Below are 57671 nucleotides of genomic sequence, written 5' to 3'. Positions count from 1 at the left end.
AGCGGCGCCACCGCCACCGTGCTGCACCTCGACATGGACGGCTTCAAGCGGGTCAACGACAGTCTCGGGCACCTGGCCGGAGACCAGTTGCTGGTCCGGCTCGCCGACCGGCTGCGCGGCTGCCTCCGTGAGGAGGACCTGGTGGCCCGGTTCGGCGCCGACGAGTTCGGGGTGCTGCTGACCGGCGACGACGGCGCCGAGGAGGTGGCCCGGCGGATCCTCGGCGACCTGGACGCGCCGATCATGCTCGGGGCACGGCAGATCCACGTACGGGCCAGCATCGGCCTGGCCGGGACCGACCTGCTGGAGGAGTCCGCCGACACCCACGGTGACCGGGCCGAGCAGCTGATGCGCAACGCCGACCTGGCCATGCACCACGCCAAGGCGGTCGGCGGCGGCGTCTTCGCGCCCTACCGCCCGCGGATGCGCGACGGCCTGGTCGAGCGCCTGGAACTCGAGTCCGAGCTGCGCGCCGCCCTGGAGAACGGTGAACTGCGCCTGCACTACCAGCCCACCGTCGACCTGGAGACCAGCCGGGTGATCGGCTTCGAGGCGCTGGTCCGCTGGCCGCACCCGACCCGCGGCATGATCAGCCCACTGGACTTCATCCCGATCGCCGAGGCCACCGGCCTGATCGTGCCGCTCGGCCGCTGGGTCCTGCGCGAGGCGTGCTGTCAGGCCGTCGAGTGGTCGGCCGCCGCCGGTGGCCGCCCGCTCAAGATGTCGGTGAACGTCTCGGTCCGCCAGTTCGACCGGGCCGACCTGGCCGAGACCGTCGCCGGCGTGCTGGCCGAGACCGGGATGCCCGCCGACCGTCTGTGCCTGGAGATGACCGAGAGCGTCCTGATGACCGACACCGAGGCCAACCTGGAACAGCTGGTCCGGCTCAAGGGGCTCGGCCTCACCCTGGCCATCGACGACTTCGGCACCGGCTACTCGTCCCTGGCCTACCTGCGCCGCTTCCCGGTCGACACCCTCAAGATCGACCGCTCGTTCGTCGAACGCCTCGGCGTCATCGCCGACGACACCGCGCTCACCGACACCATCGTCCGCCTGGGCCGCAGCCTCGGCATGGCGACCGTGGCCGAGGGCATCGAGGAGTTCGGCCAGCTCGCGGTCCTCCGCGAGATGGGCTGCGGTTTCGCCCAGGGCTACTACTTCTCCCGCCCGGTCCCGGCCGACGAGGCCGGCCGCCTCTTCCTGGAGGGAGCCCACACACCCGCCTGACCCAGGCGTACCGGAGAAGGTCCTTCCCGAGGGACCCGGCAGACGCCGCGGCCGAGACGCGGCACAGGTTTAGGTTGACGTGCATGCTCATCAGTTTCGGATGTCCGGTCTCCGGCGCCTGGGCGCAACCGGAGACGCTGACCATGATCGCCCGGCGAGCCGAAGAGCTCGGGTATCACGGGCTCTGGGCGTTTCAGCGACTGCTCGTCGGGCGGGACCAGGATCTCGCGCCGATCTATCACAGCGTGCTCGATCCGATGGTCGCGCTCACCTGGGCCGCCGCCGCCACGTCCCGGATCCGGCTCGGGGTTTCGGTGATCAACCTGCCGTACGTGTCGCCCACCTACCTGGCCAAGCAAGCCGGATCCCTGGATCGGCTGTCCGGGGGACGGTTCGACCTGGGGCTGGGCACCGGGTGGTCGGAGCCGGAGTTCGTGGCCACCGGGTCCGATCCGAAGCCGCGCGGGCCACGCACCGAGGAGTATCTGGATGTGCTGAGAACGCTGTTCAGCGAGGGTGAGGCCGAGTACGAGGGCCGCTTCTACCGGGTGCCGCCGAGCCGGATGGCGCCGGCTCCGGCGCAGGCGGGTGGCCCGCCGGTGCTGCTCGGCGGCACCGCCGACGTGGCGCTGCGGCGGGCCGGGCGGATCGCGGCCGGCTGGGTGAGCAGCAGCCGGACCAGCCTGCCGGAGATCGAGCGCGGGGTGCGGATCGTCCGCGAAGCGGCGGAGGCCGCAGGACGGGACCCGGACACGGTGCGTATCGTCGTACGTGGCGTCGTGCAGGCCGGCCGGCGCGACGAGGCGATACCGCTCTCCGGGAGCTGGGACCAGATCCGCGCGGGAGCGGAGCGGTACGCTGAGGCCGGCGCCACCGAGCTGTTCTACGAGCCCAACTGGGACCCGCGGATCGGCGGACCGGAGGCCGACCCGCGTGCGGCCGCGGATCTCGGGGCCGAGATCCTCGACGCGCTCGCGCCCCACGGCTGACCGTTCCGGACCGTTGCCATTAGGCCGGCCCGGCGCGGCGTCGCGCCCGGCCGGCCACCAATGGCGGCTTTCGATGGCCGGAATGGTTACCGAATAGTCGCCCCGACGGCCCGAGAGGGCCCGCCCCTCCGGCGGCTACGAAGCCCGCCTATATCCGGCAAAGGCCGTCACTGACCGTAAATCTTCCGGTGATCACGCTCGCCGGCCGCAGGACCCACGGAGGGAGGGGCTCCGAAGGACATGATCTTGAAACGCTGAAGAAACGGTGATGCGACATTCACCGTTCGCCGCTTCGATGACTCTGCGCAACCGTACGATTGCCCGCCGAATCTCCATAGCGGACAAAACGCCCACGAAAGCGACCCGCTACGTGACGGTATGGTGGTAAATTTGGGGTTTTGAGGAGTACTTCCGTAGCCGATGGTATGACCTAATCCATATGCTCGGGCCCGCTCTCTGTTATTCATTCGATGCGTCAACTCATTTCCTACGGCCCGATTCCCGACTACGTTTGCCAACCGCAGCATCCGAATACCTCTCACGCACGGCGCATGTGAGGTGTGTCCGTCCATGGAGGTGAACTACAAGCGTGGAACCGTTGATCGATGACCCCGCGCTGACCGGGAAGCCACTCTCATCCGAGCCGGCGACTCCGTCGAAGACTTCCCCGAACACCGCGAAGGGCAAGTCACCGACCCGTATCGCCCTGTCCCGGCTGCGCCGCGACAAGGTGGCGATGGTCAGCCTGGGCGTGTTCCTGTTCTTCGTGTTCGTCGCGATCTTCGCGCCCCTGCTGGCCAAGCTCGAGGGCCAGGACCCGACGACCTTCCATATCGACCTGGTCGACGACAACGGATACCCGACGATCGGGATCACCGGCGATCACTGGTTCGGCATCGAGCCGCGTCTCGGTCGCGACCTCTTCGCTCGCTGGGTCTACGGCGCCCGCCCGTCACTCATCGTGGCCGGGCTCGTCACCGTCATCACGACGATCATCGGCGTGACCGTCGGCCTGATCGCGGGATTCGCCGGCGGCTGGGTCGACCGGGTCCTCTCCTGGATCATCGACTTCGTCCTGAGCCTGCCCTACCTGCTCTTCGCCATCGCCGTCCCGGCCGTGCTGCTCTCCATCTTCGTCGGCACCGCCGAGGACGCGGACGCGCAACAGGTCGCCCGGGTCCGCTTCTTCAGCCTGATCCTGGTGCTCTCGGTATTCGGGTGGGCGAGCCTCGCGCGGCTGATCCGCGGCGAGGTGCTCTCCCTGCGTGAACGCGAGTTCATCCAGGCCGCCCGGGTACTCGGCGTACCCACCCATAAGGTGCTCTTCAAGGAGCTGCTGCCGAACCTGGTCGGGCCGATCATCGTCTCGTCCTCGATCGCACTCCCGACGTACATCGTCACCGAAGCCGGTCTCACGTTCCTCGGTGTCGGACTGGTCGAGCCCACCCCTTCCTGGGGGCTGACCATCGCCACCGCGGTGACGTACTACCGGGCCCACCCCGTCTTCCTGTGGGTTCCGGTGATCGGCATCACTATCCTGGTCCTGGCGCTCAGCCTGCTCGGTGACGCCATCCGGGATGCCTTCGACCCCCGTACCCGACGGTGAACCGGCGCACGTTGCCGGCAATGAGAAGAGGAGAAATGGCGAGGCGTTTGAGAATGGCCGCGGCTGCGGCCGCCGCCCTGACTCTGGGCCTGGCGGGCTGTGGCAGCCCGTCGTCCAACAATGACGAGAACAAGTCGGACGACACCGGCAAGATCTCGACCCAGACCGCGGCGATCGACCCCGACGCCAAGGGCCCCGCGCCCGAGGTCCCCGGTGCCCGCAAGGGCGGCGAGATCACGATCTACTCGCAGTCCACGCCGAACACGATCGACCCGACCGACATCTACTACGTGGATGCGAATGAGATCGGCAAGCTGCTCTTCCGCACTGCCACCCAGTTCGCCATCCGCGACGGGAAGCCGGTCCTCGTGCCGGACCTGACCGACGTCGGCACCGTCTCCGCTGACAAGCTGTCCTGGACCTTCAAGTTCAAGACCGGCGAGAAGTACGAGGACGGGTCCGAGATCAAGATCGAGGACCTGGCGTACGCGATCAAGCGCTCGTTCGCCCACGACATCTACGCGAACGGCCCGGCGTACCAGCTGACCTACTTCAAGGACGGCGACAAGTACAAGGGCCCGTACACCAGCGGCCCGAACTACTCCGGCGTCGAGGTCGTGGGTGCCGACACCCTGAAGATCAACCTGGCGAAGCCGTTCTCGGACCTGCCGTTCTACATGACGTTCCCGATGTTTTCGCCGATCCCCGAGGCGAAGGACACCAAGGCCGACTACAAGAACAAGCCGATCGCCAGCGGCCCGTACAAGATCGCTTCCTACACCCCGGGTAGCGAGCTGAAGCTGGCCAAGAACGACAACTGGAACGCGGCGACCGACCCGGTCAAGCACCAGTACGTCGACGGCTGGACCTTCAAGTGGGGTGGCGACGACGTCAAGACCCAGCAGCAGGTCCTGAACAGCAACGGCCCGGACGCCAGCGCGCTGAACTACATGGACGTCGACGCTTCGCTCATCCCGCAGCTGACGAGCGAGAAGAAGGCGCAGTTCGTCCAGGGTGAGTCGCCCTGCACCTACACCTGGCAGATCGACACCACCCAGGTTCCGCTCGAGGTCCGTAAGGCGATCGCCAAGGCCTGGCCGTACGACCAGACCTGGAAGGCTGGCGGCGTCAACGACTACGTCGGTCAGCGGGCTACCACGTTCATGCCGCCGAGCGTCCCCGGCTACCAGAAGTACACCCCCGTCGAGGACCTGGACGGCGAGGGCACCGGTGACCCGGCCGCCGCGAAGAAGCTGCTGGAGGCCGCCGGCAAGGTCGGCTTCGAGGTCAGCTGGTACTACGACAACACCAAGCCGGTTCCGCAGCAGGTCTCCGCGGTTCGCGAGGCCGCGCTGAAGGAGGCCGGTTTCACGGTCAAGGCGATCGGTGTCCCGACCGCCGAGCTCCGCACCAAGATCAGCGACTACGATGCCCCGGTCAATATCGCCCAGGGCCCGCGTGGTTGGTGCTCCGACTGGCCGTCCGGTGGTAGCTGGATCCCGGTCCTTTTCAAGTCCGAGAGCATCGCCGCCGGCACCAGCATGGGCGAGCTGAAGGACCCGGCGCTGGACGCCAAGATCGACGAGGTCGCGAACCTCCCGGTCGAGGAGTCCACCTCCAAGTGGGCCGCCCTCGACGAGGAGGTCATGAAGCAGTACGCCGCGATCCCGTACTACTACACCAAGTTCGGCATCGTGATCGGCACCAACGTCGGTGGCGCCGAGGCTGACCCCACCATGGGCATGCCGCTCTTCACCAACCTCTTCCTGAAGAGCTGATCCACTAGCACCAAACGCGGTGGCCCGGTCCCCATCATGGGCCGGGCCACCGTGGCTCGAAAACGTTCTCTTCCCGCCGCCGGCGATCCCGGCCGGCGCCCCTGAACCCGCGTCTGTGTCATCCGGAGGAACCCGCGGTGCTGTTCTACATCCTGCGTCGGCTGGCGAGCGCGATCTCGGTCGTGATCGTCACCCTGATTGTCAGTTTCGCGCTTTTCTTCCTGGCGCCGACCGACCCGGCGGGCGTGATCTGTGGTACTCGATGCACTCCGGAGCGGATCGAGGCGATCGAGCGAAGCCTCGACCTGGACAAGCCGGCGGTCGCCCAGATCGGCCTCTACATGAAGGGCATCGTCGCAGGCCGGACCTACACCACCGCCGGTGGCGTGGTTACCGAGTGCCCGGCGCCCTGCCTCGGCTACTCCTACACGCTCGGCCAGCCGGTCACCAAGATGCTGGCGGACGCGCTGCCGGTGACCCTGTCGATCGTGCTCGGTGGCGCGATCGTGTACTTCGGCGTCGGCGTGTTCACCGGAACCCTCGCCGCGAAGCGCCGCGGCTCGACGATGGACAAGGTCACCGTCGGCACCAGCCTGCTCGTCAACTCGGTGCCGTACTTCGTGGTCGCCCTGCTCGTCGCCCTGTACGCGACCGTGTTCCCCCCGGCGCAGTACACCCCGCTCCTGACCAATCCCTGGGCCTGGGCGAGCGGCCTGCTCGCCGCCTGGATGACCCTGGGCCTGACGAACGCCGCCTCCTACACCCGCTACTCGCGAGCCTCGATGATCGAGACGCTGGGCCAGGACTACATCCGCACCGCGCGGTCCAAGGGCATCAGCGAGCGGCGGGTCGTCTACCGGCACGGCGTCCGGGCCGGCCTGACCCCGGTGGTCACCATCCTGGGTCTGGATGTGGCCTTCCAGCTCACCAACGCCATCTTCACCGAGAGCATCTTCGGCCTTCCGGGCCTGGGCCTGCTCAGCATCCGGGCCTTCAACCAGTACGACCTTCCGGTGCTGATGGGGACCGTGCTCCTCGGCTCGGTGGTGCTGGTGCTGATGAACCTCGTCGTCGACATCGTCTACACCTTCCTCGACCCGCGGGTCCGGCTCGGATGATCCCGGCCGGCCACCCCTACCCCACCACGGCACGCAGCACAAAGGCGGCACAGGCATGAGCGACCAGACGGTCCGGGCCCCGCACACGGTGACCCGGACACCCCGGGCCCGATCGGCGGACGAGCAGGCCTACCTCGAGGTTTCCGACCTCCACGTGCACTTCCCCACCCAGGACGGCATCGTCAAGGCGGTGCAGGGCCTGAGCTACTCCCTGCCGCTGGGCCGCACGCTGGCGATCGTCGGCGAGTCCGGCTCGGGCAAGAGTGTCTCGAGCATGGCGGTGATGGGCCTGCACGACCGCAAGTCGACCAAGATCACCGGGTCGATCAAGGTCGGCGGCAAGGAGATCGTCGGCATGTCGGAGCGGGCGATGATGTCGTTCCGTGGCGCCGACGCCGCGATGATCTTCCAGGACCCGCAGTCCTCGCTGCACCCGTACTTCACCGTGGGCGACCAGATCATGGAGTCGTACCGGTCGCACAACCGGACGTCCAAGAAGGCCGCCAAGGAGCGGGCCATCGAGATGCTCGACCGGGTCGGCATCCCGAACCCGAAGCGCCGCGTGGACCAGTACCCGCACGAGTTCTCCGGCGGCATGCGGCAGCGCGCCATGATCGCCATGGCCCTGGTCAACGACCCGAAGCTGCTGATCGCCGACGAGCCCACCACGGCCCTCGACGTGACCGTGCAGGCGCAGATCCTGGACCTGATCGCGGACCTCCAGCGGGACTTCGGCTCGGCGGTCGTCTTCATCACCCACGACCTCGGCGTGGTGGCCGAGATCGCCGACGACATCCTGGTGATGTACGCCGGCAACGCGGTCGAGCACGGCCCGGTCGAGAAGATCCTCGGTTCGCCGCTGCACCCGTACACCTGGGGTCTTCTGGAGAGCATCCCGGCGGTCTCCGGCACGCCCGGCCCGCTGCACCCGATCCCCGGATCGCCGCCGAGCCTGCTCGCCATGCCGAGCGGTTGCGCCTTCAACCCGCGGTGCGAATTCCGCGAGCGGGTCGAGGGCGACCTGTGCCGGACGCTGCGGCCGGATCTGATCGCGCGCACCGCCGACACCGGCCGTGCCTCCCGTTGCCACCTCCACGACCCCGACCGGGTGTTCGAGGCCGAAGTCCTCCCCCGGCTGCCGTAAGGAACACGACGATGACCGCTGCCACCGCTGCCAAATCGGGCGTTCGCCAGGTCGAGGGCGCACCGCTGCTCGAACTCGACGACGTCAAGATGCACTTCCGGATCAAGGGTGAGGGCATCCTCGCTCGAGGCAACAAATGGGTCCAGGCCGTCGACGGGGTCAACCTGACCCTCCAGCCCGGCGAGACGCTGGGCCTGGTCGGCGAGTCCGGCTGTGGCAAGTCCACCACGGCCCGCCTGATCACCCGGCTGCTCGAGCCCACCGGCGGGCAGATCCGGTTCCAGGGCGTGGACATCGCCCACATGAACGAGCGCCAGCTGCGGCCCTACCGCCGCGAGATCCAGCTGATCTTCCAGGACCCGTACTCGTCGCTGAACCCGCGGCACACCGTCGGCGCCATCGTCGGCACCGCGCTGCGCACCCACGACATGGTGCCGAAGAGCGGCGAGCTCAAGCGGGTTCAGGAACTCCTGGAGATGGTCGGCCTGAACCCGGAGCACTACAACCGCTACCCGCACGAGTTCTCCGGCGGCCAGCGGCAGCGCATCGGCATCGCCCGCGCACTGGCGGCCCGGCCCAAGGTGATCGTGGCCGACGAGCCGGTCTCCGCCCTGGACGTGTCGATCCAGGCGCAGGTCATGAACCTCCTGGAGAACCTGCGTAAAGACCTGGGCATCGCCTTCGTCTTCATCGCGCACGACCTCGGCGTGGTGCGGCACTTCTGCGACCGGGTCGCGGTCATGTACCTGGGCCGTGTGGTCGAGGAGGGTCCGCGCGACGAGCTGTACGAGAAGCCGAATCACCCGTACACCCAGGCGCTGCTCTCCGCCGTGCCGGACATCGGGGTGGTCCGCGGCGTCCCGCCGAAGAGCCGGATCCGTCTGCAGGGCGACGTGCCGAGCCCGGTCGACCCGCCGTCCGGCTGCCGCTTCCGCACCCGCTGCTGGAAGGCCGAGGACATCTGCGCCACGCAGGACCCGGCGCTGCTGGAGCACACGGAGAAGCTGCACACCGCGTGCCACTTCGCCGCACCGCCGACCGAGTCGATCGTGGCCGAAACGGTCTGACTACCCTGACCGGGTGGAAAATCGATCCCCGAACGTCTATCGCACCAGGTCGTGGCAGAACCGCCGCCGGGCGCTCCTCGCGCTCGGCGGCGTCGGTCTGGTCCTGGTGGGCTACCTGCTCGGGCGCTGGCAGGACACGCCGGCCGACCCGGTGATCACCGGGCAGACCGTCGTCACCCCGGACGCCACCACCACACCGCCGGCGGCGCCATCGGCCACGCCGGCCTCCGCTGAGCCGAACCCGGTGAAGTACCCGGTGCTCCAGGCCGAGGCGGCGACCGAGCTGGCCGGCGTCGACACCCAGCCCACCGACGACGAGGGCGGCGGGGACAACGTCGGCTGGATCAACCGCGACGACCACCTGCGGTTCGACAACTTCGCCTTCGGGGCGGTGCCGGCGACGGCCGCCCGGATCCGGGTGTCGTCCGGCGCCGGGATCACCGGGCGGGTGCAGATCCGGCTGGACAGCCGGACCAACGATCCGGTCGGCGAGCTGTCGGTCGGCAACACCGGCGGCTGGCAGAAATGGCGTACCGACACCGCCGTGCTCAAGCCGGTGACCGGCACGCACACCGTCTTCGTGACGTTCACCTCAGCTGAAGGCGCCGAGTTCGTCAACGTGAACTGGCTGCAGTTTGAGCACTGACGAACTCGCGGTGGAGGTGATTCGCCGCTTGCTCCCCCTCAGTTCCTTCTCGCCAAACAGTTCCCGAAGCCTCCCGGAGGGTACCGGTGCCCGTTTGCGCCGCCGGCACAGACCTACCACTATTGGGACGTTATCTTCCCGTGATCATTTGACCGACCTGCGATCCCGGTTCACTATGTAGCCTCGATCGCGTGATCAAAGATCACCAGAACCAAGGGCGAGATGCGTCCGACAAACGCAATGGGGGTTTGAGGTTGAGGAATGTCGTGGCTCACGCTAAGCGTATTAGCAGAACCAGTGTCGCCGTTACAGCAGCGATCTTCCTGGCACTGATGGGAGGTGCGTCTCCCGCCCAGGCAGGAGACGCGCCTGGTGGGCCGAGCGGTAACGGCAACAACTGCACGGAACCGCTGACCAGAATCACCACCAGCGGCAGCACCATCAAGTTCAACGGATACCTTCGCTGCGAGATTCCGCTTTCATACACGCTGCAGATTGTGTATCAGCGGAAGGGCGGCTCCAGCCTGTACAGCAATCAGAAGGTTTGCCGGCAGGGCACTGGGCAGTACGACTGTGGGCTGACTGGCGTCACTAAGACACTCACGGACTCATTCAGCGGCCAGCAGGATTGGTGCATGTCCACGTTCGCGGATGTCCCAGGATCGGACGGTAAGAGCAAGCGGTACGTCTCCACTTTGAAGTGTATCAAGCACTGAGGAATGAGAGACCTTCGATGTGCACACCGCCCTGACAGGTAACGGCCGGCGAGCGCATCGCAATACTGAACATCCCGTGCCGTTCCCCCACGCCGAATATCACCGACGTGAGGGAATGGCACGGGAATCGGAGCAGGTTGGTGACTGCGGCGGGGCCTTCTTGGATGAGGAGTCGATGCGGATTCACACGAGGCGATCTACCAGGCACGCCATATCCAGCTCGAGTCTCATAGCGCCGCGCATTGACGGCACACCTGCCAACGGCGGATGCCTCCCACCACCGTCCGACTCGGCATAGGGCAGACTGCAGGGCGTGCGGAAGATCTGTGTAGTCGGAATCGGCGCTGGCGACCCGGACCATCTGACCCTCCAGGCGGCGAAGGCCATCGGTCGTACCCATGTGTTCTTCCTGCTCGACAAGGGTGAGGCCAAGGCGAGCCTGATCGAACTGCGGGAAGGCCTGATCCGGCACTACGGGCACCCGCACAAGCGGATCGTGGAGGGCCGCGACCCGGATCGCGACCGCACCCCGGCCGACTACACCGGCACGGTCGCGGACTGGCGGCACCGCCGCTCCCTGGTCCTCGAGGAGCTGATCACCGAGCACCTCAAGGACGACGAGATCGGCTCGATCCTGGTCTGGGGCGACCCCTCGCTGTACGACTCGACGATCGCCATCCTGGAGGAGATCCTGGAGCGCGGGGGGATCACCTTCGAGTACGAGGTGATCCCCGGCATCAGCAGCGTCTCCGCCCTGGCCGCCAAACACCGGATCGGCCTGAACCGGGTGGGCCGCCCGGTGCAGATCACCACCGGCCGGCGGCTCGCCGAGGGCTGGCCGGAGGGTGTCGACGACGTGGTCGTGATGCTCGACGCCCAGCAGGCCTTCACCGCGCACCCGGACGCCGACATCTACTGGGGCGCCTACGTCAGCACCGCGGACGAGCTGCTCGACGCCGGCCGGGTGTCCGAGGTGGCCGAGCGGATCGTCGAGACCCGCACCGAGGCCCGCGAACGCCACGGCTGGATCATGGACACCTACCTGCTCCGCCGCCCGGACGCCGAGTAGGACCCGCGCCCTACATCTCGTTGAAGGGCGCGGCGTACGTGAAGACGCCCCGCACCGCCGGATCGTGGGCGGTCAGCGGGCGGACCTGGAAATGCGGCGCCCACTCCGGCACCGGCGGCTCGATGCCGTGCTCGGCGGCCGGCACGAACCCGAACCGGCAGTAGTAGGCCGGGTCGCCGAGCAGCACCACCAGCGGCTCGCCGAGAGCCTCGGCGGCGCCCAGCACCGCGTGCATCAGCGCCGAACCGACCCCACGCCGCTGATGCTTCGGGTCCACGCTGACCGGCCCCAGCCCGAGGGCGGGCGCGTCGCCGACGTGGCCACGGGTGCACACCACATGCCCCACCACGGCGCCGTCCACCACCGCCACCAGCGACAGCGCCGGCAGCCAGCCCTCGTCGGCGCGCAGCTTGCCGACCAGCGGCGCCTCGTCGGGCTCGACCCCGTCCGGCAGCGGCTCCCGGAAGTGCGGCGCGGTGAAGGCGGCGGCCGTCACCGCCCGGATCACGGCGACATCGGCCGGGGTCTCACGTCTGACGATCATCCACTCAGCCTTCCGTCACGCCCGGCGCGCCGCAAGCCGTTTACCTCAGGCCGGGCCGTCCTCCAGCTGGCCCTCGGTCTCCAGGTAGAGCGCACGCAGCGCGGCCAGCGTCTCCGGTTCGGGTGCCTCCCACAGCCTGCGGTCGGCGGCCTCCAGCAGCCGTTCGGTGATGCCGTGCAGCGCCCACGGGTTCGACTGCCGCATGAACTTCTGGTTCTCGTCGTCCAGCGCGTAGGACGCGGCGAGCTGCTCATACATCCAGTCGGTCACCACGCCGGCGGTCGCGTCGTACCCGAACAGGTAGTCGACCGTCGCCGCCAGCTCGAAGGCGCCCTTGTAGCCGTGCCGCCGCATCGCGGCGATCCAGCGCGGGTTCACCACCCGGGCCCGGAAGATCCGCGCGGTCTCCTCGGTCAGGCTGCGGGTCCGTGCCTGGTCCGGGTTGGTGGAGTCGCCGATGTACGCCGCCGGCGCGCGACCGGTGAGCGCCCGCACCGTGGCGATCATGCCGCCGTGGTACTGGAAGTAGTCGTCGGAGTCGGCGATGTCGTGCTCGCGGGTGTCGATGTTCTTGGCGGCCACGTCGATCCGGCGGTACGCGTTCTCCATGTCCCCGCGAGCCGGCACCCCGTCCAGGTCCCGCCCGTACGCGAAGCCGCCCCACACCGCGTACACCTCGGCCAGGTCGGCGTCGTCCCGCCAGTTCCGGCTGTCGATGAGCGGAAGGATGCCGGCGCCGTACGCTCCCGGGCGCGACCCGAAGATCCGCATGGTGGCCCGCCGCCAGTCGCCGTGCTCGCCCTGGTCGCGCAGAGCGTGCTCGCGGACGAAGTTGTCCGGCTCGTCCAGCCCGGCGATCAGGGTGAACGCGTCGTCGAGCATCGCCACCACGTGCGGGAACGCGTCGCGGAAGAAGCCCGAGACGCGGACTGTCACGTCGATGCGCGGACGGCCCAGTTCCCCGGCCGGGATCGGCTCCAGCCCGGTGACCCGCCGGGACGCCGGATCCCAGATCGGCCGGACACCGATCAGCGCGAGGATCTCGGCGATGTCGTCGCCGGCGGTCCGCATGGCGCTGGTGCCCCAGGCGGAGAGCCCGACCGAGCGGGGCCACTCGCCGTGGTCGTCGCGGTAACGCTTGAGCAGCGACTCGGCCATCGCCTGCCCGGTCTCCCAGGCGAGCCGGCTCGGGATGGCCTTGGGGTCGACGGAGTAGAAGTTGCGGCCGGTGGGCAGCACGTTGATCAGGCCGCGCAGCGGGGAGCCGCTGGGGCCGGCCGGGACGTAACCGCCGTCGAGCGCGTGCAGCACGTTGGTCAGTTCGTCGGTGGTGCGGGCGAGCCGCGGCACGACCTCGGTGGCCGCGAACTCCAGCACACGCACCACATCAGGCATTAACGACAAATCCGAAATATCGCGTACGCCGGGGAGCGCGGCCGAAAGCACGGCGGAAGCGCCGTCCGCCGGGGCGGCGATCAGATCAGCCGGGACCACGGTCGGCCAACCGCGCTCCTCCATGGCCGTCACCAGTGCCCGCGCCTGCGCCTCGATCGCGTCGGTCTCCGCGGTGGACGCGTCCTCCGCGAGACCCAGCGCCTCCCGCAGACCCGGCAGCGCCGCCACCTGACCGGCCCACATCTGCCGCGCCCGCAGCATGGCCAGCACCAGGTTGATCCGCGCCTCACCGGACGGCGCCGCGCCCAGCACGTGCAACCCGTCGCGGATCTGCACGTCCTTGACCTCACACAGCCATCCGTCGATGTGCATGATGAAGTCGTCGAACTCCTCGTCGCCCGGCCGGTGCCGCTGGCCGAGGTCGTGATCCATCCTGGCGGCCTGGATCAGGGTCCAGATCTGGGCCCGGATGGCCGGGAGTTTCGCCGGATCGAGAGCCGCGATGGTCGCGTGCTCGTCGAGCAGTTGCTCCAGCCGGGCGATGTCGCCGTAGGACTCGGCGCGGGCCATCGGCGGGATCAGGTGGTCCACCAGGGTGGCGTGCGCCCGCCGTTTCGCCTGCGTGCCCTCGCCCGGGTCGTTGACCAGGAACGGATAGATCAGCGGCAGGTCGCCGAGGGCCGCGTCGGTGCCGTCCGACGCGGACATGCCGACGTTCTTGCCGGGCAGCCACTCCAGGTTGCCGTGCTTGCCGACGTGCACCACCGCGTGCGCGCCGAACTCGTCGGCCACCCAACGGTAGGCGGCCAGGTAGTGGTGGCTCGGCGGCAGGTCGGGGTCGTGGTAGATGGCGACCGGGTTGGCCCCGAACCCGCGCGGCGGCTGGACCATCACCACGATGTTCTCGTCGCGGAGCGCGGCCAGCACGATGTCGCCGCCGTCGACGTACAGCTCACCGGGCGCCGGGCCCCAGTGCCGCTCGACGCTCTCCCGGAAGCCGGACGGCAGCGCATCGAACCAGGACCGGTAGCGGGACGCCGGAATCCGCACCGGGTTTCCGGACAGCTGCTCCTCGGTCAGCCAGTCCGGATCCTGCCCACCGGCCGCGATCAGCGTGTGGATGAGGCCGTCGCCGTCGTACTCGGTGAACGAGCCGACCCGGTAGCCGCGCTCCTTCATCGCCGCCAGCAGGGCGACCGTCGAGGCCGGTGTGTCCAGACCGACCGCGTTGCCGATCCGGGAATGCTTGGTCGGGTAGGCCGACAGCATCAGCACGATCCTGCGGTCGGCGGGCGGGACGTGCCGCAGCCGGGCGTGCGCCACCGCGATCCCGGCCACCCGCGACGCCCGCTCCTCGTCGGCCACGTAGACCGACAGCCCGTCCTCGTCGATCTCCTTGAACGAGAACGGCACCGTGATGATCCGGCCGTCGAACTCCGGGATCGCCACCTGCGTCGCCGCGTCCAGCGGGGTCAGCCCGTCGTCACTCGCCTCCCAGGCCGCCCGCGAACTGGTCAAGCACAGCCCCTGGAGGATCGGCACGTCCAGGTCGGCGAGCACCCCGACATCCCACGCCTCGTCGTCGCCGCCGGCACTCGCGGTCGCCGGGCGGGTGCCACCGGCCGCCAGCACGGTCACCACCAGCGCGTCCGCTTTGCGCAGCTCGGTCAGCAGCTCGGGCGGGGCGGTCCGCAGCGAGGCGGTGTAGATCGGCATGGCCCGCGCGCCCTTGGCCTCGATCGCCCGGCAGAGCGTCTCCACGAACGCCGTGTTGCCGGCCATGTGATGCGCCCGGTAATAGAGCACCGCCACGGTCGCCTCGCCGGTGGACTCCGGGCGCGGCAGGAAACCCCACTGTGGGCTTTCCACCGCCGGCGCGAACCCGTTGCCGGTCAACAGCACCGTGTCCGAGAGGAAGTCGTGCAGCGAGGCCAGATTGTCCGCGCCGCCGTGCGCCAGATAGGCGTGCGCCTCGGCGGCCACCCCGGCGGGCACCGTGGACAGCTTCATCAACTCGGCGTCCGGCGCCTGCTCACCACCCAGGACCACGACCGGCACACCGCTCGCCAGCAGCGTGTCCAGCCCCTCCTCCCAGGCCCGGCGGCCGCCCAGGATGCGCACCACGACGAGGTCGGCCCCGTCGAGCAGGGCGGGCAGATCGGAGACCGAGGTCCGGGCCGGGTTGGCCGGGCGCCAGGCCGAACCGCTGGCCCGGGCGCTGAGCAGGTCGGTGTCGGACGTCGACAGCAGCAGAAACACGCGCGCGCTCCCCTCGGGGTCCGCGCCCCGGGTAGTCGGATGTCACGGCGACCGGAGTTCCTGGCTCCCAGGGCTCGAACTCCCTGGTGACAGTGGCGGGACCGCGCCGGATTCGCACCGGCTTCCTCCGCGGCGTCGCCGCTCGTGGGCCATAACTTTTCCGAACCCCGGTGTCCCACGTCAAGGCGCGACGGCCGTTGTGACGCTGCCGACCCACCGAGAGGCGAAGGTGAATTCCTGTCGGGGGTCGGCCGTAGTATCCGGGCCATGTCTCGCGTCCGGACTTCCGACACCGACGCCTGCCCCGGCGCGCTGCGGCTGCACGCCGCCGCCGACGGGTTGCTGGCCCGGGTCCGGCTGCCCGGCGGGCTGCTGACCGGCGCCCGGCTGCGGGCGCTGCGCGAGCTGGCCGAGGAGTTCGGCGACGGCGCTCTGGAGCTAACCTCGCGGGCGAATATCCAGCTCAGAGGCCTGTCGGCCACCGACGCCCCGGCCTTGGCGACCCGCCTGCGCGCCGCTGGGCTGCTGCCCTCACCGACTCACGACAACGTCCGGAACATCGCGTCGCCCCCGCTCCCGGGATCGGCGATCCGCGCTCTGATATCGGCCTTGGACAACGCCATCCTGGGCGATCCCACCCTGGCCGGCCTGCCCGGCAAGTTCCTGTTCGCCCTCGGCCACGTCCCCCTGTCCCCCGACGTCGCCGCCGTCCCGGCCCCCACCCACCCGGCCACCGCCGACCCCACACCATCGACGCCCACGACGAGCCCCACACCGTCGGCGTTCACCCACCCCGAACCACCAGCCGTCACCACCCACACCGCCGGCCCCACACCACCGGCGACCGGCGCCCACACCACCAGCCCCACACCACCGGCGACCGGCGCCCACACCACCAGCCCCACACCACCAGTGGTCACCACCGGCGCCGCCAGCTCCACACCGTCGGCGGCCGGCACCCACACCACCACCGGCTTCACACCGTCGATGACCGCCGCCCCCACCACCGCCAGCCCCGCAGCACCGGCAGCCACCGCCCACACCACCCCACCAGTGGTCACCACCGCCGCCGCCAGCCCCGCGGCACCGGCAGCCACCGTCCACGCCACGCCGGCAGCGACCACCGCCCATGCGGTTGTCGGATCGGGGGCTCGGGGGCACACCGGTGGCGGGCTGTTCGCGATCCGCTTCGCCGGGCACGACACCGGGCTCCGGGTGGAGGCCGACCGGGTGGTGGCCGCGCTGATCGCGGCGGCGCACGCGTTCCTCGACGAGCGGGAGGAGCAGCGGGGTGACGGCCCGGCCGCGTGGCGGCTGCGGGAGCTGACCGACGGCCCGGCCCGGGTGTCGGCCCGGGTGGCCGGCGCCCTCGGGTTGACGCCTGTCGCCGTGGCCGCGGCGGCGCCGGTCGAGGCCACCGACGCCACCGATCTGGCCGGCGTGGTGGCTCAGGAGGACGGGCTGGCGGCGGTGGGGGCGTTGGTGCCGTTGGGGCGCTTGTCCGGCGTACCCCTCAGGGTTTTGGAAGAGGCCGATCAGCTGGTGGTGACCTCCTGGCGTGGGGTGATCGTGGCCGATCTGCCGCCGTCGGCGGCGCCCGACTGGGCGAACCGTCTGGCCGCGGCCGGGCTGGCGGTGGCCGCGGGTTCGCCCTGGTCCGGGGTGACCGCCTGCGCCGGGCGGCCGGGTTGCGCGAAGTCGCTGGCCGACGTGCGCGCCGACGCCACCGCCGCGGCCCGCTTCGTCGACGGCCTGCCGGTTCACTGGGTGGGTTGTGCCCGCGCGTGCGGCAGCCCGTCCGGCCCGCACGTCCGTGTCGAGGCGACCGCCGACGGCTACCTGGTCGCCCGCACGGACGGTGACCGCTCCGGCCCGGCCCGGCCGTCGGGGACGGCCGGCGCGAAGAGTGACCTGGCTGGTCCGATCGGGATCTCTGGCGCGGAAGGTGTCGGATCTCGGCTCGTCGACCTATCGGAGATGGTCGGCGCGGACAGCAACCGATCCGGATTCCGGCGCCCAACGCTGACTCACGGCACGGAGAGTGACGGATCCGGATTCGGGCGCCCAACGCCGACTCACGGCACGGAGAGTGACGGATCCGAACCGGTCAACCCATCGGAGATGACCGGCGCGGACGACGACCGATCCGGAATCGGGGGCCCGACGGGGAGTTGCGGTGCGGAGGGTGACGGATCCGGACTGGTCGGCCCATCGACGGCCGGGGCGGGATCGCCGAGGATCGGCGGGGGCGGCGCGGCCGTGAGCGGGTTGGGAGACATCGTGGCTGTGGCTAGGAGGCCCTGATGGAGTATGTGCACGACGGCGCGGAGATCTACCGGCGCTCGTTCGCCACCATCCGGGCCGAGGCGGATCTCTCAGGGCTGCCGGAGGACGTGTCGCGGGTGGTGGTCCGGATGATCCACGCCTGCGGGATGGTGGATCTGGTGAAGGATGTCCGGTTCAGTCCGGGTGTGGTCACCGCGGCGCGGAAGGCGCTGCTCGACGGTGCGCCGATCCTCTGTGACGCGGAGATGGTGGCGTCCGGGGTGACCCGGTCGCGGCTGCCGGCGGGCAACGAGGTGATCTGCACGCTGCGGGATCCGGCGGTGCCGGGGCTGGCCGCGGCGATCGGCAACACCCGTAGCGCGGCCGCCCTCGACCTGTGGGGTGATCGGCTGGGCGGGGCCGTGGTGGCGGTCGGCAACGCTCCGACCGCGCTGTTCCGGCTGCTGGAGATGGTCGCCGCGGGCGCGCCCCGGCCGGCCGCGGTGCTGGGCATCCCGGTCGGTTTCATCGGCGCGGCCGAGTCCAAGGAGGCTCTCGCCGAGTCCGGCCTGGAGTATCTGATCGTGCGTGGCCGCCGGGGTGGCAGTGCCATCACCGCCGCCGCGGTGAACGCCCTCGCCTCCGAAGCGGAATGAGGCCGATGCGGCGCGAAGCCTTGGAAGCGGAATGAGGCCGATGCGGCGCGAAGCCTTGGAAGCGGAATGAAGTGGAACAGGTCGGAACGGAAGAGATGACGAACCAGCCAGTAGGGAAGACCGGCCGCCTCTTCGGGGTCGGGCTGGGCCCCGGCGACCCGGAGCTGGTCACTGTGAAGGCGGCCCGGCTGATCGCCGCGGCGGACGTGGTGGCCTATCACGCGGCCCGGCACGGGCGTAGCAACGCGCGCGCCATCGCGGCCGGCTACCTGCGGGAGGGCCAGATCGAGGAAGCCCTCATCTACCCGGTGACCGTCGAGACGACCGACCATCCGGGCGGGTACCAGGGCGCCATCGACGACTTCTACGCCGAGTCGGCGGCCCGGCTCGCCGCGCACCTGGACGCCGGCCGGGACGTGGTGGTGCTGGCCGAGGGTGACCCGTTCTTCTACGGCTCCTACATGCACATGCACAAGCGCCTGGCCGGCCGGTACGACGCCACCGTCGTCCCGGGTGTCACCTCGGTCAGCGCCGCGTCGGCGGTGCTCGGCCGGCCGCTGATGGAGCGGGACGAGGTGCTGACCGTGCTGCCCGGCACGCTGGAGCCGAAGGATCTGGCGGAGCGCCTGGCCGCCACCGACTCGGCGGCGGTGATGAAGCTGGGCCGCACCTTCGAGGGCGTCCGGGAGGCGCTCGCCGAAGCGGGCCGGCTCGACGACGCCTGGTATGTGGAGCGCGCCACCACCGGCCGGGAGCGTTCCGGCCCGTTGCGGGACGTCGACCCGGCCACCGTGCCGTACTTTTCTCTGGCCCTGCTGCCGAGCCCGGCGGCGACCGCGTTCGGCCTCGGGCTCGCCGAGGCCCCGGTGGACACCACGTTCAACGGCACGGTGGCGCCGGAGGAGCCGGCCGGCGGCCTGGTCAGCCTGGAGGACGCGAACGCCGCCGCGCTGACCCGGTTCGCGAGCGGCGACGACCGCGGCACCGGCGGTGTGACGGTGGTGGGGCTCGGGCCGGGCGCCCGGCACTGGCTGACCCCGGAGGCGCAGGAGGCGCTGGCGGCCGCCGACGACCTGGTCGGCTACGGCCCGTACGTGGACCGGGTGCCACCGAACCCGCGGCAGCGCCGGCACTCGTCCGACAACCGGGTGGAGGCGGAGCGCGCCGCGTTCGCCCTGGACCTGGCGAAACGGGGGCGTCGGGTGGCGGTCGTGTCGTCCGGTGACCCGGGTGTCTTCGCGATGGCCGCGGCCGTTCTGGAGGTGGCCGAGGACCCGCAGTGGGCGGACGTGCCGATCCGGATCATCCCGGGTCTGACCGCCGCGCAGGCGGTGGCGAGCCGGGCCGGGGCGCCGCTCGGGCACGATTTCTGCATCCTGTCGCTGTCGGACCGGCTCAAGCCGTGGTCGGTGATCGAGTCGCGGTTGGCGGCGGCCGCCGCCGCCGACCTGGTGATCGCCGTCTACAACCCGGCGTCGAAGAGCCGCCGGGAGCAGCTGGTCCGTGCGCTGGAGCTGCTGCGTGGCCACCGCCGCCCGGGGACGCCGGTGGTGGTGGGCCGGGATGTGGGCGGGCCGGCCGAGTCGGTGCGGATCACCACCCTGGCCGCGCTCGATCCGGCCACCATCGACATGCGCTGTCTGCTGATCATCGGCTCGTCGCAGACCCGTGCGGTCACTCGCGGCGACGGCACCACGGCCGTCTTCACGCCGAGGCACTATCCGGCCTGAGAGCCGGGGCACTGTCCGGCCTGAGAGCCGAGGGCGCTATCCGGCCTGAGACCGGTGGGCCCCCGCCGCGACAACCTTTCTGCAACCTACCCCGGTCGGCGTCCGCCGGCCGGGGCCGCCGTGTCGAGCGGTGGAGGAGGGTCCGCTACCGGGCTGCAACCACGTTGCAGCAGGCGCAACTCTCCAGCGGCCAGTTGGAGGACCGAATAGATGAGTCCGTAGGGAAATCTCCAAGGTGAAGGGCTGGCCCACTCAGTGCGTACTGCTCGCAAGCACGCGGCGATTCTGCTCTCCTCGCTGATGCTCGCTCTCGCTGTGCCGGCTCCCGAGGCGTTCGCGGCGCCGCGGCACTCATCCACGCACAAGGCCTCCGCGTCGTCGAAGGCCACCGCCAAGAAGGCCACCCCCAAGAAGGCGACCAGCAAGAAGGCCGCCGCCAAGAAGGCCGCCGCCAAGAAGGCCGCCGCCAAGAAGGCCGCCGCCAAGAAGGCGTCCAGCAAGAAGGCCACCGCCAAGAAGGCCACCACCAAGAAGGTGACGGTCAAGAAGGTCACCCCCAAGTCCTCGGCGCTGCCGAAGACGCCGGTCAAGTCGGCCGCCGTGCAGTCGAGCGCTCTGAAGAGCCGGCTCGCCGCGACGCTCGCCGCCAAGACCATCAACTACTACCCGTCGAACGCCGGCTGGTCGGCGATGTGGACCAAGTTCGACGCCACCCGCATCGACGCCGACATGGCGAAGGCCGCCGAGCTCGGCGCCGACAACGTCCGGGTGATCGTCTTCCCGCAGTCCTTCGGCTTCCCCCAGCCCAAGGCCGAGTACACCGAGCGGCTCCGCAAGTTCGTCAGCATCGCCGACGCGCACGGCCTGACCGTCAAGTTCACCCTGTTCGACTGGTGGGCGGGTTACCAGGACGCGGCCGGCAGCGCGGCCTGGACCAAGGCGGTGCTGGCCCCGTACGCGAACGACCGCCGGGTGCTGTCCGTCGAGCTGAAGAACGAGTTCCAGCCCAGCGACGCGGCCGCCGTGGCGTGGGTTCGCAAGCTGATCCCGGCGGTTCGCTCCGCCGTACCGAACATGCCGTTGACCCTGTCCGTCGACGGTGGCACGGGCGCGCCCGGCCTGGCCCGGATCAAGGCGTCGCTGACGTCAACCCCGCTGGACTTCTACGACTACCACTTCTACGGCAACTCGGAGCGTGCCCACGCGGAGATCCGGCGTGCCCAGGCGGCGGTCAGCCCGTCCCCGCTGATAATCGGCGAGACCGGGCTGAGCACGGTCGGTCACAGTGAGGGTGAGCAGGCCGTGTTCCTGGGCCGGGTGTTCGAGGCGGCCCGGACGGCCGGGGTGAAGTCGGTGGCGCCGTGGACGCTGTACGACTTCGGCCAGGGCGCGATCCCGTCCAACTCGCAGGTCTCCCAGATGCCGGCGCAGTACCGGTTCGGCCTGTACCGCGCGGACGGGTCGGCGAAGCCCGCCGTCTCGGTGGTGCGCACCGCCTGGACCGGCGGGAAGCTGGGCAACGGCATCCTGGACCTGGGTTTCGAGTCGAACCCGGCCGCCTCGCCGTGGCGGCCGTACCTGGCCGACGAGGGCGTCGCCCTGCGGGCGACGGACGCGGTCCGGACCGGTTCCTTCTCGGTCCGCTTCCGGGGAACCCACCGGTCCGGCGCCAACGTGCCGTCCATCCGCACCTCCCCGATCGCCCCGGTGACGGCCGGCGCCCGGTGGCACGCCGAGGCGTGGGCCCGCGGCGTCGACGTGACCGGTACCAACGAGATCGCGCTGAGCTGGTTCGACATCAACGACCGCTGGCTGGGCCAGACCAGCTCGAAGCAGGTCGCGAAGGGCACCAGCGGCTGGACGAAGCTGACCGTCGACGCGGTCGCCCCGGCCGGGGCGACCAGCGTCCAGCTTCACCTCAAGTCGGGCGACAACACCGGCACGGTCTGGTTCGACGACGTGTCGCTGTCCTGACCGGCCTCCCGGCCGGCGCCGATCCGGTCGAGCAGGCGGGCGTACGCGTCGACCGTGCGCCCCCAGGAGGACGGATCGGTGTGCCGCCGCCCGGCCAGCGCGGCCGCCCGGACGATCGCCTGGCGCAGCTCGTCCGGGTCGGCGGCCGGCACCAGGACCGCGCCGCTGTACGCCTCGGCCGCCTCGACCAGCCCGCCGACCGCGGTGACCACCACCGGTAGGCCGTGGCTCATCGCGATGTGCAGCGGCCCGCTGGCCGAGCTGCGCCGGTACGGCAGCACCACCACGTCGGCGTTCGCGAAGTACTCGTCGACCTCGGCGTCGGCCACGTACCGGTTGACGAACGAGATCCGGTCCCGAACCGGTGAGGTGGCGATCATCTCGCCGGGCCGGGTCCAGCCCTCCCACGTCTCCCCCACCACGGTCAGGTGGTAGCGAGGGCCCAGCGACGCGAACGCCTCGATCAGATCCTCGAGACCCTTGTACGGCCGGATCGTCCCGAAGAACAGCAGGCGGCAGACGTCGTCGCCGGGTTCGCGTACCGGCCGGTCGGGCGCGTGGTGGTCGAACGGGCCGTGCAGTGCCACCTCGCACGGCACCCCGTCCAGCCGGTACGCCTCGTCGAGCGCCGCCTGGTCGTACCGGGAATGGACGACGACGCCGTCGGTGCGGCTCAGCATCGGGCGGATGCAGCGGCGCACGTACCGGGCCGCCCATCGGTGCCGGGCCTCCCCGGTGTCCTGCACCTCGTGGAACTCCACGATCACCCGGATGCCGAGGGCCCGGGCGGCCAGGGTGAGGGCCAGGTAGGAGTGCAGGACCGTACCGGTCCACCACTGGAGCACCAGCACCTCCGGACGGAATCGGCGCAGGAACGCCAGCGCCCGGAACAGGCTCGGGACGGCGTACCAGTCGATGCCGTCGAAGACCCGTACGTCCTCGGCGTAGCGCAGGTCGGCGAGAGAGTGACCGACGCGCTCGCGCCCGGGGTAGAGCCGGGCCGGCAGCAGCCGGCGCATCAGGATCGCGCCGACCTCGTAGCGTTCCGCGAGCGCGTTGCTGAGCCGGCAGGTGTAGTAGCTGATCCCGGAAAGGAACCGCCAGCCCGAGCCGACCACCAGGATGCGGGCCGGACGGTCAGCGGGCGTGGGCCGCGATGCAGGCACGGTAGACCTCCTCGATCTTCGGTACGACGTGGGCCGCGGTGAAGGCGAGGCCACGCTGCTGACCGGCGGCGCTCAGCCGGACGGCCAGGTCACGGTCGGTGAGCACGCGCTGTAGCGCGGCGTGCAGGGCGCCGGGGTCGCCGGGTGGGACGAGCAGGCCGCTCACCTCGTCCTCGACGACGTCGAGCAGGCCGCCCGAGGCGGACGCGACGAGCGGGGCGCCGGCCAGCATCGCCTCGACCGCCACCTGGCCCATCCCCTCCAACAGCGACGGCACCACCCCGGCCGCGGCGCCCCGCCAGGCGGCCATCACGCTGGGATGCGGCACATCGGTACGCAGGTGGACGCCGTCCGGGACGGGCGGGGTGTCGTCGCGCCGGGTGCCGAGGCAGACCAGTTCGGGCGGCTCGTCCGGGCCCTGCCAGTCGGCGCGGAGTTTCTGGTAGGCGTCGAACAGCACGCCGAGGCCCTTGTGCGGGCCGAGCTGGCCGACGAACAGCAGGTAGGGCCGGTCGGGCAGCCACTCCGGCCGCGGGGTGTCCCGGGCCAGCGCGTCCAGGCCGTCCGGGACCAGGCTGGAGATCACCTGCACCGGCAGGTCGCCGGGCAGCCGGGCCAGGTTCAGCGCGGACGCCACCGATGTCGAGATCGCGGTGAGGACGTCGATGCCCTGGTGCCGGTGGGCTCGCAGACCGGCGGTGAGCAGGGCGGACTTCGGTGTTCCGTACTGCTCCGAGGCGCATCGCACACACCGTCCCAGGGCCGGCCCGTCGCACCGGCGGCCCTCCCGCGCGAACGTCTTGCGCACACACGTCAGCCCGAAGTCGTGTGCGGTGTGCACGTGCGGCAGCCCGGTCGGCCCGTTGCGCAGCGGCAGGTAGCTGTACATCAGCCAGTCGTGACTGTGCACCAGGTCGAACTCGTTCTCGCGCAGCACCCGCGCGATCTCCGCGGTGGTCAGCGGGTCGGCGACGGTCGGATGGAACGGTTTGCGGGGATCCCGGTTCATCCCGGGCAGCAGGGTGTTGGCGACGCTGCGGACGCGGATCACGCGTACCCCGTTGATCATCTCGTCGTGCGGCGCCTGCGGCGTCGCCAGGGTGAGCACGGTGATCTCGTGGCCGCGGCGCACCATCTCCTCGCCGCTGGTGGCGATGCTGCGCTCCAGGCCGCCGATCACCGGCGCGTAGAGATTGGACAGATGCAGGATCTTCATCGGTTACTCCGGGTCGGTGGCTCGCCGCCGGCTTGCTGCCGTTTCTCAAACCCACGGGGTACGCCGTGAGCGTTCATTGCTTCGCCGCCGCTGTCGTGGTTCCGGCCTTCCGGTCGCGCTCGGCCCACGTTTCCCCACTCCGGCTGACGGTCCGGGCCGTTTCGGGAGCGCCGGGGCAGCGCTCACGGCCGGCCGAGACCGTCAGGGCTACGGCCGCTACCAGGAGGGCGGCCGCCGTCTGGCCGGCCAGCCAGGCCAGGCCGGCGCCGGTCACGCCGTGGGTGGGCAGCAGCAGCCAGGCCAGGACCAGGCAGGTCACGGCACGGATCAGGTTGAGACGGCGGCAGAGCCGGAACTCGCCACGGGACCGCCAGTGCGCCACCGCCAGGTTGGCCACCGCGTCCGGGAGGGCGGCCAGCACCAGGATCCGCAACAGCGTTCCGCCCTCGGTGGCGTAGGCCGTGCTGAACAGGCCGAGCACCAGATCGCCCCCGGCCAGCAGGACCAGCGCGGGTACGCCGACCACGGCCGCCACCACGACGGCGGCGCGGGTGACGGTGACCGGGGAGGCGTTGGTGCGTTCCGCGTACAAGGCCGAGGCGACCGCCGGGGACACCATGAAGAGCATCGAGGCGGTCATCCAGGCCAGGTAGAAATGGGCGTTCGCGTCGGCGCCCAGCCGGGCCGTGACCAGCACCGGCAGCAGCGCCGCCGGACCGGCCTGGGTCAGGTTGATCAGATGGTGGCCGGTGAGGGCGGCCCGCAGATGGGGCAGTTCGGCACGCAGGCCGGTGAGCCGCGCCCGGGCGCCCGGGCGCAGCCGGCCCAGCGCCGCGACGATCGTGACCAGGCTGATCAGCAGCGCCGGCAGGGTCCAGGAGAGCAGCACCGCCATCGCGCCGTGGAAGCCGGCGGCGAGCACCCCGGCCAGGGCGACGATCTTGCCGGCGGCCACGGCCACGTTGCGGAGCAGCATGCCGCGCCCGGCCCGGTGGGCGACGTAGAGGTTGTCCAGCAGGGTGGTCAGCGTGACGGCGACCGCGGCGGCGATCAGCGCGGCCGTCGCGCCCGGCCCGGCCAGGAACGCGAAGTTCCCGGACAGCGCGGGAACCACCACCGCGGTGACGGCGGCCGTGGCCGCGGTGGCCACCGAGCCGGCGAACAGGCCGGCGCCGACGACGCGGGACCAGGTTCCGGTGTCGATGCCGGGCAGGCGCTGGATGAACATGTGCCCGGCGCCCAGATTGGCGATCATGCTGACCGCGGTGGCGGCCGAGATGAGGGCGGTCGCCGGGCCGACCTGGTACGGCGGGACGGTCCGCGCCGCCAGCATCCAGTAGAGATAGCCGAGACCACCGTTGCACACCGTGGTCGCCATGATCAGGAGGCTGTTCCAGGCCAGGGAGTCCCCGGACAGCCGGCGGGCAGTGGTGATCAGCAAGCGTCGCACTCCGATGTGACCTTCCGGCCCGTCGCCGGGCCACCGAACTTCTCCAGGACGGGGGCCGGCCCGAAGGAACTCGCGCCGGTCGGGACGCCGGCGGGACCCGGGTCGGTGAAGCGGCCCCCGACGCCCGGACGGATCACGCCGATCGCGGGGTTCCCGGCGGTCGCGTCCGCCGGAGCGGCGCCGTCCCGGACCACCGGCCGCTCCCGGTCCGGGGCGACCCCCGCGGCCCCGGCGCCCGGCTGCTCCCCACCGGCGCCGGCGGTGGCGCCCGGCTGTGCCGGATCGGGGCCGACCGCGGCGGCCCCGGCGCCCGGGCGGTCGCCGCCGTCGCCGTCCGCGCCCTGGTGGCCGGCGCCGTCGCGGTGCCCACCGGCGTTCGGGCGAACGTGAGCGGCGCCGTCCCGGGTGCCCGCGCGATGACCACCGGGAGCCGCGGCCCCACCGGCGTGCGAGCGGGGGTGGTCACCTGTCCGGTCGGCGGCCGGGGCGGAGTTGGAATGACCGTGTCCGCCGTGCGCGGCGCCGGAACGATCGCCGTCGTGAGCGGCGTCGTCGTGAGCCGGGCCGGAGACCGCGCCGCCACGCGTGGTGCCGGAGACGGAACCGGACCGGGTGGCGCCGCCCGCGGTGGTCGGCGCGTCCCGGTCGGTGAACGTGGAGTGGGCGGGAGCGCCGCCCCGGCAGGAGGCGGAGCGGGCGAGGGCGGGCCGGCCACGGGCGTAGAAGCCGGTGCTGGTCGTGCCGACGCTGATGTCGATCGCGTGGAGGCAGCCGTCCGGGGGAAGGCCGGGGATGCGGACGGTCAGCAGGCGGACCGTGTCGGCGGCCACCGTCAGGGGTTCGCTGGCCACGATCTGGCCGCCGACCCACAGCCGGAGCCGGGTGGTGGTGTCGGCCAGGCCGGCGCTGGTCACCCGGACCGGGACGGACAGGCCACGGGACGGAACGGTGACCGGGCGGTTGATGGCGGCCGCCCAGCCGCTCAGGGCGACGCTCAGGTAGCCGGGCTCGGCGGGGTGCGGCGCCTTCAGGTACCCGCGGACGGCCGCCGCCCCGACGGCCACCGCCAGCAGCACCGGGACGCCGACGATCGCGGCCGTCCGCCCGTACCCCGGCTCGTGATGGTGACCACCCGCCCGGGCCGCGGCCCCGGCAGAGGCGGGACCGGCGATGTCGGTGGGGGGGTTCCCGCCGGGAGAGTGACCGCCGGACTCGACCGATTCGTCGGCGGAAAGGGGGTGACCGGCGGAGGCCCGGAGGGTCGAGGTGGCTTCGTGGCCGCGCTGGGACGGCAGGCTGGCCGGGGCGACGGCGCGGCGGGTGGGCAGGCGATCCCGCAGCAGAGCGGCCGCCGCGAGGAGCGTCGCGGTGGCGGCGGCGGCCACGGCCAGCGGGACCGGCCGGACCGGGAATCCGGCCAGGTGCAGCAGCAGCGCCACCAGCGGCAGGGTGATCAGTCCGCTGACCGCGGACAGACCGGCCCGGACGGCCGGCAGCGCGGTCTCCGCCGGGCGGCCGGGCAGAGCGCGGATCCAGAGTTCGCCGATGGCGTACAGAGCCGCGAGGCAGAGCGGGGCGGCGAGCCAGGGACGGCCGTCGGCGGCGAGGGCGCCGCCGAGGCCGGCGTACGCGAAGAGCAGCGGCCGAATCATCATGCCCCCATGCGGACGTGCTGGCCCAGGCTGTCGAAGTCGAAGCGGTAGATCGCCACGTGCGGCCCGTCGTAGATCTTGATCAGCCAGGGCAGGGTGTCGAATTTGGTCAGCTGGGACCGGGTGAAGCCGGGTTTCCCGTCGTGCGGGATCGGCTCGTTGTTCTCGAAGTAGATCTTGATGTCGGGCACCTGCTCGGCCATCCGGCGGTCGACCACGAGGTATTCGAAACGCCAGGTCCGGAGCTGCTCCAGAATGCCGGTGGGCATCGGCCGGCCGGGCTGGGCGAGGTACAGGTCGTAGGCGGGGAAGCTCTCCGAACCGGTGGTCGGCTCCTGCTCGCCGTACGATCCGAAGATCAGCCCGGAGTAGCGGTCGGCGACCAGGCGCGCGCCGCGGCCCCGGGTCTCCAGCAGCCAGCGGGCGGCGGCCATCACCTCGGGGGTGGAGGCCCGGGTGTCCGAGCCGAAGACCGGCGGACCGGGCAGACGGTAGGCGGGATTCATGCCGGCCGCCGTGTTACCGACCATCACCATGGCGCACCCGGTCAGCAGCAGGGCGCCGGCCGGGCCGGATCCGGTCACCCGGGAACGGCCGATCGGCCGGCCCGCCCGGTCCAGCAGTGCGATGATCAACGGGGCGACGGCCAGGGCGATGCCGAGGTAGCTGAACGCCCAGGAGCGCCGTGCGCCCTCCGCGCCGGAGGGTGTGAGGATCAGCAGGGTGGCCGGGAAGTAGAGGGCGCCGAGCAGCAGCATGGCGGCCGACAGGGCCCGGGTGACCGGTTCCATGCGACCGCGGCGGCGCCACCAGAGCAGCGCGGCGCCGACCGCGGCGAGCAGGGCGAACCCCGGGGCGGCGAACGCCGCGTACTGCTCCCACCAGGGTGCGATCGACTGGCTGAACAGGGTACGGCCGCCGGAGCCGCCGCCCGCCATGCCGCCGAACTGGTCGAGCGCCCGGCCCAGGTACGGCTCGAGGTACCGGCCGGTGCGCGGCGAGACGGCGCCCATCCAGAGCGCCACGGTCGCGGCGGTGCCGACGGTGAGCAGCCACCCGGTGCGGGCCGGGCCGGACAGCGCGCGGTCGCGCCAGGCGACGACCGTGCAGGAGAACGCGACCAGCCCGAACATGCCGGTCAGCCAGATCGCGGTGAGATGGTGGGTGGCGGTGATCGCCACGGCCATCACCAGCGTCAGCGCGAACCAGCGGGCGCGGGCCGCCCGGCCGTGGGCGCGGACGGCGCGCAGCCCGGCCGCCAGGGCCCAGATCATCACGGCGATCGCCAGCGACTCGTAGCCGAACTGGGTGTCGAAGTAGAGGAACGAGCTGTTGAGGCTGTAGATGATCGCGGCCGCGGCGGCGATCCGCGGGTCCGGCCAGAGCTGCCCGGCCAGGACCGCGACACCGAGCACCACCAGTACGTGGGCCAGCATCAGCACGCACAGCGCGGCGTGCCAGACGGTGAGGCCGGTGAGCGAGGCCAGCGAGGCGACGGTGGCGTGCAGGCCGGGATAGTCGCCGATCACCCGGACGATCGGGTTCTGCTGGAACAGCACGCCGTCGAGGAGGATGTCCCGGCTCTGTCCCCAGTGGGCGTACTCGTCGTGGAACAGCGGCCCGGTGGGGTTGCGCAGCAGCTTCGGCAGGTAGGTGAAGCAGGCGTAGCCGATCAGGACGGCGAGCCGGAGCCGGGTGTCCGAGCCGCGGCGGACGGCCCAGTACGCCGCCGGCAGCGTGAAGACCAGCATTCCGCCCCAGAACCAGGTGAAAGCGCCGTCCTGTCCCCACTCGGCCCGCCGGTACGCGGTGACGAGCGCAGCGGCCCCGGCCGCGGCGGCGATCGTGAGACCGATCCCGGCGACGGCCGGCCCGGCCCAGGCGCGCCGGGGCGGCTCGGGCGGCCGGTCCGCCCGCCGATCGGTGGTACGACCGACCGTGGCCGATGCGCTCGCCAGTTCGCTCATGGTGTGACGGCACCTGCCGCGGGTGCCGTGCGGTGGGCCACCGCGGCGTAGACGTCCCGTGTCGCACCGACCACATCCGGCCAGGTCGGCAGGATCGCGGGACGGGTCCGGCCGGCGGCCGCGGCGGCGGCGAGCGCGGCCGCCAGCGCGGCCTCGTCCTCCGGGTCGGCGAACCGCAGCCACGCGCTGTCCCCGGCCAGCTGCGCGACCTCGCGGTGCGCCGGGATCGGGGTGGCGACGGTGGGCAGCCCGGCGGCGAGCGCGTCGGCCACGCCCATGCCGAACGCCTCGTACGCGGAGGCGGACACCGCCGCCGACGCGCTCGACAGGCAGGCGTCGAAGGCCGCGTCGTCGAGCCGCCCGTGGAAGACCACCCGCCCGGTCAGCCCGAGGTCGGCGGCGAGCTGCCGCAGCCGGTCGCCGGCCGGGCCGGTGCCGACCACGTCGAGGCGGTGCTCCGGGCCGAGCCGGGTCATCGCCCGGATCACCCGGTCCACCCGCTTGTACTGCTCCAGCCGCCCGACGCAGACGATGCGCCGGGTCCGCGGCGGCCGGGCAGTGGGGGCCGGCCGCGGGTCGGTGCCGTTCGGGATGACCACGATCCGGGTGGCCACCGCCGGGAAGTCCCGCAGCACCAGCTCACGTTCGGCGGAGGTGACGCAGACGACGGCCGAGGCCCGGTGCATGACGGCACGGCCGAGCGGCCGGTAGAGCGGATGCAGCGCGGCCCGGAAGCGGGTGTGCCCGGTGCCGTGGTAGTGCGGCGTGAACACCAGGGGGGTGCGGTTGCCCAGGGCGGCGCAGAGCGCGGCCAGGGCGTGGTAGCTGTGTGCGTGCAGGACGTCGTACTCGGCGGCGTGGGCACGCAGCCAGCGCCACAGCGGGACGGAGAGCCGGTAGTTGCCGGCCGGGACGGTGAGCGGGAAACGGCGTACCACGACGCCGTCCACGTTCTCCACCGAGCGGGTCGCGTGCTGGGTGATCACCTCGACGTCGTCGCCGGCGGCGATCAGCCCTCCGCAGAGCCGCTTGACATGGGTCTCCACCCCACCGATGTCGGGGTGGTAGGCGTTCGAAACGACCCCGATCCTCATCGCGCCACCTCCGCTGCGCTCCGGTGCCGCGACGAGAACTCGACTGAGCTCGATGATTCGCTCGCAAGCTCGCTCATTGGGCCATTTCCTTGGCCCGGCGTCCGGCCTTGGAGCGCTTGGGCCGCCACTCCCGGGCGATGGTGCGCAGCACCCGCATCCCGTCGGTGAAGGCGTTGAGGTTGCTGACGCCGTGGATCCGGGAGTGCTCGAAGCTGGCGACCTCGACGATGGCCAGGCCGGCCTGGGCCGCGCGCAGGTTGAGCAGGGTCTCGATCTCGAAGCCGTCGCCCCACAGGCGGCCGTCGGTGTTGTCCGGGGCCGGGGAGGTGCTGTCCAGGTCGAAGACGTCCAGGCAGTGTGCCCAGAACGCGTTGTAGCCGTAGCAGAGGTCGCTGTACCGGGTTCCGAACAGGACGTTGACCAGCGTGCTGAGGCACTTGTTACCGGCCCGGCGCAGCCGGGTGATGTCGGCGCTGCCGCCGGTGCCCTGGAAACGGGACCCCTTGGCGAAGTCGGCGCCGTCGCGCAGCGCCTCGACGAAGCTGGGGATCTCCAGCGGGTCGGTGGATCCGTCGGCGTCGATCATGACGATGATGTCGCCGGTCGCCTCGGCGAATCCGCAGGCCAGGGCGTTGCCCTTGCCCTTGCGGTTCTGCACGACGACGCGGATGTCGGGACGCAGCCGCCGGGCCACCGCCACGGTGTCGTCGGTGGACCCACCGTCGACCAGGAGGATCTCGTCCACCTCCGGAAGCCGCGCGAAGACGTGCGGCAGGTTCCGGGCCTCGTTCAGGGCGGGGACGATGACGCTGACCCGGGGCCGTGGTTCGGCATCGCCCTCGGGCGTGGTCGCCGGAATCTTGATCTCGATGTCGGTGGCGGTCAGGGACATGACGTCGCCGGTCTCGTCAGGAAGCACACGGTTGGCCGTGGGCATGGCTGTCTCCGATCGGGGCATGGTGGGAGTCGGCCCGGTCCGGGCCGGAGCATGGTCAGGAGCCGGGGCGCACGCGCCCCGGCAGGAAAAGCGGGTGTCAGGCCTGCGGCGTGGTGACGGCCCAGTCGTAGACGTCCTGGCGGGAGGTCACGTCGCCGGTGGCGCCGGTGAATCCGATCCACCCGCGGGTCGCACCGGTGGTCCCGGCGATGTCCACGTGCTCGTCGAGCAGGAGCTGTTCGGTGGCGCCGGGGGCGAGGGAACGGACGTGGGCGGTGATCCGTTGGGTGTCGGCGTCGTAGCGGATCCGGGCCCGGAACGGTTTGCCGAGCAGCGGGATCGAGGGATCGCCGGCGGCGACGTGCCGGTCGGGGTCACCGCCGAGCGTCACCGCGACGTGGTTGCTGTCCGGGTCGGGCGCGTTCTGGTAGGTGTCGAACTCCACCGCCACGCTGCGGCTGAGGCCCCGGTAGCCGAGCCCGCCGCCCCAGCCGCCGAGCGCCCGCGGGCCGATGCCCTGCGCCACGAACGCGATGCCGTCGGCGCCGGTGCGGCCGCCGCCACGCAGGCGCGCCGTGAAGGTGATCTCGAACGAGCGGGCCAGGTTCACCCGCTTGGTCAGCCAGGCCGATCCGATCTGCTTGAAGCCGTCCGCGGTGAGCCGGATGACGGGCTTGCTGTCACCCGGTCGGTGGACGAGCCGGGCCGTCCCGCTGAGCGACACGTCGCGGTCCGTCCGCGGCTCGACGTCGGCCGCGAACGCTGCTCCGGAGGACACCGCGGCCACCAGGGAGAGCAGGGTGGAGGCCCAGAGACCGCCTCGCGCCACTCGGGATGAACGAGAAAAACGCACGACATGCTCCATTTCAGCGGATTTGCCCGACTTAGACTTGGCCAAAGCTAGGACAGTCCGAGAAGCCGCGTTAGCGAGTCTCCGTTATTACCCCCGGATGGTTTCCACCGTGAGGTGAACCGTGCGTATGCGATCCATCGCCGATAGTAGGCGGCAATGGGCGATTTCCCGGCGGGGTACCGGCGAGTAACAGCCCTTAGCGGAGCAGCCGCTCGCCCTTCGGATCGAACAGGGGTTCCGCCGTCACCGTGGCGAGCAGTCTCCGGTCGAAATATCCGATCTCCACCTGCGTGCCGGGGACCGCCAGGACGGACGGCAACCAGGCGTACGCGATGGGCGCCCCCACCGAAGACCCGTACGCCGCGCTCGTCACATGGCCCACCACGAACCCGCCGGCGTACACCGGCTCGCCACCCACCGGCACCTCGCCGGTCTCCGCCAGCACCAGGCAGGCGCTGCTCCGCTCCGGGTCGGCCTCGTCCTCGTCGGTGGTGTCGGTCCACCGGAGCCGGTGCCCCTTCTCCATCCGCAGGCCGTCCCGGGCGAGCCGGCCGGCGGCGACCAGGCCGAGCTCCCGGCCCGCCTCCCAGACGGTGTCCCACAGCCGGGGCCCGTACCCGGCCTCGGCCCAGATCTCCCAGCCCAGCTCGCCGACGGCGGAGACGCGCAGCAGGGTGACCGGCGCCATGCCGAGGTGCCCCTCCCGCGCCTGGAGGTGGCCGAAGGAGGCGAGGTCGACCGTGGTGAGCGGGGCGAGCAACTCCCGGGCGGCCGGGCCCCACACCGCGAGCGCGCAGGTGCCGGCCGAGACGTCGCGCACCGTGACGCCGGGCGGGACGGCACGCAGCAGCCGGTCCAGGTCGAGCGGGCCGTCGGCGCCGATCAGGAACCGGGACCCGGCGAGCCGCGTCACGGTGACCCCACAGCGGGGCCGGACCGTCCCGACCGGGATGTCGGCGCCGACGGCGAACGGGCCGGTCACCTCGATCCGGGTGAGCGGGGTCAGGTCGAACAGCCCGACCCGGCGGCGCGTCAGCCGGGCCTCGGTCTCCGCGATCGGCGACCAGTGCCGGCCCGACCACTCGTCACGGGTGATCGGTGGGTCGGGGGGCGGGTTGGACGCGTACCACAGTGGGGTCTCCCAGCCGCCGTCCGCACCGAACACCGCGCCCAGGTCGGCCTGCCGGGAGTGGAACGGCCCGATCCGCAGATCACGGACACCGGGTGGGTCGGCCGGATGGACCGGCCGCTGGTCGTCGGCGAGCCGGCGGACCGCGCGGCGCCGGACGTACTCCGGGGCGAGCCGGCCCGGATCGAACCGGTTGAGATCGCACTCGTGCAGGTCGATCGCGGGACGGCCGTCGACGATCCACTCGGTGAGGGCCTTCGCGGCGCCGGCCGAGTGCGCCACCGGCACGGCCTCGGCGACCCACAGACCGCGCGGCTCCCGGGCCTCGCCGAGCAGCGGAAACCCGTCCGCGGTCACCCCGAGCACCCCGTTGTACGCCTCGTCGAGAGCGGTCCCCCGCAGTGCCGGGACCAGGTCGGTGGCCGCCGTCCAGGACTGCCGGAAGGTGTCCGGGGTGAACGGCAGCATCGCCGGGTGCGCGTCGCCGGGCAGGTCACCGAGCCGGACCGGGCGCGGATCGGGCCGGACCGCGCCGACGCCCAGCCGGTCGCCGTGAGCCCGCAGATAGAGGCCACGGTCCGGGTGCCGGACGATCGGCAGGGAGTCGTCGGCACCGGCCCCGGTGGTTCGCACGTACTGCTGGACCATCGCCACGATCGGCCGGCCGGTGGCCCCCCAGAATCCGGTGCAGCTCACCACCAGGGCGGCCGGGAAGACCTCGTCCTCGGCCGTGTGCACCCCGGTGATCCGGCCGTTCTCGGTCAGCAGATCGGTGACGCGCCGGTTGCCGAGGAACCGCGCGCCGCGTGCCGTGGCGTTCGCGGCCTGGACCTCGGCGGCCCGGACCGCCGCCACCAGACCGTCCGACGGGACGTGCAGCCCGCCCAGGAGCAGCGACTTCTCCAGCAACGGGAAGAGGGCGAGACAGCCGGCCGGGTCGACGACCGTGGAGTCGACCCCCCACGCCTGCCCGAACCCGTGCCGCCGGTGCAGGTCGGCCAGCCGCTCCGGGGTGGTCGCCAGTTCCAGCCCGCCGACCGCCGAGTAGCACCCGAGCCGTGCGTACTTCTCCGCGGTGTAGCGGGCCAGCCTGGTCATGGTCCGGGACGGCGCGATCTGGGAGACCAGCCCGGGAGTGTGCGAGCTCGATCCGCCGGTCTCGAAGAGCGGCCCCTGCTCCAGCACGGTGACATCGGTCCAGCCCCGCGCGGTCAGCTCGTCGGCCACGGCACAACCGGTGACGCCGGCGCCGATGATCACCACCGCCGGGCCGGGCACCGGTCAGCCCGCCGGGCTCAGCGGCGCCGTCCAGCGCAGGTGGGGATGACGGGGGATCGACCGCAACCGGGCGTGCCGCCGGGCGCCGAACCGACGGGTCACCAACCGGATCTTCTGGGCCCGCGGCCGCACCGGTTGATGGAGCGTCATCGTCGAAATCACCGTTCTTCCCTCCACCCATGCGAGCCCACGGCCACACTGTGGGACAAGGATCTTCACGTCCGGGGCCGTGGTCAATGGGCCGAGCCGTCTTTTACATCTGTGCAACAAGCCCGGCATACTGCCCGGGTGCGCCATCCGTACCTCGACGGCCCCGGACCGCTCGCCTTCGCCCATCGCGGCGGGGCCGCGGCCGGTGATGAGAACACCGCGGAAGCCTTCGAGCGGGCGGTCGCCATGGGCTACCGGTACGTCGAGACCGACGTGCACGCCACGGCCGACGGGATCCCGGTCGTCATCCACGACGCCGAGCTCGACCGGGTCGCCGGCCGGGCCGCCCGGGTCGCCGATCTGACCTGGGCCGACCTCGCCACCGTACGGGTGGGTGGCGCCGCCGCCGTGCCCCGCCTCGACGACGTGCTGCACGCCTGGCCGCGGATCCGGTTCAACATCGACGTCAAGTCCGACGCGGTGGTCGAGCCGGCCGTCGCCGCGGTCCGGGCGGCCGGCGCCGAGGACCGGGTGCTGCTCGCCTCGTTCAGCGACGCCCGGCTGGCCCGGGTCCGGGCGCTCGGCGGGCCGAAGATCGCCACCTCGCTGGGCATGCGCGGCGTGGCCCGGCTCCGGATCGCCGCGACCGCCGGGATCCGGGTCCGCCTGCCGGAGTCGGTGGCCGCCGCCCAGGTCCCGGTCCGGCACGGCCGGATCACCCTGGTCACGCCGCGCTTCGTGGGCTACCTGCACCGGCTCGGGCTGCACCTGCACGTGTGGACGATCGACGATCCGGAAGAAATGGTCCGGCTTCTCGATATGGGCGTGGACGGCATCATGACGGACCGTATCGAGGTACTTCGCGACGTCTATGCGGCGCGCGGTTTCTGGTCCGGCTGAGGAGTTGGCCGCTCACAGACTGTTCCGCTAACCTCCCAGTTCAGCGGCATCTGCCCAAGATCGCATGAACCCACGACATCATCCGAACGGATGATGCCGGGAGTTCAAGACGGTTCCCATATTTTTTCTTTAAGTTCGCCGTAAGAATTCCTGAAATCTCGGCGCGGAATTGCTTTCTGTGAGACGCGTCCCTAACGTCTGCGGCGTCCGGGAATTTGGGGAAAAGAAGGTCTCGTCATGCGAAGCTCGGGTCAACGACGCACCCGGCTGTTGGCCGCCGGTGCTGTACTCACCGCGATCGGCGGCGTCATCGGTTTCACCCAGCTCGCCTCGGCCGATGAGAACAGCACCAAGGCCGGTGAGAGTGGGGCCGGCAAGGTGGTCGGCAACAACCTGACCATCCTCACCGACACCTGTGTGGACAGCGACTTGCCGGCACACGACGGCTTCCAGCGCGGCGAACGATGCGTGTCCACCGAGTTCGGCGAGGTCGGCGCGGCCGCCAACAACCCCACCCTGCTCATCACCCGGGCCCCCGACGACGTCACCGTCGGCACCCCGTTCACCCTCCAGGTCAGCACCCGCAACCTGATCCGGGACCGTTTCCTCGCGGCCGGTCAGGGTGGGTACTACGTGGAGAGCAGCGTTCTCCAGAACGGCCTGGTCCGCGGCCACTTCCACACCGCCTGCCGGATGCTGACCAGCACCGGGGAGGCGCCCGAGTCCGCGCCGGTGCCGGCGTTCTTCGTCGCCACCGAGGACCGGCGCGGCGGCGCCGACCCGGACACCGTCACCATCCAGGTGCCGGGCCTGCCGCAGGAGGGCACCGCACAGTGCTCGTCCTGGGCCGGTGACGGCTCGCACCGGATCCCGATGATGGAGCGCGCCAACCAGACGCCCGCCCTCGACTCGGTCCGGATCACCGTCCGCGCCGGCAACGACGGCCAGAACGGTGGCGGCGACAACAACGGCGGCCAGAACGGTGGCGGCCAGAACAACAACGGTGGCGGCAACAACAACGGTGGCGGCCAGAACAACGGCGGCAACAACAACGGCGGGAACGACACCAACAACGGTGGCGTCACCCCGACCACGCCCCCGACCAGCTCGGCGCCGACCACCAAGGCGACCACCAGGCCGACCAAGCCGTCGACCACGAAGCCGGCCACCGCGACACCGAACCGCACCACGGTGACCGCGACGCCGCGCACCAACTCGACGACCACCACGACCGGCGGCAACGAGACCGCGGGCACGTCCAGCAACAACGGCGGCAACGCCACCTCGGAGCCGGAGGAGAAGACCACCACCGGTACGACCGGCGGCTCCGGCAACGAGAACGAGAACGCCGGCAACGGCGACAACTCGAACACGACGCCGACCAAGAAGCCGACCAAGAAGGCGACGACCCAGCCGGAGTTCGACCCGGAGCCCGAGGCGACCGAGACCGACGGCCCGGCGCTCGCCGCCGACCCCGGTGACGGCGCGCCCGACCAGCCGGAGAGCACCGCCGACACGGTGGCCGAACCGCCGGCCCAGCAGAGCGGCCCGATCGCCCTGGTCAGCAACAACCTGGCGTGGATCGGCGGCGGCGCGGTCCTGGTCCTGGTCGGCCTGGTCATCGCGGCCTTCATGCGGAGCCGGCCCCGTTCCTGGAACTGACCGGCGAAGAACGATCGAGGGAGGGGCGGGACCCGGAAGGGTTCCGCCCCTCCCTCGTTCGTGAGTGACAAGGATCACCGCGAGGCTTCCCATGATCGCGGCGGGAAGCGTGTGAGCGGCGTCGACCGACACGGGGAGTGTCCGCCGAACCCGTGTCCGAGTTCGCTTCCGGCTGAGAAATCTGCGGGAAACCGGAGGCAGGGCGGTAGATCCCGGTGAATAAGGGTAGCCTTACCTGCCGAGATCAGTCCCACCGGCAGTGAGGTGCAGTCATGGCGAACAGACCCGCGCGACCGTGCCACGAGGCCGTGGTCACCCGGGTGGAGCAGCTGACTCCGCACATGGTGCGGGTGGTGGTCGGCGGTGACGCTCTGACTCGGATCCAGGCCGGGCAGTTCACCGATCACTACATCAAGGTGCTCTTCCCCCAGGCCGGCGTGGACTATCCGGCGCCGTTCGACATGGGCGTGATCCGCGAGACGATGCCGCGTGAGACGTGGCCCGTGGTGCGCACGTACACGGTCCGCCGATGGGCGCCCGAGGCCGGCGAGATGTGGGTCGACTTCGTGGTGCACGGAGACCAGGGCGTCGCCGGGCCGTGGGCGGCGCGGGCCCGGCCGGGCGATCCGTTCCGGTTCATGGGGCCGGGCGGCGGCTACGCGCCGGACGCCTCCGCCGACTGGCACCTGCTCGCCGGTGACGAGAGCGCGATTCCGGCCATCGGCGCCGCCCTGGAGCGGATGCCGGAAGGTGCGGCGGTCCGGGCCTTCATCGAGGTCGCCGGGCCGGAGGAGGAGCAGAAGTTCGACTGCCCGGGCGACGCCGAGATCACCTGGCTGCACCGGGGCGGGCGGCCGGTCGGCGAGCCGCTGGTCGCCGCGGTGCGCGGGCTGGAGTTCCCGGCCGGGCAGGTGCAGGCGTTCGTGCACGGCGAGGCCACCTTCGTGCGTGACCTGCGCCGGCTGCTGCGGGTCGAGCTCGGGTTGCCGATGAGCCGGCTCTCCGTCTCCGGGTACTGGCGCCGCGGCATGAACGAGGACGGCTGGCAGTCCAGCAAGGCCGAGTGGAACGCGCAGATCGAACGCGAGCAGGAGCCCGCGACCGCCACCGTGTAAGGAGTGTGACGCCCAGCACTCAATACCATGGTGCTGGTGCTGATCAAGCAGAGGACCCACATCGGGGCGCTCGTCGCGCTCCTTCTGGCCGCGGTCAACCTGCGGCTCGCGGTCACCAGCATCGGGCCGGTGCTCACCGAGATCCGGGCCGGGCTGGGCATGAGCGCCACCACGGCCGGGCTGCTCACGTCCGTACCGGTGCTCTGTTTCGCCTCGATCGGCCTGGCGGCGCCCCGCCTGGCCCGGCGTTTCGGCGCCGCGCGGGTCATCCTCGGCGGTCTCGCCCTGCTCACCGTGGGCCTGGTGGTGCGGCCGTACACCGGCGCGCCCGCCCCGTTCCTGCTCTTCAGCGCCGTGGCGCTGGCCGGAATCGCCCTGGTCAACGTGCTACTGCCATCGATCGTCAAGGACCGCTTCCCGGACCGGGTGGGCACGGTCACCGGCCTCTACTCGGTGGCGCTCAACATCGGCGCCACCACCGCCGCGGCGGCCACCGTGCCGCTCACCGGCGCGTTCGGCGACGACTGGCGACTCGGCCTGGCCTGCTGGGCGCTCGCCGCGGTGGTCGCCCTGCCGTCCTGGCTGCTGATGGCCCGCTCCCGGTCCGCGACCCGGCAACCCCGAGATCAAACCCATTCTCCGGTACGCGTGAGCCGGCACCCGGTCGCATGGGCGCTGGCCGTGTACTTCGGCATGCAGTCCACCTCCGCGTACGTGATCATCGGCTGGCTGCCGCAGATCTACCGGGACGCCGGCCTGTCCGCCTCGCTGGCCGGCCTCCTGTTCGCGGTGACGTCCCTGCTCGGCGTGCCGTTGTCGTTCCTGCTGTCGGCGTACGCGGGCCGTCTCCGCTCCCAGAGCGGCATCGCGGTGGCGCTGGGCCTGTTCGGTATCGCCGGCTGGACCGGCCTGTGGTGGTCACCGGCCGCCGCCCCCTGGCTGTGGGCCACCCTCCTCGGCGTCGTGAACGCCGCCTTCCCCCTGGCCCTCACGATGATCGCGCTACGCGGTCGCACACCCGCCACGGTGGTCCGGCTGTCCGCCTTCGCCCAGAGCGTCGGCTACCTCTTCGCCATCCCCGGCCCGATCGTGGTCGGCCTCCTGCACGAGATCTCCCACGGCTGGCGAATCCCGCTGTCCCTGATGATCGCCCTGATGCTCCCCCAGCTGATAGCCGGCTACTTCGCCGGCCGAAACCGCCAGCTCTAGCCCCTCCCCCCTCTTCCCCGCTCTTCCCCGCTCTCCCACCCGACCTCCCCGACCTCCCCGACCTCCCACCCGCTCTCCCCGCCCTTCCCCGCTCTCCCACCCGCTCTCCCCGCCCCCGACCTCCCACCCGCTCTCCCCGCCCCCCGACCTCCCCCGCTCTCCCCGACCCCCCGACCTCCCCCGCTCTCCCCAGGCTCTCCAACCGCCCTCCCACCACAGTCGATCTTGGAAGCTCCCCACCTCGACACACCTCATCCGGTAGCCAATCGCCCAAGATCGCCCACCGCGCCAGCGGGCCGCCGGACCACCGGACCGCTGCCCCCGCTCGCCAACCTCCGCAACGCGACCTTGGACGCTCGACCACCCCACCCGGTAGCCAAGCCCTCAAGATCGCCCCCGCGCACCGCGCCACCGCGTCACCTAGCCGCCGCCCCGCTCGCCAGCCTCCGCGACCTTGGACGTTCGACCACCCCACCCGGTGGTCAAGCCCTCAAGATCGCCCACCGCGCCACCGCCAGCGCGCCAGCGGGGCCAGCGAGCCAGCGGGCCGCCGCTCCCGCTCACCAACCTCCGCAACCTTGGACGCTCGACCACCCCACCCGGTGGTCAAGCCCTCAAGATCGCCCACCGCACCACCGCGCCAGCGGGCCAGCGGGCCAGCGGGCCGCCGCCCCCGCTCGCCAACCTCCGCGACCTTGGACGTTCGACCACCCCATCCGGTGGTCAAGCCCTCAAGATCGCCCACCGCGCGACTGCGCGACCGCGCCACCGGGCCGCCGCCCGCTCTCGCCAACCAGCGCAACGCGACCTTGGACGCTCGACCACCCCACCCGGTGGTCGAACGTTCAAGGTCGGCCGCGGCGGGTGGCGACGGAGGAAGGGTGCCTCACAGGGTGAAGAGGGCGGCGAGGGCTTCGCCGAGGCGTTCGCGCCAGCAGAGGCGGTCGTGGCCGCCGGCGAACTCGGCGTAGGTGAGTGGGTACCCGCGGGCCAGCAGGACGTCGCGGAGACGGCGGTTGGGGCCCAGCGTCACCCACTCGTCCAGGCCCACCTCGACGTGCCAGCGGACCGGGCGGCGTTTGGTGACGGCGAGATGGTCGGTCAGCCACTCGGCCTCCTCGTCGCCCGGAGTGTGGCTCTTCCACCAGAAGGCGCCGGACTGGCTCAGTACGTTGCCGAAGCGGTCCGGCCTCGTGACCGCGGTGAACGCCGCCATCAGGCCGCCCAGGCTCTGCCCGGCGATGGCGGTGCGGGCCGGGTCGGTGGTCGCCGTCAGGTCACGGCCGGCAGGCGACGACGGGAGGCTGGCCAGGAACGCGGCGTAGCCGGGGTCGCAGGCGTACTCGGTGGAGCGGGTGGCGTGGCCGGCACCGTCCGGGAGCATCGCCACCACGGGCGGGATGCGACCGGCGGCGATCAGGTTGTCCAGGATCGGCGCGACCGGCAGCAGCGGGCCCCACAGGTCGCCGTCGAGAAGGACCAGCAGCGGGTACGGCCCGGCGGCGGCCGTGTGACCGGGCGGCCGGTAACGCCACACCCGGCGCCCGCCGGCGGTGACCTCGTCCAGGATTCCGGCCGGCGACGCGGGATCGGGCCGCCACCAGCGCGGCTCCGGCGCGGCGGCAGGCCCCGCGGCGACCGATTTGTGCGGCGGCCGTTCCTGCGGAAACGTCACCGGATTGAGCGGGTCGGGCACCCCGTTCGCCGCGACGGCCCGCAATCTCGCGGAATCGGCCGGAGCCACGAAACCCTGACGGCCAGCGGGGCCGCCGGATTGTGGATGCTCGGGGCCGGGACCGGGCTCGATCCGGCCAGTGCAGAGATCAGGCGCAATGGGACCGGGACCGGGACCAGGACCAGCACTAGGGCCAGGACCAGCACCGGGACCAGGCGCAATGCGGCCGGGGCCGGCATCGGATGCGATGTGGTCGGGGGCGGGGCCGGGGGCCATGTAGTCGGGGGCGAGGTGGTAGGTGGCCTGCCAGTCGTCGCGGACCCGGTAGGTGAGGTGCCACAGGTCGGTGCCGGGCATCTTCCGCATCCGGGAGCGGCCCAGGTCGGAACGGTCCACGAGTTTGTTGACGAGCGCGAGAACGTCCCGGACCGGCCGGGTCTCGCGCCAGACGAAGGTGATCAGGACCGCGTCGCCGTCCTTCTCGATCAGGGGTGCGCCGTCGCGTTCGATCTGTGCCCAGAACCGGGCGAGATCGGCCGAACCTGCACCCCGTAACGCCTCGATGCGGGGGCTCTCGGCGATGACCGGAGGCGAGGGCCGAGGCACCCGCGGCGGCACCGAGGTGATCGGCACGCTCGTCGGCATCGGGCACTCCAAGGCTTCAGCTGGCTTTCAGAACTGTTTCAAGACGCCCGAGACAGCCCCGAGAGCCAGCTGAAGGGGTTGGCGCGGCCCGGTGTGCCGAGACCGAGGAAGTGCCGGCGCACCGGGCCTGAACGCGGGCCGCCCGGCAGGTCAAGCGGTGGGGGTGAGGACGTCGGCGGTGGGGCGGCCGGTGTGCCGGGACCGAGGAAGTGCCGGCACACCGGGCCTGAACAGGGCCGCCCGGCAGATCAAGCGGTGGGGGTGAGGACGTCGGCGGGGGCCCGCACACCGGGTCTGAACGCGGGCCGCCCGGCAGGTCAGGCGGTGGGGGTGAGGAGGTCGGCGGTGAGTTCGGCGGTGGGGGCGACCACGCCGCACCGGGTCTGGATGTGGCGCAGCGCGTCGGCGTGGTGGGCCGGGCTGAAGTCGGCGACCGCGTCGGTGACCACGAACGGTTCGATGCCGCGCATGAACGCGTCCAGGGCGGTGGCCAGGACGCCGATGTGGGCGTACACGCCGGTGACGATCAGCTGGTCGCGGGAGCCGAGCCGGTCGGCCAGGTCGGTGCCGACGAAGGCGCTGTAGCGGCGCTTGGTGAGGACCACGTCGCCGGGGGCCGGGCGCAGCGCCTCGGTGATGGCGAGGGCCTGCGGGTCGGCGGGCGGGCCGTCGCCCCAGAAGTCCTGGAGCAGGCCGCGCTCCTCGCGGGACTGGCCGCCGGGCTGGGCCGAGAAGTACACCGGGATCCCGGTTCGGGCGGCGTGTTCGCGCAGTGTGGCGATGTTGCCGACCACCTTGGACAACAACGCGTTGTCGGCGGTGCCGAACGGGGCCAGGAAGTAGTTCTGCATGTCGTGCACGAGCAGCGCGGCCCGGGACGGGTCGACCCGCCAGTCGACCTTGCCGCCGGACCGGCTGAAGCCACCGGGGACGTGGTAGGGGGTGATGCGGGGAAGCATCAGGCTGTTCCTTTCGATGCGGCGAGTTCGCGGAGGAGGGCCCGCAGCTCGCGGCGGCTGGTCTTGCCGACACCGGTGACCGGGAAGCCGTCGACCACCCGGAGCCGGTCGGGGATCTTGAAGGTGGCCAGGCCGCGGTCCCGCAGATGTTCGCGGATGTCGCGGAGTCGGGGGGCGGTCGTCCCGTCCTTGACCACGATGAACGCGCAGCTGCGTTCGCCCAGGTAGGTGTCCGGCACCGAGACCACCGCGGCGTCGTGCACGGCCGGGTGGGTGAGCAGGTGGTCCTCGACCTCTTCGGCGGCGATCTTCTCGCCGCCGCGGTTGATCTGGTCCTTGGCCCGGCCTTCGACGACCAGGTAGCCGCCGTCGAGCCGCCGGACCAGGTCGCCGGTGCGGTAGAAGCCGTCGTCGGTGAACGCCGTCCGGTTGTGCTCGTCGGCCCGCCAGTAGCCGCGGATGGTGTACGGCCCGCGGGTCAGCAGGTGCCCGACCGTGCCGTCCGGCACCGGGACGTCCTCGTCGTCGACGATCAGCACCTCGTCGTCCGGGGAGATCGGCCGACCCTGGGTGTGCAGGACGATGTCGTCGCCGTCGTCGAGGCGGGTGTAGTTGACCAGGCCCTCGGCCATGCCGAACACCTGCTGGAGTTTGCAGCCCAGCACCGGGGTGACCCGGGCGGCGACCGAGTCGGGCAGTTTCGCGCCGCCCACCTGGAGGACTTCCAGGCTGGGCAGTCCGGCGCCGAGGTTGGCGGCGGCGTCGAGCCAGACCAGGGCGAGCGGCGGCACGAGGGCCGTGATGGTGACCCGCTCGCGTTCGATCAGCGGGAACACGCGGGCCGGGTCGGGCGTGGTGGAGAGCACCACCTTGCCGCCGGCGTGGAAGACGCCGAGGACGCCGGGCGAGGACATCGGGAAGTTGTGCGCCACCGGCAGCACCACGAGGTAGGAGCTGTCCGGGGTGAGTTCGCAGATCTCGGCGCTGGCCCGGACGCTGTAGAGGTAGTCGTCGTGGGTCCGCGGGATCAGTTTCGGCAGGCCGGTGCTGCCGCCGGAGAGTTGCAGGAACGCCAGGTCAGAAGGCCCTGGACCAAGAGGAAGGGAGCAGACAGACGAGGTATAGAGAGAAGAGAGGGCGGTGTGCGAACCCGGGTCGCCGGCCACGATGAGCCGCGCGGATCCGGCCACCGAGGCCAGGGTGCGGTGGTCGAAGCCGTCGTACACGTCGGTGGTGATCAGCGCGACCGCGGACGTGTGCGAGCAGAAGTAGCCGATCTCGGCGGCGCGGTGGGCGGGCAGGGCGAAGACGGGCAGCGCGCCGAGGCGGAACAGCGCGAAGATCACGTCGAAGTAGGCGGCCGTGTTCGGCAGTTGCACCACGACCCGATCGCCCCGGCGTACCCCGAAATCGTGCAGGCCCGCCGCGAGGCGTGAGGCGCGCTCGTGGAGCGACCGGTAGCTGACCCGGGCGTCTCCGTCGATGACCGCGTCGCGGTCGCCGAACCTTTCGGCGGCCGTGCTGAGCAGGTCGAACAGGGTCTGGCCGGTCCAGTAGCCGAGTGTGCGGTACCGCTCGGCGAAGTCGTCAGGCCACATTGAACACTCCCAGGGCGGTCAGCATGGTGCCGAGTTTGGCGGTCGTCTCGGCGAGTTCGGCGTGCGGGTCGGAGGCGGCCACGATGCCGGCTCCCGCGTACACGTCGAGGCCTTCCGGCCCGGCGGTGGCGCACCGGATGGTGACCGCCCACTCGCCGTCGCCGTCGGCGTCCGCCCAGCCGACCATGCCGGCGAAGAAGCCGCGGTCGAACGGCTCCAGTTCGGCGATCGCCCGGCGGGCCGCGGCCGGCGGGGTGCCGCAGACGGCCGGGGTCGGGTGCAGGGCGGTGGCCAGTGTCATCGAGGACACGTCCGGGTCGGCGATCTCGCCGGTGATCCGGGAACCCAGGTGCCACATGGTGGGGGTGGCGGTCAGGGTCGGCTCGGACGGCACCCGCAGGTTCCGGCAGAACGGCCGCAGCCCTTCGGCCACCGCCTCGCTGGCGAACGTGTGCTCGTGCAGGTCCTTGGCGGACTCCAGGAGCCCGGCGGCCCGGCGGGCGTCTTCGGCGGGGTCGGTGCTGCGCGGGATGGATCCGGCGAGCGGGTTCGCCGAGACGGTACGGCCGTGCCGCGCCACCAGCAGTTCGGGACTGGCGCCGAGCAGGGTGCGCCCGCCACCGAGGTCGATGCCGAAGGTGTAGGTGCCGGCGCCGCCGTAGGCCAGCGCGCGCACCACCGGGGCCGGGTCGAAGCCGGGCGCCGCCAGCCGCAGCGCGCGGGCCAGCACCACCTTGGTGTACGCGCCGGCCTGGATCTCCTCGACCGCGCGGGCCACCGCGGCGACGTAGCCGGGGTCGGGGATCGGCGGCAGGCTCTCCCGTGCGGCGGAGGCGGCCGGTACGGCGGGCGCGGCGCCGAGGACGGGTGCGCGCCGCAGCCGCTGGGGGACGACGAGGCGGGCCGGCGCGTCGGGCGCGAACGGGACGGCCCCGACCACGGTCCGGACCGGGTGCCCGCAGGTGCCGAGGACGGCCGCGACCTGTTCCGGCAGATCGGTGAGGCCGGACGTGTTCACCTCCGAGTGCACGCCCTCGGCGAGGAGGGTGCCGCGCGGCGACACGAACACCGACGACTGCCCGGCCTGGTAGGCGTCGAGCAGGTCGGCTCCGTCGAGGGTGGAGACTGCGACGGACACGGATGATTCTCCCTTCACCGGCTGGGGTGGCCGGTCGGTGATCAGGCTCGGAGGGTGGCGCCGCCGTCGACGTACAGGTCGTGCATGGTGATGTGCCGCGCCCGGTCGGAGGCGAGGAACAGCACGGCGTCGGCGATGTCCTCCGGGGTGGCGATGCGCCCGAGCGGGATGCCGACCCGGAAGGTGGCCGGGTCGCCGTCGAGGACCGGTGCGGGTACGCCGTCGGTCCAGAGCTGCCGTTGCATCGGCGTGTCGGTGGAGCCGGGGGCGACCACGTTGCAGCGGATCCCGTACGGCGCCAGCTCGAGGCCGAGACACTTGGTGAACATGGTGCTGGCGGCCTTCGACGCGGCGTAGGCGGACATGCCGGAGCGGGGCACGCCGGCCGCGTTGGAGGAGACCGTGACGATGGCGCCGGAGCGGCGCGGGATCATCCGCCGGGCGACGGCCCGGCTGGCGTGGAAGACGCCGGTGGTGTTGACCGCGAAGGTCTGCGCCCAGGCGTCGTCGGAGAGGTCGACGACGTCGCCCATGTGCAGCACGCCGGCCACGTTGACCAGGAGGTCGAGGGGGCCGAGGAAGCGCTCGGCGGCGTCCACCACGGACTCCACCTGTTCGGCCGAGGTGACGTCGGCGACCTGCGGCAGGATGCCGGGGACCTCGTCGGCGAGGAGTTTGACGCCCGCCTCGGAGCGGTCGGCGGCGGCGACGCGGGCGCCTTCGCCGGCCAGCGCGGCCGCGACGGCCCGGCCGATGCCCTGCCCGGCGCCGGTGACCAGGGCGGTCTTCCCGGCGAGGCCGGGCACACCGCAGTGGCGCGGGTTTTCCCTGTCCAGGGGCATGACGGCACCGCTCCTTTAGGTTAGGTAAGGCTAACCTAGCATCGACCTCCCGGAGCGAGGAGGGGGGATCCGGTCACTCTTCATGTGCAGAGCGGGGAGACCTCCGCACCGTCGGCGCGGCGCAGTGGGCCGTCGATCGGGCACAGATTTCGTACGGCCACCGCCGGCTCCAACGGCCAGACGCCGACCAGCGAATCCGCCCCACCACTGGCCAGCACCCGTCCATCCGGTGTGTACGCCAGCCCGACCACGCCGGCCCCGTGCCCCTGCAACCGCACCACCGACCAGTCCCGGGTGTCCCACAGCTGGACGTCGCCGTTCGCCCCGTTGACCGCGAGGGTCCGCCCGTCCGGCGCGAACACGATCCGGTCGATCTGGTCCAGCTGCGGCTTCGAGGTCCACAGTGACCGGCCGCCGTCGCCGGACCGCACGTCGAGCACCCGGCTGGTCCCGGTGACCACCATCGATCGCCCGTCCGGGGCGACCGCGAGGTCCAGCGGCTGATAGTCGCCCAGCAGCTGCCCGCCGATCTCGCGCAGCCCGTCCACCCGCCAGGACCGCAGCTCCGACCACAACCGCTGCGCCGTGTCGAAGCCGGGGTCGTAGGCCACCCCGGCGGTGTGCAGGACCGTGCCGTCGGCGGAGAAGGCGACCGCGTACGCCGTCTGCTCACCCAGATCGACGACTCCTCGGTCCCGGCGCTGACCCAGGTCGTAGAGGTGCACCGCGCCGAAGCCGGACCGGGGCGGATCGGCGAGGGAGGCGCCCACCGCGACCGCCAGCACGTTGCCGTCGGCGGTGACGGCCATGTCCTTGGGTTCCCGGCTCAGCGGCACGGTCCGCTCCCGTCTCCCGGTGCCGTCCCACAGTTCCAGGGCCCAGGCCGTACCGGTGGTGGTGGCCACCGCGAGCACGCCGCCGGCCCCGTAGACGACGCCGCGCGGCTCGCCACCGGTCCGCAACTCGGTGATCAGCTCGCGGGTGGCGGTGTCCCAGACGCGGACCTCACCGGTGTCGCTGCCCACCGCGAGCCGGGCGCCGTCCGGCGAGAAGGCCAGGTCGAGGACGCCGCCGTCGGTGTTCAGCCAGCTCGACTGGCGGCGGAACACGACGGTCGGCGCGTCCCGGCCGGTGACCACCGCGATCTGGCCGTTCGCCGAGGTCGCGGCCCCGCCGAAGGCGCCGATGCCGGTGTCCAACTCGCCGGTCCCGTCGCCGGTCAGCGACCACAGGCTCGCGGTACGCCGCAGGCCGACGCCAATCACCGTGCCGTCCGGGGTCACGGTGACCCGGCCGAACCCGGGGATCACACCGGCCTCGGCGGTGAGGTCGCGCAGCCGTTTCCCGGACGGGATCTGCCACTGGATCACGTCGCCCTGGTCTCCGCTGGTCACCAGCGAGCCGTCCGGGGCGAAGGCGACAAAGGCGATGTCGCCGGTCAGGGTGGTCAACAGCCGGCCGTCGGACACCTGCCGGATCTCGGCGTTCCCGTCTTTGTCGCTCTCCGCCACGTACTGCCCGTTCGGGCTCACCGCCAGGTCGTATCCGGTGGTCGTGCCGGCCGGTACGGTCCCGGTGGCCGTTCCGCTCTCCGCATCCCACCGGCCCAGCAGGATCTGGCCGTCGGCGAACTCCCACCGGCTGGCCAGCACGGTGGCGGTGCCGGGCAGCCAGGCCACCGGTCCCCAGCCGTCGAGCGCGTGCGTCAGCCGGCCGGTGACCGCCTCCCAGATCCGCAGACCCTCCCGCTGGAACGAGCCACCGGCCAGGAACCGGCCGTCCGGCGAGAAGGCCAGCCCGGCCACCGCGTCCGGCTTCGGGAAGCGCAGCGGCTCCCCGACCGGGGACAGGGTGGCCGTGTCCCAGAGCTCGACCGTGCCACGCGTATCACCGACCGCGATCCGGGAGCCGTCCGGGCTGACCGCCACCACGGATCCGCCCGGCCCGCTTCCCAGCCGCCCGCGGAACCGAATCATCTGGCTGGACAGCAGCGCGCTGCGGGCCTCCGTGGTGGGCGCCTCCCGCCAGGCGTCGAGGGCCCTGCCGACGGCCTGGGTCTCGTCCTGTTCCAGGGCCCGCAGCGCCTCCAGCGCGTACTGCCGGGAGCGGGACTCCCGGGCACCGGTCTCGGCGTCCCTCGCCTGGTCCAGCGCCACGAGACCGCCGCCGACCGCGAGCAGCAGGGCCGCCGCCAGCCCGGCCGCGAGCCGCCGCAGGCGACGGGTGACCTTCCGCTGCTCCGCCTGCTCCCGGTCGGCGGCGGCGCCACCGGCGGCGAGGTACTCCCCGACCACCGGGGGCACGCCGTCGCCGGCCGGCACCCGTTCCCGGGCGGCGAGCAGGCGGGAGCCGCGGGGCAGCAGGTCCGGGTCGCGGCCGGAGCGTTCCCAGTCCCGGGCGGCCTCGGTGACCGACCGGCGCAGCAGCAGGTCCTCGCGGGCCTCGTCGACCCAGCCGGCCAGCCGTGGCCAGCTGGTCAGCAGCGCCTCGTGGCTGATCTCCACGGTGTCCGCGCCGACCGTGACGAGGCGGGCCCGGACCAGCCGGCGCAGCACCCGGGAGTCGCTGGCCGCCCGCTCGCCGCGGCGGCGCACCGCGGTGCCGTCGCCGGTGACCGTGACCAGGGCCAGCAGGGCGTCGCGCAGCCGGTCCCGGTCGTCCGGCGGCAGGTCCAGGTAGATGCCCTCGGCGGTCTCGGCGATCGCGTGCCGGATCCCGCCGGTGGCCCGGTACGCCGCCACGGTCAGCCGGATCCCCTCCCGCCGGTCCCAGGTGGCCCGCAGGGCGTGCGCCAGCAGCGGCAGCGCGCCCGGCTCGTAGCCGTCCCGCCCGTCCGCGCCCAGATCGTGCAGCAGCAGGTCGGGCAGGCCCGGCTCGACGGTGAGGCCGGCGTGCTCGGCCGGCTCCACCACGGCCCGGCGGACCGCGTCGCTGTCCAGCGGCCCGAGCACCAGGTGGCCGGCGGCCAGCACCTTCGCCAGCGGGGGCAGCGCCACGCAGGCGGGGTAGAAGTCGGACCGTACGGCGATCACCACGAGAGCCGGGGCCGCGCTGGTCAGGGCGGTCACGTAGGCCAGACGTGCGGCCGGGTCGGGGCACTGGGTGAACAGCTCCTCGAACTGGTCCACCACGATCACCGGCCGGTTTCCGGCGGCGGCCGCCTTCGCCGCCAGCTCACCGAGGCGGCCCGGTTCCGCCCGGACCTGCCGGAGCAGCTCACCGGCGACGTCCGAGGCGGTCGCCGGCTCCGGTCCGTCGTCCGGAACGGTGAGCCGGTGCAGGCGGGCCACGAGATCATCGAGTGGGCGTACCCCCGGATGGGTCAGAACCCACCGCCAGGCCGCCGCCTCCGCGCCCAGCGCGCCCCCGCCGAGAGCCGGGAGCAGTCCGGCGCGCAGCAGCGACGATTTGCCGACGCCGGACACCCCGGTGACGACCAGCGGAGGCCCGCCCACCGCCTGCTCGGCGAGGCGGCTCAGCAGTTGCGCGACGGTCGCCTCCCGGCCGCGGAAGCGGGGTGCGTCCTCCGGCTGGAAACTGACCAGTCCGGGGTACGGCGGGACCGCGCCGCCGGGCACGTCGGCCGGCACCTCGTCGCCGTCGGGCAGTTGTTCCCGGGTGACCGCGATCAGCCGGCGGCGCACGTCGGCGAGCTGCCGGGTCAGCTCGACGGTCTGGTTCGCGAACTGCTGCGTCAGACCGTCGACGCTCTGCCGCACCTCGTTGATCATCCAGCCCAGTTCGCCGACCCCGAGCCCGAGCTCCCGGAACGCGGTCTCCAGCAGGTGCCGCAGCTCGTCGTCGGTGTCCGCGGCCTCGGCGATCGCCGCGCCGACCGCGTCCACCGCGCGCAGCACCCGGGAGACCTCCTCGTGCAGCGCCGTGCCGCGCTCGTCGGCGGCGGCGAGCAGCGGAAGCAGGTCGGCCGCGATGGCGTCCCGCCACTGCTCCTGGCTCCAGCCGCGGGCGTCCGGGTCGGTGTCGCGCAACCGCTTGGCGGCGCCGGACATGGCCTCGGCCAGGAAGTTGCTGCCCAGCCCGCCGATCTGGTCGAGCGCGGCGGCGAACGCCCCGGTGGCGCCCAGATGCGCTCCGGCCACCGGCGCCACCGTCGAGGCGGTCAGAAAGGCGAGGATCGCGTACGGGCTGGCGGCGCGCAGCCGGGCCCGGGTGCGACGGCCGGCGTCCCGGACCCAGGCACGCACCCCGGCGCGGGCGCGTTCGGCCGCGGGTTCACCGGTGGGTTCGAGCTCGGTCACGGAAACCTCCGTGGACATCGACGCGCTTCGCAGTCCCATGATGGCATCGGCGGACCAGTGGGCAACCCTGCCCGTACGGGCGGGACCTTCGGCCGGTCACCGAAGGTGTCCCGGCGTGGCCCAATGGAGGTATGACCACCACCACCCAGGCACCGGAGCAGCCCGTCAGGACCTACCCGACACCGACCGGGGAGCCCTGCCCCTACCTGGTGCGGGCCGATGGCACCGTGACGGGTGACGGCGCCTGCCGGGGATGCGGCTCCTGCCTGCTGGGAGCGCACTGGTCGGACAGGTGACATTGACGGGGGGTGGCCCGGTCCCCGTACGGTGGGACCGTGGTCGATGCCCTCAGTGACACCGCGATTACCCAGCGCATGGAGATCGGTCGCAGGCCGATCGCATGGTGGCCGGTCGGCCTGATCGCGGCGAGCGCCACGCTGCTACTGCTCTACACCGCCGACGGATACGGCTACCACCGGGACGAGCTCTACTTCCGGATGCTCGGCGAGCATCCGCAGTGGGGCTACACCGACCAGCCGCCGTTCACCCCGCTGCTGGTCCGGTTCGGCATCGAGCTGTTCGGCGACGACCTGTGGGCGATCCGGGTGCTCCCGGCCGTGCTGCTCGGGCTCACCGCCGTCGTGGCCGCCGGGATCGCCCGGGAGGCCGGCGGCGGCCCGGTCGCCCAGTCGCTCGCCGCCACCGGGATCTTCGGCACCTTCCCGCTCACCGCCGCGCACGTCGCCTCGACCGCGGCCACCGACCTGCTGGTCTGGCTCGGCGTGCTGCTGTTCGTGGTGCGCGCCCTGCTCTGGGAACGACCACGGGCCTGGCTCGGCGCGGGCGTGGTGGCCGGGCTCGGGCTCTACAACAAGCACCTGGTGATCCTGCTGCTGGTCTGCCTGGGCGCCGGGCTGCTGATCGCCGGGCCGCGGTCGGTGCTGCGCTCGCGGCATCTGTGGGCCGGCGTCGCGCTGGCCGTGCTGATCGGCCTGCCGAACCTGATCTACCAGGTGGTCGACGGCTTCCCGCAGGCCGAGATGGCGGCCGCGATCGCCGAGAACAAGGGGACCGAGTCGCGGATCCTGCTGCTGCCGATGCAGATCGCCCTGCTCACCCTGCCTCCGGTGTGGATCGCCGGGATCGTCACGCTGGTTCGCGATCCGCGGCTGCGGCGCCTGCGGTCCATCGCCGTCGCCTATCCGCTGATGCTCGTGGTGGTGCTGGTCACCGCCGGGCAGCCGTACTATCCGCTCGGCCTGCTGCTCGGCCTGTTCGCGCTGGGCGCCGTACCGGCCGAGCGGTGGGTGACCGGGCGGCGCGGACGGCAGGCGCTGCTCGCCGCCGGGGTGATCGTCGCCTCGGTGGCCGGCGCGCTGATGTCGCTGCCGGTGATCCCCGCGAAGGAGGTGGCCGGCTCGTTCCCGGCCGCCGCCAACTCGACCATCCCGGACCAGATCGGCTGGCGACAGTACGTGTGGCAGGTCGCCGCGGTGCACGCCGACCTGGACCCGGTGGAGCAGCGCAAGACGGTGCTGTTCACCGGCAACTACGGCGAGGCCGGGGCGCTCGACCGGTTCGGGCCGTCCTTGGGGCTGCCGGAGGTCTACAGCGGACACAACGCGCTGTACGAGTTCGGCCCGCCACCGGAGTCGAAGACGATCGTCCTGGCCGTGTTGCAGGCGCCGCCGGAGCGTGCGTCCGAGCTGATCGGCGGCTGCGTGCCCAAGGCCACCCTGAGCAACACGCTCGGCGTGGAGAACGAGGAGGTCGGCGCCCGCGTCTACCTGTGCCGCCGCAACGAGCCGTGGTCGACGGTCTGGCCCCGCCTCCAGCACTACGACTGAGGGACGGTCACCGCGGTCACCACCAGACCGTTCCCGATCAGGTAGCGGCCGTGCAGGGCCGGGAACGGCGCGTCCACCAGCAGCCGGGCCGTGAAGGCGCCGCCGGCCGGGTCGACGGTCAGGGCCGCCTCCTCGAACCCGAGCCACCGCCCGGTCAGCGGGAACCACGCCTTGTAGACCGACTCCTTGGCGCTGAACAGCAGCCGGTCCCAGTGCACCGACGGGTCCTTGTCGGACAGTTCGGCGAGGTGCTCGACGTCGCCGGGCGCGGTGACCGCGCCGATCACCCGGGGTGGCAGCGGTGCGTGCGGTTCCGCGTCGACGCCGATGCCGGCCAGGTCGCCGGCCCGGGCCACGGCCGCGCCACGGAATCCGGCGCAGTGGGTGAGGCTGCCGACCACATCGGACGGCCAGAGTGGTTCCCGGCGGGGGCCGCTGCGGATCGGGACGGCCGGCACGCCGATCCGCGCCAGCGCCTCACGGGCACAGCGGCGGGTGGTGACGAACTCGCGGCGGCGGCCGGTGACCGCCGTGGCGATCATGTCCTCCTCGCCCGGGAAACACGGCTCGCCGTCGCGGTCGTCGTACGCCACGGCGGTGACCACCGGCGGAGGGAGGAGGATGTGCAGCACGAACGGGAGTGTCCCATCCCCGGCCGCCGCCCGATTCACCCGGCAATACCCAGCATTACTTGGACAAATCGGACCATCCGGCAGTTGCCAGGAAGGGCGGCCATCCGAAACCTTCGGCGGGCACAATGGCGGCATGGATCTTCGACAGGGCATCGGTCCGCGCCGACCGGGCAAGACCGCCGATGAGTTCCAGCAGGACCTGTTGAGCAACCTCTTCTACCGGCGTGGCACGACGGTCGAGTCGGCGAGCGCCCGCGACGCGTACGAGACGCTCTCCCTCACCGTCCGGGACCGGCTCGCCGAGCGGCGGTCCCGGACCGCGGCCGCGCACTTCGCCACCAACCCGCGATGGGTCTACTACCTCTCCGCGGAGTACCTGCTCGGTGCCCAGCTGGAGCAGAACCTGCTCTACTCCGACACCGGCGGCCTGGCCGCCGAGGCGGTCAAGACCCTCGGCTTCAGCCTGGAGGAGCTGGAGGACCTGGACATCGAACCGGGTCTCGGCAACGGCGGCCTGGGCCGTCTCGCCGCCTGCCTGGTCGACTCGATGGCCACCCGGGACATCCCGGCGGTCGGCTACGGCATCCGCTACGACTTCGGCATCTTCCACCAGATCATCACCGAGCAGGGGCAGACCGAGCGCCCCGACGACTGGGCCTTCCACGGCAATCCGTGGGAGTTCCCGGCCCCCGACGACCGGCAGACCGTCGGCTTCTACGGGCGCACCGAGCCGATCCCCGGCTCACCGACCCGCAAGCGCTGGATGCCCGGCGAGATCGTGCTCGGCGAGCCCAGCCACATGCTGGTGCCCGGCTACGGCACCGAGACGGTCAACATCGTCCGGCTGTGGCGGGCCCGGGGCAGCGAGGCGTCCTTCGACCTGAGCCGCTTCTCCGCCGGCCAGTACGCCGAGGCCGTCCAGGAGGCGGTGCGCGCCGAGAACATCAGCAAGGTCCTCTACCCCGACGACAGCACCGAGCTGGGCCGCGAGCTACGGCTCAAGCAGCAGTACTTCCTGGTCTCCTGCTCGCTGCGGGACATCATCCGGCGGTTCCGGCTGCGCAACGAGGGCTGGGCCGAGTTCGCCGACAAGACCGTCATCCAGCTCAACGACACCCACCCGACGATCGCCATCGCCGAACTGATGCGGCTGCTCGTCGACGAGTACGAGGTGGAGTGGGACGAGGCCTGGTCGATCACCCGGCGGACGTTCGCGTACACCTGCCACACCCTGCTGCCGGAGGCGCTGGAGACGTGGCCGGTGCACATGTTCGAGCGGCTGCTCCCCCGGCACCTGGAGATCATCTACCTGATCAACATGTTCTTCCTGCGGGAGGTCGAGGCCCGGTTCCCGGGCGACCACGACCGGGTACGCCGCATGTCGATCATCGCGGAGGGCCCGGAGCGCCGGGTCCGGATGGCGCACCTCGCGGTGGTCGGCACCGAGGCCGTCAACGGCGTGGCCGAGCTGCACTCCAAGCTGCTGCGCGAGACCGTGCTCAACGACTTCGCCGAGCTCTGGCCGGCCAAGTTCCAGAACGTCACGAACGGCGTCTCACCCCGCCGGTTCGTCAAGATCGCCAACCCGCGGCTCGCCGACCTGATCACCGAGGGGCTCGGCAGCGCGGCCTGGCTCGGCGACCTGGAGCAGCTCGCCGGGCTGGAGGCGCTCGCCGGCGACGCGTCGTTCCTGGAGCGCTGGCGGGCGATCAAGCGGGCCAACAAGGTCGACCTGGCCGCCGGCGATCCGGACGCGCTCACCGACGTGATGATCAAGCGGTTCCACGAGTACAAGCGGCAGCAGCTCAAGCTGCTGCACGTGATCGCCATGTACCACCGGATCCGCGCCGATCCCAGCGCCGACTGGGTGCCGCGCACCGTGCTGTTCGCCGGGAAGGCGGCGCCCGCCTACCACGCGGCCAAGGAGATCATCCGGCTGATCGCCACGATCGCCGCGCGGATCGCCGCGGACCCGGTCGTCTCCCCGCACCTGAGGGTGGTGTTCCCGGAGAACTACAACGTCACCCTGGCCGAGCGGATCATCCCCGCCGCCGACCTGAGCGAACAGATCTCGCTGGCCGGCAAGGAGGCGTCCGGCACCGGCAACATGAAGCTGGCCCTCAACGGCGCGATCACCATCGGCACCCTGGACGGCGCCAACATCGAGATCCGGGCGCGGGTCGGCGCGGACAACTTCTTCCTCTTCGGCATGGACGCCTACCAGGCCGCCGGCGCCCACCAGCAGGGGTACAGCCCGTGGGCCTACTACGAGGCCGACGGCGAGCTGCGGGCCGCCCTCGACACCCTGCGCGCCGGCACGTTCGGCGAGGCGGGGCAGCGGGTCGCCGACTCCCTGCTGGGCCGCGACGAGTACCTCACGCTCGCCGACTTCCGCTCCTACGTGGAGACGCAGGACGAGGTCGACCAGGTCTGGCGCGACCCGCTGCGGTGGGCGCACATGTCGGTCCTCAACACCGCGCACAGCGGCTTCTTCAGCTCCGACCGCACGGTCGCCGACTACGCGGCCCGGATCTGGCGGGTCGCCCCGGTCCCGGTCCCGAAGGCGGACTGAACGAGCACATCCGAAGGGGTACGGGGGTGGTCGTCCCCGTACCCCTTCGGCGTGCCCGCCACCGGGCAGCCGGGCGAGGTAGCCTGCAAGATCTCTACCGTCGCCCGGTCCGGAACAGGGGGTGCCCACCAGTGCGCGACGACGCGTTCCGCGCGTATTTCGAGCGGCACCACGCCTCGCTGTCGCGTCTGGCGTACCTGATGACCGGCGAGTCCCAGGTGGCCGACGACCTGGCCGCCGACGCGCTGACCGAGGTGTGGCGGCGGTGGGACCGGGTGAACGCGGCCGACGACCCGGTGGCGTACGGGCACGGCATCGTGATGAACCTCTCCCGCCAGTGGGTGCGCCGGCGCGGCCGGGAACGGCTGCTGTCGTTCGGGGCGTCACGCCGCGGCCGGGACACCGACGTGCCGGCCGTTCTCGACGTGCGCGGGGCGCTGCGCCGGCTGCCCCACCGGCGACGGGCCTGCGTGGTCCTGCGGTACGCCTTCGACCTGCCGGAACGCGAGGTGGCCGCGATCCTCGGCATCTCCGTCGGCGCGGTGAAGAGCGCGACCTCGCGGGGCGCGCGCCAACTTGCCGAACTACTGGGTGACCACGTCCGGATCGACGGCTGGGAGGCGGCGCGATGAGGCTGTCCGACGATGGTGTGCGCGCCGCCCTGCGGTCCGAGGCGGCCGCACACCAGCCCGACCGTGCGGCGATGCTGGACCGGATCAGCGCGGCCGCCATGCGCGACTCCGGGCGTGCGTCACGCCGCGGCCCCCGGGTGCGGATGGCCGCCGTGGTGGCCGCCGTGGTGGTCCTCTTCGGTGGCGGCGGCGTCGGCACGTGGGCGCTGGCCAACTCGATCGACCGGGACGAGGCCACTCCGGCTCCGACGGTCGTACCCGCCACCACGGAACCCACCCCGGTGGAGAGCACCCCGGCGACCACCGAGCCCACCCCGAGCCGGACCACGCCCACCCGGAAGCCGACGTCCGCGGCCCCGTCGCCCACGCCCCCGTCGCCCACGCCCACCAGGGGCCGGCCCGGCGGCGCTCCGGCCGAGCAGGGCCCGCTCTGGTCCGACGGCTCCGTCGATCCGGACAGCGGCGACACCTCGGGCGCGTCGGTGGTCACCCTCAGGACCACCGCGGAGCTGAGGGCGCTGGAGGTGGTGATCCGGGTGGCCCGCACCGACGGCCTCATGTCCCGGGGCGGCACCAAGTCGACCCCCGGCGCGTCGGTGACGGCCACGGTGACCGAGGAGCCGGGCGCCTTCGTCTACCGCTTCACCCTGGCCCCCGCGGACACGCTGGCTCCGGGCACCTACACGTTCACCGCGAAGTACGCCCACCCGTCCGGCGGCCGCGACGCGGGCGGTGACACCTATGAGGCCACCTCCGGCGCCCTGAAGGTCAACGGCAACTTCTTCTAGACGAGTAAGTCCTAACTGAGGTCAGTGGTCGTACGCGATTAAGGACCTGGTCAGGGGCTGTCCGGTGGTTCGGTTGTGCCAGATCGCGGCGGTCATGGCGAGCAGGCGTTGGGCGATGCGGGC

39 protein-coding genes, 2 pseudogenes and 1 riboswitch (1 of these 42 running past the window's edge) are annotated in these 57671 nt (G+C 71.9%); of the genes and pseudogenes, 22 read left to right on the top strand and 19 right to left on the bottom strand.

Annotated elements, in window-relative coordinates; genetic code table 11:
• From J5X75_RS35275 to cobF, 10 genes are all read left to right on the top strand, one after another.
• Positions 1 to 1227, top strand: the end of a protein-coding gene (locus J5X75_RS35275; protein WP_238490525.1) for a putative bifunctional diguanylate cyclase/phosphodiesterase. Its footprint begins 1503 nt before the window's first position; only the last 1227 of its 2730 coding nucleotides appear in the window; its start codon lies off the left edge, out of view; its stop codon occupies positions 1225 to 1227.
• Between the two features lie 83 nt (positions 1228 to 1310).
• Entirely contained in the window at positions 1311 to 2216 is a 906-nt protein-coding gene (locus tag J5X75_RS35270) for a TIGR03619 family F420-dependent LLM class oxidoreductase (protein WP_208471976.1), read from the top strand.
• A 589-nt stretch (positions 2217 to 2805) separates the two neighbouring features.
• A complete protein-coding gene (locus tag J5X75_RS35265; protein ID WP_208471975.1) occupies positions 2806 to 3822 on the top strand; it encodes an ABC transporter permease in 1017 nt (338 codons plus the stop codon).
• Between the two features lie 35 nt (positions 3823 to 3857).
• On the top strand, positions 3858 to 5600 hold the full coding sequence (locus J5X75_RS35260; RefSeq protein WP_208471974.1) for an ABC transporter substrate-binding protein: 1743 nt from the start codon (positions 3858 to 3860) through the stop codon (positions 5598 to 5600).
• Positions 5601 to 5737: 137 nt separating this feature from the next.
• Positions 5738 to 6718 carry an ABC transporter permease gene (locus tag J5X75_RS35255; RefSeq protein WP_307798470.1) on the top strand — a complete coding sequence of 327 codons (981 nt, stop codon included), beginning with the start codon at positions 5738 to 5740 and terminating at the stop codon, positions 6716 to 6718.
• Between the two features lie 55 nt (positions 6719 to 6773).
• Positions 6774 to 7862, top strand: coding sequence for an ABC transporter ATP-binding protein (locus J5X75_RS35250; RefSeq protein ID WP_208471973.1), 1089 nt, complete (start codon positions 6774 to 6776; stop codon positions 7860 to 7862).
• Positions 7863 to 7873: 11 nt separating this feature from the next.
• The gene (locus J5X75_RS35245) at positions 7874 to 8929 is read left to right on the top strand and encodes an ABC transporter ATP-binding protein (protein ID WP_208471972.1); all 1056 of its coding nucleotides are present in this window, start codon (positions 7874 to 7876) and stop codon (positions 8927 to 8929) included.
• A 13-nt stretch (positions 8930 to 8942) separates the two neighbouring features.
• Positions 8943 to 9575 (top strand): carbohydrate-binding protein, encoded by a 633-nt coding sequence (locus J5X75_RS44910; RefSeq protein ID WP_208471971.1) that lies wholly within the window; start codon positions 8943 to 8945, stop codon positions 9573 to 9575.
• 191 nt (positions 9576 to 9766) lie between these two features.
• Complete coding sequence (locus tag J5X75_RS35235) at positions 9767 to 10291, top strand: hypothetical protein (protein ID WP_208471970.1); 525 nt, start codon at positions 9767 to 9769, stop codon at positions 10289 to 10291.
• Positions 10292 to 10604: 313 nt separating this feature from the next.
• Positions 10605 to 11360: a precorrin-6A synthase (deacetylating) gene (gene cobF, locus J5X75_RS35230; RefSeq protein WP_208471969.1), complete on the top strand. Its 756-nt coding sequence runs from the start codon at positions 10605 to 10607 to the stop codon at positions 11358 to 11360.
• A gap of 10 nt (positions 11361 to 11370) precedes the next feature.
• Here cobF and J5X75_RS35225 read toward each other — a convergent pair whose 3' ends face one another.
• Together J5X75_RS35225 and cobN are read right to left on the bottom strand one after the other, a co-directional pair.
• Positions 11371 to 11904, bottom strand: a complete 534-nt coding sequence (locus tag J5X75_RS35225; RefSeq protein ID WP_208471968.1) for a GNAT family N-acetyltransferase — start codon at positions 11902 to 11904, stop codon at positions 11371 to 11373.
• Between the two features lie 45 nt (positions 11905 to 11949).
• Complete coding sequence (gene cobN / locus J5X75_RS35220; RefSeq protein ID WP_208471967.1) at positions 11950 to 15558, bottom strand: cobaltochelatase subunit CobN; 3609 nt, start codon at positions 15556 to 15558, stop codon at positions 11950 to 11952.
• Positions 15559 to 15592: 34 nt separating this feature from the next.
• Positions 15593 to 15722: riboswitch (cobalamin riboswitch) on the bottom strand.
• A 103-nt stretch (positions 15723 to 15825) separates the two neighbouring features.
• Here cobN and J5X75_RS44905 point away from each other — a divergent pair.
• From J5X75_RS44905 to J5X75_RS35200, 4 genes are all read left to right on the top strand, one after another.
• Entirely contained in the window at positions 15826 to 17862 is a 2037-nt protein-coding gene (locus J5X75_RS44905) for a ferredoxin-like domain-containing protein (protein ID WP_238490523.1), read from the top strand.
• Positions 17862 to 18479, top strand: a complete 618-nt coding sequence (locus J5X75_RS35210) for a precorrin-8X methylmutase (RefSeq protein ID WP_238490522.1) — start codon at positions 17862 to 17864, stop codon at positions 18477 to 18479. Before J5X75_RS44905 ends, J5X75_RS35210 begins: the two co-directional genes overlap by 1 nt.
• Before the next feature lie 95 nt (positions 18480 to 18574).
• A complete protein-coding gene (locus tag J5X75_RS35205) occupies positions 18575 to 20209 on the top strand; it encodes a precorrin-2 C(20)-methyltransferase (protein ID WP_208471966.1) in 1635 nt (544 codons plus the stop codon).
• 255 nt (positions 20210 to 20464) lie between these two features.
• Entirely contained in the window at positions 20465 to 22183 is a 1719-nt protein-coding gene (locus tag J5X75_RS35200) for a glycoside hydrolase 5 family protein (RefSeq protein WP_307798467.1), read from the top strand.
• Here the strand turns inward: J5X75_RS35200 and J5X75_RS35195 are convergent.
• The 9 genes from J5X75_RS35195 to J5X75_RS35155 form a co-directional block, all read right to left on the bottom strand.
• Positions 22123 to 23349: a glycosyltransferase gene (locus J5X75_RS35195; protein ID WP_307798465.1), complete on the bottom strand. Its 1227-nt coding sequence runs from the start codon at positions 23347 to 23349 to the stop codon at positions 22123 to 22125. The genes J5X75_RS35200 and J5X75_RS35195 overlap by 61 nt on opposite strands.
• Entirely contained in the window at positions 23321 to 24565 is a 1245-nt protein-coding gene (locus tag J5X75_RS35190) for a glycosyltransferase family 4 protein (protein ID WP_208471965.1), read from the bottom strand. The genes J5X75_RS35195 and J5X75_RS35190 overlap by 29 nt, the downstream gene beginning before the upstream one ends.
• A 73-nt stretch (positions 24566 to 24638) precedes the next feature.
• On the bottom strand, positions 24639 to 26015 hold the full coding sequence (locus J5X75_RS35185) for a lipopolysaccharide biosynthesis protein (RefSeq protein WP_307798464.1): 1377 nt from the start codon (positions 26013 to 26015) through the stop codon (positions 24639 to 24641).
• Positions 26000 to 27670, bottom strand: a complete 1671-nt coding sequence (locus J5X75_RS35180) for a hypothetical protein (protein WP_208471964.1) — start codon at positions 27668 to 27670, stop codon at positions 26000 to 26002. The genes J5X75_RS35185 and J5X75_RS35180 overlap by 16 nt, the downstream gene beginning before the upstream one ends.
• Positions 27667 to 29634, bottom strand: a complete 1968-nt coding sequence (locus J5X75_RS35175) for a hypothetical protein (protein WP_238490521.1) — start codon at positions 29632 to 29634, stop codon at positions 27667 to 27669. Before J5X75_RS35175 ends, J5X75_RS35180 begins: the two co-directional genes overlap by 4 nt.
• The gene (locus J5X75_RS35170) at positions 29631 to 30728 is read right to left on the bottom strand and encodes a glycosyltransferase family 4 protein (protein ID WP_208471963.1); all 1098 of its coding nucleotides are present in this window, start codon (positions 30726 to 30728) and stop codon (positions 29631 to 29633) included. The genes J5X75_RS35175 and J5X75_RS35170 overlap by 4 nt, the downstream gene beginning before the upstream one ends.
• 73 nt (positions 30729 to 30801) lie before the next feature.
• Positions 30802 to 31665: a glycosyltransferase family 2 protein gene (locus J5X75_RS35165; protein WP_208471962.1), complete on the bottom strand. Its 864-nt coding sequence runs from the start codon at positions 31663 to 31665 to the stop codon at positions 30802 to 30804.
• A 97-nt stretch (positions 31666 to 31762) separates the two neighbouring features.
• Positions 31763 to 32518 (bottom strand): L-type lectin-domain containing protein, encoded by a 756-nt coding sequence (locus J5X75_RS35160; protein ID WP_208471961.1) that lies wholly within the window; start codon positions 32516 to 32518, stop codon positions 31763 to 31765.
• Positions 32519 to 32714: 196 nt separating this feature from the next.
• Positions 32715 to 34925, bottom strand: coding sequence for an FAD-dependent oxidoreductase (locus J5X75_RS35155; protein ID WP_208471960.1), 2211 nt, complete (start codon positions 34923 to 34925; stop codon positions 32715 to 32717).
• A 288-nt stretch (positions 34926 to 35213) separates the two neighbouring features.
• Between J5X75_RS35155 and J5X75_RS35150 the strand changes: the two genes are divergently transcribed.
• The 4 genes and pseudogenes from J5X75_RS35150 to J5X75_RS35135 all read left to right on the top strand — a co-directional run bounded on the left by J5X75_RS35150 (position 35214) and on the right by J5X75_RS35135 (position 39961).
• Positions 35214 to 35975 (top strand): glycerophosphodiester phosphodiesterase family protein, encoded by a 762-nt coding sequence (locus J5X75_RS35150; RefSeq protein ID WP_307798463.1) that lies wholly within the window; start codon positions 35214 to 35216, stop codon positions 35973 to 35975.
• 384 nt (positions 35976 to 36359) lie between these two features.
• Positions 36360 to 36905, top strand: a pseudogene (locus J5X75_RS44900) (Pecanex-like protein 1); the annotation flags it as partial.
• Between the two features lie 1004 nt (positions 36906 to 37909).
• Entirely contained in the window at positions 37910 to 38752 is an 843-nt protein-coding gene (locus tag J5X75_RS35140; RefSeq protein WP_208471958.1) for a siderophore-interacting protein, read from the top strand.
• A 36-nt stretch (positions 38753 to 38788) separates the two neighbouring features.
• Positions 38789 to 39961, top strand: a complete 1173-nt coding sequence (locus J5X75_RS35135; RefSeq protein ID WP_372451002.1) for a CynX/NimT family MFS transporter — start codon at positions 38789 to 38791, stop codon at positions 39959 to 39961.
• An 886-nt stretch (positions 39962 to 40847) separates the two neighbouring features.
• Here the strand turns inward: J5X75_RS35135 and J5X75_RS35130 are convergent.
• The 6 genes from J5X75_RS35130 to J5X75_RS46215 form a co-directional block, all read right to left on the bottom strand.
• Positions 40848 to 42281 (bottom strand): alpha/beta hydrolase-fold protein, encoded by a 1434-nt coding sequence (locus tag J5X75_RS35130; protein ID WP_208471956.1) that lies wholly within the window; start codon positions 42279 to 42281, stop codon positions 40848 to 40850.
• Between the two features lie 317 nt (positions 42282 to 42598).
• Complete coding sequence (locus tag J5X75_RS35125) at positions 42599 to 43240, bottom strand: isochorismatase family protein (RefSeq protein WP_208471955.1); 642 nt, start codon at positions 43238 to 43240, stop codon at positions 42599 to 42601.
• The gene (locus J5X75_RS35120; protein ID WP_208471954.1) at positions 43240 to 44838 is read right to left on the bottom strand and encodes a (2,3-dihydroxybenzoyl)adenylate synthase; all 1599 of its coding nucleotides are present in this window, start codon (positions 44836 to 44838) and stop codon (positions 43240 to 43242) included. Before J5X75_RS35120 ends, J5X75_RS35125 begins: the two co-directional genes overlap by 1 nt.
• The gene (locus J5X75_RS35115) at positions 44828 to 45976 is read right to left on the bottom strand and encodes an isochorismate synthase (protein ID WP_208471953.1); all 1149 of its coding nucleotides are present in this window, start codon (positions 45974 to 45976) and stop codon (positions 44828 to 44830) included. The genes J5X75_RS35120 and J5X75_RS35115 overlap by 11 nt, the downstream gene beginning before the upstream one ends.
• Before the next feature lie 41 nt (positions 45977 to 46017).
• Entirely contained in the window at positions 46018 to 46818 is an 801-nt protein-coding gene (locus J5X75_RS35110; protein ID WP_208471952.1) for a 2,3-dihydro-2,3-dihydroxybenzoate dehydrogenase, read from the bottom strand.
• A gap of 80 nt (positions 46819 to 46898) precedes the next feature.
• Positions 46899 to 51077: an NACHT and WD repeat domain-containing protein gene (locus tag J5X75_RS46215; protein WP_208471951.1), complete on the bottom strand. Its 4179-nt coding sequence runs from the start codon at positions 51075 to 51077 to the stop codon at positions 46899 to 46901.
• 335 nt (positions 51078 to 51412) lie between these two features.
• On the opposite strand from J5X75_RS46215, the gene J5X75_RS35100 reads away from it, so the two are divergent.
• The gene (locus tag J5X75_RS35100; protein ID WP_208471950.1) at positions 51413 to 52924 is read left to right on the top strand and encodes a glycosyltransferase family 39 protein; all 1512 of its coding nucleotides are present in this window, start codon (positions 51413 to 51415) and stop codon (positions 52922 to 52924) included.
• Here J5X75_RS35100 and J5X75_RS35095 read toward each other — a convergent pair.
• The gene (locus J5X75_RS35095; protein WP_307798462.1) at positions 52915 to 53556 is read right to left on the bottom strand and encodes a 4'-phosphopantetheinyl transferase family protein; all 642 of its coding nucleotides are present in this window, start codon (positions 53554 to 53556) and stop codon (positions 52915 to 52917) included. The genes J5X75_RS35100 and J5X75_RS35095 overlap by 10 nt on opposite strands.
• A gap of 133 nt (positions 53557 to 53689) precedes the next feature.
• Here J5X75_RS35095 and J5X75_RS35090 point away from each other — a divergent pair, with 133 nt between their 5' ends.
• From J5X75_RS35090 to J5X75_RS35080, 3 genes are all read left to right on the top strand, one after another.
• Positions 53690 to 56128 (top strand): glycogen/starch/alpha-glucan phosphorylase, encoded by a 2439-nt coding sequence (locus tag J5X75_RS35090; protein WP_208471948.1) that lies wholly within the window; start codon positions 53690 to 53692, stop codon positions 56126 to 56128.
• A 131-nt stretch (positions 56129 to 56259) separates the two neighbouring features.
• Positions 56260 to 56760 (top strand): SigE family RNA polymerase sigma factor, encoded by a 501-nt coding sequence (locus J5X75_RS35085; protein ID WP_208471947.1) that lies wholly within the window; start codon positions 56260 to 56262, stop codon positions 56758 to 56760.
• On the top strand, positions 56757 to 57548 hold the full coding sequence (locus J5X75_RS35080) for a hypothetical protein (RefSeq protein WP_208471946.1): 792 nt from the start codon (positions 56757 to 56759) through the stop codon (positions 57546 to 57548). Before J5X75_RS35085 ends, J5X75_RS35080 begins: the two co-directional genes overlap by 4 nt.
• 21 nt (positions 57549 to 57569) lie before the next feature.
• Here J5X75_RS35080 and J5X75_RS44890 read toward each other — a convergent pair.
• Positions 57570 to 57671: pseudogene (locus J5X75_RS44890) on the bottom strand (IS982 family transposase); the annotation flags it as partial.

The organism is Actinoplanes flavus, assembly GCF_017592555.1.
Taxonomy (GTDB): Bacteria; Actinomycetota; Actinomycetes; order Mycobacteriales; family Micromonosporaceae; genus Actinoplanes; species Actinoplanes flavus.
This window is presented reverse-complemented; position numbering and strand designations above follow the sequence as displayed.

Excerpts from the sequence above, each read along its gene's own strand:
- J5X75_RS35270 (WP_208471976.1), top strand. The coding sequence starts at position 1,311 with ATGCTCATCAGTTTCGGATGTCCGGTCTCCGGCGCCTGGGCGCAACCG.
- J5X75_RS35260 (WP_208471974.1), top strand. The coding sequence starts at position 3,858 with ATGGCGAGGCGTTTGAGAATGGCCGCGGCTGCGGCCGCCGCCCTGACT.
- J5X75_RS35250 (WP_208471973.1), top strand. The coding sequence starts at position 6,774 with ATGAGCGACCAGACGGTCCGGGCCCCGCACACGGTGACCCGGACACCC.
- J5X75_RS35245 (WP_208471972.1), top strand. The coding sequence starts at position 7,874 with ATGACCGCTGCCACCGCTGCCAAATCGGGCGTTCGCCAGGTCGAGGGC.
- J5X75_RS35225 (WP_208471968.1), bottom strand. The coding sequence starts at position 11,904 with ATGATCGTCAGACGTGAGACCCCGGCCGATGTCGCCGTGATCCGGGCG.
- J5X75_RS44905 (WP_238490523.1), top strand. The coding sequence starts at position 15,826 with ATGTCTCGCGTCCGGACTTCCGACACCGACGCCTGCCCCGGCGCGCTG.
- J5X75_RS35210 (WP_238490522.1), top strand. The coding sequence starts at position 17,862 with ATGGAGTATGTGCACGACGGCGCGGAGATCTACCGGCGCTCGTTCGCC.
- J5X75_RS35205 (WP_208471966.1), top strand. The coding sequence starts at position 18,575 with ATGACGAACCAGCCAGTAGGGAAGACCGGCCGCCTCTTCGGGGTCGGG.
- J5X75_RS35190 (WP_208471965.1), bottom strand. The coding sequence starts at position 24,565 with ATGAAGATCCTGCATCTGTCCAATCTCTACGCGCCGGTGATCGGCGGC.
- J5X75_RS35180 (WP_208471964.1), bottom strand. The coding sequence starts at position 27,670 with ATGATGATTCGGCCGCTGCTCTTCGCGTACGCCGGCCTCGGCGGCGCC.
- J5X75_RS35175 (WP_238490521.1), bottom strand. The coding sequence starts at position 29,634 with ATGAGCGAACTGGCGAGCGCATCGGCCACGGTCGGTCGTACCACCGAT.
- J5X75_RS35170 (WP_208471963.1), bottom strand. The coding sequence starts at position 30,728 with ATGAGGATCGGGGTCGTTTCGAACGCCTACCACCCCGACATCGGTGGG.
- J5X75_RS35165 (WP_208471962.1), bottom strand. The coding sequence starts at position 31,665 with ATGCCCACGGCCAACCGTGTGCTTCCTGACGAGACCGGCGACGTCATG.
- J5X75_RS35140 (WP_208471958.1), top strand. The coding sequence starts at position 37,910 with ATGGCGAACAGACCCGCGCGACCGTGCCACGAGGCCGTGGTCACCCGG.
- J5X75_RS35130 (WP_208471956.1), bottom strand. The coding sequence starts at position 42,281 with ATGCCGACGAGCGTGCCGATCACCTCGGTGCCGCCGCGGGTGCCTCGG.
- J5X75_RS35125 (WP_208471955.1), bottom strand. The coding sequence starts at position 43,240 with ATGCTTCCCCGCATCACCCCCTACCACGTCCCCGGTGGCTTCAGCCGG.
- J5X75_RS35120 (WP_208471954.1), bottom strand. The coding sequence starts at position 44,838 with ATGTGGCCTGACGACTTCGCCGAGCGGTACCGCACACTCGGCTACTGG.
- J5X75_RS35110 (WP_208471952.1), bottom strand. The coding sequence starts at position 46,818 with ATGCCCCTGGACAGGGAAAACCCGCGCCACTGCGGTGTGCCCGGCCTC.
- J5X75_RS35090 (WP_208471948.1), top strand. The coding sequence starts at position 53,690 with ATGGATCTTCGACAGGGCATCGGTCCGCGCCGACCGGGCAAGACCGCC.
- J5X75_RS35080 (WP_208471946.1), top strand. The coding sequence starts at position 56,757 with ATGAGGCTGTCCGACGATGGTGTGCGCGCCGCCCTGCGGTCCGAGGCG.